This window comes from Pseudomonas sp. NY15463, from assembly GCF_048068415.1.
In the GTDB taxonomy this organism is placed as follows: Bacteria; Pseudomonadota; Gammaproteobacteria; order Pseudomonadales; family Pseudomonadaceae; genus Aquipseudomonas; species Aquipseudomonas mosselii_C.
The window spans coordinates 336543-394213 of the sequence record NZ_JBLUQD010000006.1 but is presented as its reverse complement, the minus strand read 5'-3'; the positions used below and the strand labels follow the sequence as shown (position 1 = coordinate 394213).

Here is a 57671-nt window from a genome sequence, read left to right as displayed (position 1 = left end):
CCTGGTGCGCGAGGAGTGGACCGCTCCGGCCAGCCTGCCGTTCGGCGACACCAACGTGATCCCGCTGCGCGCGGGTGAAAAACTGCGCTGGCGCCTGCTGGAGGACAACGCGTGAGCGAAGACCTCTACGACGACGAACAGGACGTGCCATCCGGTGGCGGCTCGCGTCACCCCATGGCCGAGCGTTTCCGTGGTTATCTGCCGGTAGTGGTGGATGTCGAGACCGGTGGTTTCAACAGCGCCACCGACGCGCTGCTGGAGATCGCCGCGGTGACCATCGGCATGGACGAAAAGGGCTTCCTGTTCCCGGAGCACACCTATTTCTTCCGTGTCGAGCCCTTCGAAGGCGCGAACATCGAGGCAGCGGCATTGGAGTTCACCGGCATCAAGCTGGACCACCCGTTGCGTATGGCGGTGAGTGAAGAGTCGGCGCTTACCGACATCTTCCGTGGTGTGCGCAAAGCGCTGAAGGCCAATGGCTGCAAACGGGCAATCCTGGTCGGGCACAACAGTAGCTTCGACCTGGGCTTCCTCAACGCAGCGGTGGCGCGCAACGACATCAAGCGTAACCCGTTCCACCCATTCTCCAGCTTCGACACCGCCACCCTTGCCGGCCTGGCCTATGGTCAGACCGTGCTGGCACGGGCCTGCCAAAGCGCCGATATCGACTTCGACGGCCGTGAGGCGCATTCAGCGCGCTACGACACCGAGAAGACCGCCGAGCTGTTCTGCGGCATCGTCAATCGCTGGAAAGAAATGGGCGGCTGGCGCGACTTCAACGACTGAGCTGCAAGCTGCAAGAAAAAGCATGGCATACGTGCACTGCTCTTACTTGCCGCTTGAAGCTTCAAGCTTAAAGCCATAAAAAAACCGGCCATAAAGGCCGGTTTTTTTATGGCTGGCGCCTTACAGCTTGCCAGCGTTCTCGCTCAGGTAGGCAGCTACACCTTCCGGCGAAGCGTTCATGCCCTTGTCGCCTTTTTTCCAGTTGGCAGGGCAGACTTCGCCGTGCTCTTCGTGGAATTGCAGGGCATCGACCAGACGCAGCAGCTCGTCCATGTTACGACCCAGTGGCAGGTCGTTGACGATCTGAGAACGCACGACGCCATTGGTGTCGATCAGGAAAGCGCCACGGAAAGCCACGCCACCTTCGGACTCAACGTCGTAGGCCTTGCAGATTTCGTGGGTCATGTCGGCTGCCAGGGTGTACTTGACCTGACCGATACCGCCATTGTTGACCGGGGTATTACGCCAGGCGTTGTGGGTGAAGTGCGAGTCGATCGACACGCCGATCACTTCCACGTTGCGCGCCTGGAAGTCAGGGATGCGGTGATCCAGAGCGATCAGCTCCGACGGGCAGACGAAGGTGAAGTCCAGTGGGTAGAAGAACACCAGGCCGTACTTGCCCTGGATGGCCGAGGACAGGGTGAAGCTGTCAACGATCTCGCCATTGCCCAGAACAGCCGGAACGGTGAAGTCTGGGGCTTTTTTGCCAACGAGTACGCTCATTCGATTTCTCCTGATGAGGGGGTGGAAAAGCTTGCCCGGGGCAGCGCTGCCCCCGGAACCTGCAAAGACGAACCATCATACACGGCTTAAGGTGACAGGCCGAATCTCTGCCATCGGTCGCTCAAGCACGGCACTTACAGAAAGTGCTTTGACAAGCATTCTCATTACCATTACTCTCCATCGCATCGACTCAACCTGCGATGGTCAGCCTTTATGTATGTGTGTCTTTGTGTCGGCGTCACCGACGGACAGATCCGCGATGCGATCTACGAAGGATGCTGCAGCTACAAGGAAGTTCGAGCCGCCACCAACGTCGCCAGCCAGTGCGGCAAATGTGCCTGCCTCGCCAAGCAAGTGGTCCGCGAAACCCTGACCGACTTGCAACTCAGCCAGCAGGCCGCACTCCCCTACCCCGTTGAATTCAACGCGGCGTAGACAGCATATTTCAAAGAACCGGGCCCAGTGCCCGGTTTTTTATGCCTGAAATTCAATAAGTTACGCCATTAACGCGGTTCACAAACATTCTTATTCCTATTAAATTTCATTTATTATTCAATAACTTAGGTTTGACATAGATAAAGGTGAGGCTCAAACTCGTCGGCATTGGCTCAACTTTTATAGGGCAGGACCCCAACATGAAAGGCGACGTAAGCGTCATCCAGCATCTCAACAAGATCCTCGGAAACGAGCTGGTCGCAATCAACCAGTACTTCCTGCACGCGCGCATGTACGAAGATTGGGGCCTGAACAAGATCGGCAAGCTTGAGTACAAAGAGTCCATCACTGCGATGAAGGACGCCGATAAGCTGATCAAGCGGATTCTCTTCCTCGAAGGTATCCCCAACGTCCAAGACTTGGGCAAGCTGATGATCGGCGAGCACACCAAAGAGATGCTCGAGTGCGACCTGAAGCTTGAGAAAAAAGCCCACACCGACCTGAAAGCGGCCATCGCCCACTGCGAAACCGCTGGCGATTTCGGCTCGCGCGACGTACTCGAAGACATTCTCGAATCTCAGGAAGAGCACATCGACTGGCTGGAAACCCAGCTGGGCCTGATCGACAAGGTCACCCTGGAGAACTACCTGCAATCGCAGATGGGCGAAGAGTAACTTCAGTCTCTACGATCAGTAGCCCCGCCATGCGCGGGGCTTTTCTTTACCGGCACAAAAAACCCCGCACCTGGCGGGGTTCTTCGTGTCGGTAACCTGAATCAGGCTTCGGAAGCTTTGGCCTTGGCGGCGGCTTCCTTGATCAGGGTTTGCAACTCACCCTTTTCGAACATCTCCAGCATGATGTCGCTGCCGCCGACCAACTCACCACCCACCCACAGTTGCGGGAAGGTCGGCCAATTGGCGTACTTGGGCAGGTTGGCACGGATTTCCGGGTTCTGCAGGATGTCGACGTAGGCGAACTTCTCGCCGCAACCCATCACGGCCTGCGAAGCACGGGCCGAGAAGCCGCACTGCGGGGCATTCGGCGAGCCTTTCATGTAAAGCAGAATGGTGTTGTTGGCGATCTGCTCTTTGATTGTTTCGATGATATCCATGAAGCACCTCGGCTGAACTTTACGACGTGATCGTCGACACGGTGACGCATTGTATCGGAAACCCGAGCGGCGTGCTCGGCCTTGCCCAGGTTCATGCCGCCTCCACCTCCACAGGCACGCCATTGAGCGCGGCATTCCCCGATACACCATCGCGCAGGTGCTCGTCGGTCAGATCGTTGGCGCTCACCCCAGGCTGCGCAGCGGCCACCTGCAATTGCGCCCCTCGACGGTTGTGCCCATAACCATGTGGCAAGCTGACCACGCCGGGCATCATGTCGTCGCAGGCCTGTACCTGTACCTCGAGCACGCCGGTGCGCGAGCGGATGCGCACGGTCTGGCCATCCTGCAGATGACGCTGGCGCAGATCGTCAGGGTGCATCAGCAACTGATGCCGTGGCTTGCCTTTGACCAGCCGATGGTAGTTGTGCATCCAGGAGTTGTTACTGCGTACATGACGCCGACCGATCAGCAGCAACTCGCCAGGCCTCGGCGGTGCCTGGCAGGCCAGGCGCTGTAGATCGCCAAGCAAGGCAGCGGGCGCCGCTTCCACGACCTGGGAGGGGGTGCGCAGACGGGCCGCTAGGTTCGGACGCAGGGGCCCAAGGTCCAGGCCGTGAGGGTGCTGGTCGAGGGTCTGCAACGACAGCCGATGCGCAGTCTGGTCACCGTAGCGGCCTGTGCGCAAGGCATGTTCGATCATCTCGGCCGGCGCCACGGTTGGCTTGAGTGGCAACTGGGCACGGGCAGCGAAGGCCTTGGCCAGGCCGACGAAGATTTCCCAGTCGTGCAGCGCGCCTTCGGGCTTGGCCAGGATCGCCCGGTTGAACCGGGTCACATTGCGCACCGCCAACACGTTGAAGGTGGAATCGTAGTGATCGTTCTCCAGTGCCGAGGTAGACGGCAGGATCAGGTCGGCATGGCGCGTCGTCTCGTTGATGTAGAGATCGATGCTGAGCATGAAATCCAGGCCTTCCAGCGCCTGGTCCAGGCGGCGACCGTTGGGGGTCGACAGCACGGGGTTGCCAGCCACCGTCACCAGCGCCCGCACCTGACCTTCGCCAAGTTCGAGGATTTCTTCCGCCAGGGCCGAGACGGGAAGCTCGCCCCCGTACTCAGGCAGTCCCGATACCCGGCTCTGCCACTGGTTGAAATGGCCACCGGAGGTGGTCGCTACCAGGTCCACGGCAGGTTCGGTGCACAGCGCCCCGCCTTCACGATCAAGGTTGCCGGTGACCAGGTTGATCAATTGCACAAGCCAATGGCACAGCGAACCGAAGGCCTGGGTCGACACCCCCATGCGGCCATAGCACACGGCCTTGTCGGCAGCGGCGAACGCGCGAGCCAACTGACGAATGGCCTCGGCGGCAATGCCGCAGTGCACGCTCATGGCCTCGGCGCTGAACGGCGCAATGGCCTGGCGCACCTGCTCAAGGCCGTTGACCGGCAGGTGCGAGCCCCTCGCCAGGTCTTCGGCGAACAGGGTGTGCAGCATCGCCGCCAGCAATGCCGCGTCCGCACCGGGACGAATGAACAGATGCTGATCGGCCATCGCCGCCGTTTCGCTGCGCCGCGGATCGACCACCACCAGTCGTCCGCCCCTGGCCTTGAGCGCCTTGAGCCGCTTTTCGACGTCCGGCACGGTCATGATGCTGCCATTGGAAGCCAGCGGATTGCCGCCCAGAATCAACATGAAGTCGGTGTGATCGATATCCGGGATCGGCAGCAACAGGCCGTGACCGTACATCAAGTGGCTGGTCAGGTGCTGGGGCAACTGGTCGACCGAGGTCGCTGAAAAGCGGTTACGCGTCTTAAGCAACCCGAGGAAATAGTTGCTGTGGGTCATCAACCCATAGTTGTGCACACTGGGGTTGCCTTGGTACACCGCCACGGCATTGCGCCCGTAGGCCTGCTGTACCGCCCACAGCCGCTCGGCGGCCAGGGCGAAGGCCTCGTCCCAGCCAATCGCCTGCCAGCGCTCGCCGATACGCCGATGGGGCTGGCGCAGGCGGTCGGGGTCTTCCTGGATATCCTGCAGCGCGACGGCCTTGGGGCAAATGTGGCCACGGCTGAACGGGTCCAGGGCATCGCCCTTGATCGAGCTGATGCTGGCACGACCGTCGTCGGCATGGCTGACTTCGATATTCAGGCCGCAGATGGCCTCGCACAGGTGACAGGCTCGGTGATGCAGGGTCTTGGTCATGGCCGTCTCTGCCGTAGTGTTCAGAATGCCCGACTATGCGCCGGCACCGACGGCGCTGCCAGCGCGCTTCGCGGCGTGAATCGGGCGACATCAGGCCCACGATTCACGACAGGAGATTTGCAAAATACGCGCGGGGCCGTGTACAACCGCTGTAGCAAATAAAAAACAGCCTCGCCGCAAGGGTTTACGTCACCCGCTGATACATAGAGGCTGTTTCTCCCCTTGGTTTGAGGCGACATTTAATTATAGTATTGCGCCTTTCCCTATTCCGTCCGCCCCGTGCGGCTTACGCCGCAGGTCACTCCCGTTGTCAACAAAACCATACGGTCGACCTGCACACCGTTGCAGATAAGGTAGTCAATATGAGCGCTAGGCACTTTCTCTCCCTGCTGGATTTCACCACCGACGAATTGCTCGGTGTGATCCGCCGAGGCATCGAGCTGAAGGCCCTGCGCAAGCGCGGCGTGCTGTTCGAGCCGCTGAAGAACCGCGTGCTGGGGATGATCTTCGAAAAGTCCTCCACCCGTACTCGCGTGTCGTTCGAAGCCGGCATGATCCAGCTCGGCGGCCAGGCCATCTTCCTGTCGCCACGCGACACGCAACTGGGCCGTGGCGAGCCGATCGCCGACAGCGCCATCGTCCTGTCGAGCATGGTCGATGCGGTGATGATCCGTACCCACGCGCACAGCACCCTCACCGAATTCGCCGCCAACTCCAAGGTGCCGGTGATCAACGGCCTGTCCGACGAATCGCACCCGTGCCAGCTGCTGGCGGACATGCAGACGTTCTTCGAACACCGTGGCTCGATCCAGGGCAAGACCGTGACCTGGATCGGCGACGGCTTCAACATGTGCAACTCGTACATCGAGGCCGCGGTTAAATTCGACTTCCAACTGCGCATCGCCTGCCCTGAAGGCTACGAGCCGGCCGCACGCTTCCTCGCGCTGGGTGGCGACCGCGTACAGATCATCCGCGATCCCAAGCAAGCCGTGCATGGCGCTCATCTGGTGACCACGGATGTCTGGACTTCCATGGGCCAGGAAGAGGAAACTGCACGGCGCCTGGCGCACTTCGCGCCTTACCAGGTCACCCGCGAACTGCTCGACCTGGCGGCACCCGATGCCCTGTTCATGCACTGCCTGCCCGCCCATCGCGGCGAGGAAATCAGCCAGGACCTGCTCGACGACCCTCGTTCGGTCGCCTGGGACGAAGCTGAAAACCGCCTGCATGCACAGAAGGCCCTTCTGGAATTCCTTGTAGAACCGGCTTACCACCACGCATGAGTCAACCCCTACTGCTCAACCTGCGCAACCTCGCCTGCGGCTATGGCGACCAGCGCATCGTCCAGAACCTCAACTTGCACCTCAACGCAGGCGACATCGGTTGCCTGCTGGGCTCCTCCGGTTGCGGCAAGACCACCACGCTGCGCGCCATCGCCGGGTTCGAGCCGGTGCATGAGGGCGAGATCCAGCTGGCCGGCGAGGTGATCTCCCGCGCAGGGTTCACCCTGTCGCCGGAGAAGCGTCGCATCGGCATGGTGTTCCAGGACTATGCGCTGTTCCCGCACCTTACGGTGGCGCAGAACATCGCCTTCGGTATCGCCAAGCAGCCCAACCAGGCGGCGGTCGTCGAAGAGATGCTCGAACTGGTCAAGCTCAGTGGCCTCGGCGGGCGTTATCCCCACGAGCTGTCCGGCGGCCAGCAGCAACGCGTCGCCCTGGCCCGCGCCCTGGCGCCAGAGCCGCAACTGCTGCTGCTCGACGAGCCGTTCTCCAACCTCGACGTCGAATTGCGCCGACGCCTGAGCCACGAAGTTCGCGCGATCCTCAAAAGCCGGGGCACCAGCGCCATCCTGGTCACCCATGATCAGGAAGAGGCCTTCGCGGTCAGCGATCAGGTCGGGGTCTTCAAGGAAGGCCGGCTGGAGCAGTGGGACACGCCCTACAACCTCTACCACGAACCGCAAACGCCATTCGTCGCCAGCTTCATTGGCCAGGGTTACTTCATTCGCGGCCAGATGAGCAGCCATGAAGCAGTGACGACCGAACTGGGCGAGTTGCGCGGCAACCGCGCCTACACCCTGGCGGCTGGCAGTTCGGTCGACGTGCTGCTGCGACCGGACGACATCGTCCACGCCCCGGACAGCACGCTGCGCGCACAGGTCGTGGGCAAGAGTTTCCTCGGCGCATCGACCCTGTACCGCTTGCAACTGCCCACCGGCAGCGAGCTGGAAGCCATCTTCCCAAGCCACATCGACCATCAGGTCGGCCAGGACGTTGGCATCGCCGTGGCCGCCGACCATCTGGTGCTGTTCCCGGTGCCGGGCAGCGTGGCCGCCCAATTGCAGCTCCAGGAAAGTGGCGTTCGCCGCTACAGCTCGGCGCACTGAGGGCTGCTGCGCAGCAGCCCACCACCTACCCCCGGATTAGCTCGGGCCCCGCGCTCGCAGGGCCCTTCTCCCAGACAGGGCGGCGTATCAGAGTGTCAGGGTGCCGCTGGCCACGCGCGTGGCATGACCGCCGATCTTCACCCGCTGCCCCTCCAGCCTACAGAACAACTCCCCGCCACGCGCCGAACGTTGGGCGGCGCTCAGCTCTGTCTTGCCCAGACGCTCGGCCCAGTAGGGAATGAGCAGGCAATGGGTGGCGCCGGTCACCGGGTCCTCTGGAATGCCGATGGCCGGGGCAAAATAGCGAGAAACAAAATCATGCTGGTCGCCGCGTGCGGTGACGATTACCCCAAGCCCTGGCAAGCTCGCCAACGCCGCCATGTCAGGCACGCAATCGCGCACCGCCTGCTCCGACGACAAGACCACGAACAACTCCTTGCTCTGCCATACCTCGAGCACTTCACAGCCCAGCGCCTCGGCCACCGGCAACGGCTGCTCGACCGGTTGCGGATCGATGCGCGGGAAGTCCAGCAGCAGGCGATCGCCCTCACGGCTCACACTCAACGGACCGGACTGACTGTGAAAGTCCAAGCGCGGCTTCTGCTCGCCATACACCTCGAACAGCACATGGGCGCTGGCCAGGGTGGCGTGACCGCACAACGGCACTTCGGTCGTCGGGGTGAACCAGCGGATTTCATAGGCCTCGCCCTTGGGCACGACGAAGGCGGTCTCGGCGAGGTTGTGCTCGGCAGCAATACGCTGCATCAACGACGGCTCTAGCCATTGCTCCAGCAAATAGACCATGGCGGGGTTGCCGGCGAATGGGCGATCACTGAACGCATCGACCTGATGAAAGTGCAACTGCATGACACGGTCCTTCTGTCCTTGATGTAGAAGGCCGAGCATGGGGCAACGCGCGCAGAGCGAACAGTGACAGAGTGCGGTTTTTTGCGACCATACAGATCATGCGCAGCCAAGCGCGAGGCCTGCTCACACGCGACCGATCTCGGCGAAACGGCCCTGGGTATGCTCGGCCAGCACCGCAGCCGACAGTTCGACCTCCAGCCCACGACGGCCGGCGCTGACATGGATACTGTCGTGCGCCTGGGCGGATTGGTCGATGAAGGTGCGCAAGCGCTTCTTTTGGCCTAGCGGGCTGATGCCGCCCACCAGATAGCCCGTGGCACGCTGGGCGGCCTGCGGGTCAGCCATTTCGCACTTTTTCACCCCGGCTGCGTGGGCCAGGGCCTTCAGATCCAGGCTGCCCACCACTGGCACCACCGCCACCAGCAACTCGCCTTTCTCGCTGCTGGCCAGCAGCGTCTTGAACACCCGCTGCGGATCGAGGCCAAGCTTTTCCGCCGCCTCCAAGCCGTAGGAGGCGGTTTTCGGGTCATGCTCGTAGCTATGCACGCGGTGTTCGGCGCGCACCTTCTTCAACAGGTCCAGAGCGGGGGTCATCGACAGCTCCAATCGATCACAGATCGCCGCTACTTTAAGGGAAATTCCCCGCCCCCTCCAGCGAATGCCCCACGTTAGAGCAGTGGTTGCAGATCACGAGAAGCCAAAGCGGTCAGAAAGTGGCTGAACGTTCATTTTCGACCTTTGACATCAGCGTTTCTTGTCTATATTTTTTCGTTTGCGAATGATCGTTGCACCTATAGAGTGCGCACATCGTACCTGCCCGGCGTCAATGGGGATCGACCCCGGGCTTTTTGCTGTCGAGCGCCTAGCGACTCACAACAACAAGAAAGCGAGGACCTACATGACCACTGCTCTACGACAACCTGCGCTCAGCGCCCAATGCCTGGCCGAATTCATCGGCACTGCATTGCTCATCTTCTTCGGAACTGGCTGCGTCGCCGCGCTCAAAGTCGCCGGTGCCAGCTTTGGCTTGTGGGAAATCAGCATCATCTGGGGGGTCGGCGTGAGCATGGCGATCTACCTCACCGCCGGTGTTTCAGGCGCGCACCTAAACCCGGCCGTGAGCATCGCGCTCTGCGTATTCGCCGGTTTCGAGCGGCGCAAACTGCCGTTCTACATCCTTGCCCAAGTGTGCGGTGCCTTTTGCGGCGCGGCGCTCGTTTACACGCTGTACAGCAGCTTGTTCTTCGATTTCGAACAATCCCACGGCATGCTGCGCGGCAGCCAGGCCAGTCTGGAACTGGCCTCGGTGTTCTCCACCTATCCGCACCCGGCGCTGTCCACTGGCCAGGCCTTCCTGGTGGAAGTGATCATTACCGCGATCCTGATGGCCGTCATCATGGCCCTGACCGACGACAACAACGGGCTGCCACGCGGCGCCACCGCCCCGCTGCTGATCGGCCTGCTGATCGCCGTGATCGGCAGCGCCATGGGCCCTTTGACCGGCTTCGCGATGAACCCGGCCCGCGATTTCGGGCCAAAGCTGATGACATTCCTGGCCGGCTGGGGCGAGATCGCCTTTACCGGAGGCCGTGATCTCCCGTATTTCCTGGTGCCCGTGTTCGCACCGATTCTTGGCGCGAGCCTGGGCGCCGCCCTGTACCGCGGCCTGATCGCCCGCCACCTGCCCAGCACAGAGGCCGTCGCGCCACAGACAGACGATAATTCTCAGGGCGATACCCAGACCTCCTGAGGCCAGCGCCGGGCCCGAGGGCCCGCCACGCCCTGAACTCCCCCCATTTTCGTGCAAGGTCATCGCCATGACAGACAACCTGGACAAGAACTACATCATCGCCCTGGACCAGGGCACCACCAGTTCGCGGGCCATCATCTTCGACCGCGACGCCAATGTGGTCGGCACCTCGCAACGCGAATTCGCCCAGCACTATCCGCAAGCCGGCTGGGTCGAGCACGACCCGATGGAAATCTTCGCCACGCAGAGCGCAACCATGGTCGAGGCCTTGGCCCAGGCTGGCCTGAGCCATGCGCAGGTCGCCGCCATCGGCATCACCAACCAGCGTGAAACCACCGTGGTGTGGGACAAGCAAACCGGACGCCCGGTGTACAACGCCATCGTCTGGCAGTGCCGCCGCAGCACCGAGATCTGTGCCCAGCTCAAACGCGACGGCCATGAAGACTACATCCGCGAGGCCACGGGCCTGGTCACCGACCCGTACTTCTCGGGCACCAAGCTCAAGTGGATCCTCGATAACGTCGAAGGCGTGCGCGAGCGCGCCGAACGCGGTGAACTGCTGTTCGGCACCGTGGACAGCTGGCTGATCTGGAAATTCTCCGGCGCCAAGGTGCACGTCACCGACTACACCAACGCCTCGCGCACCCTGATGTTCAACATCCATACCCTGCAATGGGATGAAAAACTCCTCGAGATCCTCGGCATCCCACGCCAGATGCTGCCCGAGGTACGCCCCTCGTCCGAGGTCTACGGCCATACCAAGAGCGGTATCGCCATTGCGGGTATCGCCGGTGACCAACAATCGGCGCTGTTCGGGCAGATGTGCGTCGAGGCCGGTCAGGCCAAGAACACCTACGGCACAGGCTGCTTCCTGCTGATGAACACCGGCAAGCAGGCAGTCAAGTCGTCGCATGGCCTGCTCACCACGATTGCCTGTGGCCCGCGCGGTGAAGTGGCCTACGCCCTGGAAGGCGCCGTGTTCAATGGTGGCTCTACCGTGCAGTGGCTGCGCGACGAGCTGAAAATCGTCAACGACGCCTACGACACCGAGTATTTCGCCAGTAAGGTCAAGGACAGCAACGGCGTTTACCTGGTGCCGGCCTTCACCGGCCTGGGCGCTCCCTACTGGGATCCGTATGCCCGGGGTGCATTGTTCGGGCTGACACGTGGGGTCAAGGTCGATCACATCATCCGCGCGGCACTGGAGTCGATCGCCTACCAGACCCGCGACGTACTCGACGCCATGCAGCAAGACTGCGGCCAACGCCTGAGCGAACTGCGGGTCGATGGCGGCGCAGTCGCCAACAATTTCTTGATGCAGTTCCAGGCCGACATCCTGGGCACCTGTGTCGAGCGCCCGCAGATGCGCGAAACCACGGCATTGGGTGCAGCCTACCTGGCAGGCCTGGCCTGCGGTTTCTGGAGCGGACTGGACGAGCTGCGCGACAAGGCGGTCATCGAGCGCGAGTTCAGCCCGCAGCTGGATGAGGCGACCAAGGAGAAGCTGTACAAGGGCTGGCGCAAAGCGGTGGAGCGCACCCGCGACTGGGAAGAATAAGCCTCAAGCGATAAGCCTCAAGCGACAAGAAACAGCTGATGAATACGCGTTCAGGCTTTTTCTTGTCGCTTACAGCTTGAAGCTCAAGGCTGCCTTTTGGTTTCATGCAGCATTTGTCCGGCAGCCCCTAAGGACCGCCCCATGAATCTGCCTCCACGCCAACAACAAATCCTTGAGCTGGTCCGCGAGCGCGGTTACGTCAGCATCGAGGAAATGGCGCAGCTGTTCGTCGTCACGCCGCAGACCATTCGCCGCGATATCAACCAGCTTGCCGAAGTGAACCTGCTACGGCGTTACCACGGCGGCGCGGCCTACGATTCGAGTATCGAAAATACGGCCTACGCGATGCGCGCCGACCAGATGCGCGACGAGAAGCAGCGTATCGCTGAAGCGGTGGCCCGACAGATTCCCGACCATGCCTCGCTGTTCATCAACATCGGCACCACGACCGAATCCATCGCGCGCGCCCTGCTCAACCATAACCACCTCAAGGTCATCACCAACAACCTCCACGTGGCGGCAATCCTCGGCGCCAAGGACGACTTCGAGGTGCTGGTAGCGGGCGGTACGGTTCGTCGCGACGGCGGTGTGGTGGGCCAGGCCAGCGTCGATTTCATCAGCCAGTTCAAGGTGGATTTCGCCGTGGTGGGCATCAGCGGCATCGATGAGGACGGCAGCCTGCTGGACTTCGACTATCAGGAAGTGCGTGTATCCCAGGCGATCATCGCCAATGCTCGGCAGGTGATCTTGGCCGCGGACTCCAGCAAATTCGGGCGCAATGCCATGGTGCGCCTGGGTCCGATCAGCCTGATCGACTGCCTGGTGACCGACCAGCCCCCCTCCCCCTCGCTCACCCAGCAGCTCAACCAACACAAGATCCGCCTCGAAGTGGTCTGAGCGACCTGCAAGCTGCAAGAAAAAGCCGGACCGAGACATCCTGTCAATCGGAGTTCGGCTTTTTCTTGCGGCTTGAAGCTTACCGCTTGCCGCTTGCCGCTTACCTCTGACTTTCGTTTTTGTTCACTTGCTTGTCATCCGATCAGTATTTTCTATAAAGACTGACTGGCGACCGCCTGTTCATTGCGCTAGTATTTTCGAATTCGAACATTAATGTTCACATTCGATGTGAGCAACCTCAGGAGGCCTTGCCGTGTCCCAGTCCCTTTCGCCACAACCACTCGACTGCTACGACGTCGCCGTGATCGGCGGCGGCATCAATGGCGTCGGCATCGCAGCCGATGCGGCAGGGCGCGGCCTGAGCGTCTTGCTCTGCGAAAAAGACGACTTGGCCCAACACACCTCCTCGGCCAGCAGCAAGCTGATCCACGGCGGCCTGCGCTACCTCGAACACTACGAGTTCAGGCTGGTCCGTGAAGCCCTGGCCGAGCGCGAGGTACTGCTTGCCAAGGCGCCGCATATCGTCAAACCCATGCGCTTTGTGCTGCCGCATCGCCCGCACCTGCGCCCCGCCTGGATGATCCGCGCCGGCCTGTTCCTGTACGACCACCTGGGCAAGCGCAAGCGCCTGGGCGCCTCGCGCAGCCTGCGCTTCGGCCCGGGCTACCCGCTCAAGCCGGCCATCACCCGCGGTTTCGAATATGCCGATTGCGCCGTGGACGACGCCCGCCTGGTAGTAGTCAATGCCATGGCCGCGCGCGAAAAAGGCGCACATATCCATACCCGTACCCGCTGCCTGGGTGCCGAGCGCGTAGCGGATATCTGGGAAGTGACCCTGCAACACGCCGACGGCACTCGCCAGATCATCCGTGCCCGCGCGCTGGTCAACGCGGCTGGCCCATGGGTGGCCAGCTTCATCAAAGATGACCTGGGCCTGAGCGCGCCCTACGGCATCCGCTTGATCCAAGGCAGCCACCTGATCGTGCCGCGCCTGTACGAAGGCGAACATGCCTACATTCTGCAGAACGAAGATCAGCGCATCGTGTTCTGCATTCCCTACCTGGACCGTTTCACCTTGATCGGCACCACGGATCGCGAATACAGCGGCGACCCCGCGCAAGTCGCGATCACCGAGCAAGAGACCGACTATCTGCTCAAGGTGGTCAACACGCACTTCAATCACCAACTGAGCCGCGCCGACATCCTGCACGCCTACTCCGGTGTCCGTCCGCTGTGCAACGATGAGTCGGACAACCCTTCGGCGGTGACCCGCGACTACACCCTGGCACTGTCGGCCAGCGCAGGCCAGGCCCCGCTGCTGTCGGTGTTCGGCGGCAAGCTCACCACCTACCGCAAGCTGGCCGAATCGGCCATGGCTGAACTCAAGCCGTTCTTCACCCAGATGCGCGGTAGCTGGACAGCCAGCGCAGCGCTGCCGGGCGGGGAATCCATGACCAGCGTACCAGTCCTGATCGACGCCCTGCTGGCCAGTCATGGCTGGCTGCCGGTGGACATCGCCAAGCGCTGGGCGGTGACCTATGGCAGCCGCGCGTGGCGCCTGCTGGAAGGCGTCAAGGGCCCGCAAGACTTGGGCCTGGCCATCGGCGGCGGTCTGTTCAGCCGCGAAGTGGATTACCTGTGCAGCCAGGAGTGGGCGGCCGACGTCGAAGACATTCTCTGGCGCCGTACCAAGCTCGGCCTGTTCCTCAGCGCCAACGAGCGGCAGGCCCTGGCCGACTACCTGCAACAGGCCCAGGCCAAAGCCGCCTGATTGCGCCGGGCACTACAGGGCTGCCTTAGCGGTACAGGCCCGCAAAGGGGCGCAATGCGCCCCTACCCGCTGCCCCTCACTCATTCGGATTTCCGAATAACTTCGTTTAATCCGTTCGGCAATCCGTACGAAACATTCCCTCAAAAAACCGTGAGAAAACATTAAACCCCAGTGTTTTCGCGCCGTTATGATCGGAAGCGGAGCTTGGCACGAGTCATGCTCTACACTTGGAAGCCGAATGCACAACGCATGATGTTGTATTCGTTGAACGAAAGAGTCCGCCAACGGCTCCATAAAAAAAACAAACATGTCGAGGAAATTTTGATGCGCATCGTTCGTCAATTGCTGGGCGCCGCCATCGCGGCCGCGGTCATTTCGTCGCCCGTCATGGCTGAAGAGCTGACCGGTACCCTGAAGAAGATCAAGGATTCGGGCACCATCACATTGGGCCACCGCGACTCTTCCATTCCGTTCTCCTACCTGGCCGGCAAGCCAGAGCCGGTAGGCTACTCCCACGACATCCAACTTGCAGTCGTCGAAGCACTCAAGAAGCAACTGGGCACGGACATCAAAGTCCGCTACAACCTGGTGACCTCGCAAACCCGTATTCCGCTGGTACAAAACGGTACTGTCGACCTGGAATGCGGCTCCACCACCAACAACGTCGAGCGCCAGCAGCAAGTCGGTTTCTCGGTGGGCATCTTCGAAGTCGGCACCCGCCTGCTGACCAAGGTCAAGGATGGCCAGCCAGCCTACAAAGACTTCGCTGACCTGGCCGGCAAGAACGTGGTAACCACCGCCGGCACCACCTCCGAGCGCATCCTCAAAGCGATGAACGCCGACAAGCAGATGAAGATGAACGTGATCTCGGCAAAAGACCACGGCGAAGCCTTCAACATGCTCGAAAGCGGCCGCGCCGTGGCCTTCATGATGGACGACGCACTGCTGGCCGGCGAAATGGCCAAGGCACGCAAACCGTCCGACTGGGTCATCACCGGCACCCCACAGTCGTATGAAATCTATGGCTGCATGGTGCGTAAGGACGACTCGGCCTTCAAGAAAGCCGTGGACGAGGCCATCGTGGCCTACTTCAAGTCGGGCGAGGTCAACAAGAGCTACGACAAGTGGTTCCAACAGCCAATCCCACCTAAGGGCCTGAACCTTCAGTTCCCGATGAGCGACGAGCTGAAGAAACTGATCGCCGAGCCGACCGACAAGGCTGCGGACGAGAAGAAGTCCTGATCCTCAGCGGTCAATAGTGGCCTGGCGCTCAACTGCGCGAATCGATTCCGACAGGCCACTGGTTATGTGTCTACCCTTTCATCCGAGGGCGCCCCGCGCCCCCGGATGCTAGAAGGTGCCCGTGAAACAACCGTCTGAGGGGAAATCCCGATGAATTACAACTGGGACTGGAGCGTGTTCTTCAAGTCCACCGGCGTGGGCAGCGAAACCTATCTGGACTGGTACATCACAGGTCTCGGATGGACCATCGCCATCGCCATTTCCGCCTGGATCATCGCGCTGCTGCTGGGGTCGATCCTTGGCGTCATGCGCACCGTGCCCAACCGTCTGGTGTCAGGGATTGCCACGCTCTACGTCGAGCTGTTCCGCAACGTGCCGCTGCTGGTGCAGCTGTTCATCTGGTACTTCCTGGTGCCGGACCTGCTGCCAGAAGGCTTGCAGGAGTGGTTCAAGCAGGACCTCAATCCGACCACCTCGGCGCTGATCAGCGTGGTCGTGTGCCTGGGCCTGTTCACCGCCGCACGGGTTTGCGAACAGGTGCGTACTGGTATCCAGGCACTGCCGCGTGGCCAGGAGTCCGCCGCCCGCGCGATGGGTTTCAGCCTGTCGCAGATCTATACCAACGTGCTCCTGCCACAGGCCTACCGGATCATTATTCCGCCCCTCACTTCCGAGTTCCTGAACGTGTTCAAGAACTCCTCGGTGGCCTCGCTCATCGGCCTGATGGAGTTACTGGCACAGACCAAGCAGACCGCTGAGTTCTCCGCCAACCTGTTCGAAGCGTTCACCCTTGCCACGCTGATCTACTTCACCCTGAACATGGGCCTGATGCTGCTCATGCGCCTGGTCGAGAAGAAAGTCGCCGTGCCTGGCTTGATTTCCGTGGGAGGCAAGTAAATGGACATGGATTTCAGCGAAATCATCCCCGCCCTGCCAGCCCTGTGGGACGGCATGCTCATGACCCTGCAACTGATGGTCATGGGTGTGGTCGGCGGCATCGCGCTGGGCACGGTTCTGGCCTTGATGCGCCTTTCCTCGAACAAGCTGCTGTCGAACCTCGCCGGCGCCTACGTCAATTACTTCCGCTCCATCCCGCTGCTGCTGGTGATCACCTGGTTCTACCTGGCGGTGCCGTTCGTGCTGCGCTGGATCACGGGCGAAGACACTCCGGTAGGGGCCTTCACCTCCTGCGTGGTGGCCTTCATGATGTTCGAGGCCGCGTATTTCTGTGAAATCGTCCGCGCCGGCGTGCAGTCGATCTCCAAGGGCCAGATGGGTGCAGCGCAGGCCCTGGGCATGACGTACGGCCAGACCATGCGCCTGATCATCCTGCCCCAGGCGTTTCGCAAGATGACCCCGCTGCTGTTGCAACAGAGCATCATCCTGTTCCAGGACACCTCGCTGGTGTACACCGTGGGCCTGGTCGACTTCCTCAATTCGGCGCGCTCCAACGGCGACATCATCGGACGCTCGCATGAGTTCCTGATCTTCGCCGGTGTCGTCTACTTCATCATCAGCTTCTCCGCTTCCTGGCTGGTCAAGCGCCTGCAAAAAAGGATCACCGTATGATTTCCATCAAGAACGTCAACAAGTGGTACGGCGACTTCCAGGTGCTGACCGATTGCAGCACCGAGGTCAAGAAAGGTGAAGTGGTGGTGGTATGCGGGCCGTCCGGCTCGGGCAAGTCCACCCTGATCAAGTGCGTCAACGCCCTGGAGCCGTTCCAGAAAGGCGACATCGTGGTTGACGGCACCTCGATCGCCGACCCCAAGACCAATCTGCCCAAACTGCGTTCGCGGGTCGGCATGGTGTTCCAGCACTTCGAGCTGTTCCCGCACCTGACCATCACCGAGAACCTCACCATTGCCCAGCGCAAGGTACTCGGACGCAGCGAAGCCGAAGCCACCAAGAAAGGCCTGGCCCTGCTCGACCGCGTCGGCCTCGGCGCTCATGCCAAGAAGCACCCTGGCCAACTGTCCGGTGGCCAGCAGCAGCGCGTGGCGATTGCCCGCGCGCTGTCGATGGACCCGATCGTCATGCTGTTCGACGAACCGACTTCGGCGCTCGACCCGGAGATGGTCAACGAAGTGCTGGATGTGATGGTCGAGCTGGCCAACGAAGGCATGACCATGATGTGCGTGACCCACGAAATGGGCTTTGCCCGCAAGGTGGCCAACCGGGTGATCTTCATGGACAAGGGCAGCATCATCGAGGACTGCCAGAAGGAAGCCTTCTTCGGTGATCCGCAAGGTCGCCACGAACGCACCCAGCACTTCCTCAGCAAGATCCTGCAGCACTAAGCAGGCCCCAACGCCGCTGCCCAACCGGGCAGCGGATGCTGGTCGTGACAAGGCCACTGTGATGAAATGCGACCCTTCGCTCCTTCGCCCTGCCCAGCCCGCCGTGAAATCCCGCCTGATACGCCAACTGCTGCTGCCACCGCTGATCATCCTGCTGATGATCGGGCTGGGCTTCGTCGGCTTCATCGTCAGCGAGAACAACGGCATCCGCACCCTCAGCGACAGCGGCGAGCGCGCGTTGGAACTGCATGCGCGCACGGTCGAGAGTGAAATCAGCAAATACACCTACCTGCCGAGCCTGCTGGAACTCGAAGACAGCGTCTCGCAACTGCTCACTGACCCCGACGGCAGCCAGCGCCAGGCAGTCAACGAATACCTCGAAGGCCTCAACCGGCGCAGTCGCAGCCGGGCGATCTTCGTGCTCGACACCAACGGCCGGGTACAGGCCACCAGCAACTGGCGCGACGCCGACTCGTTTCTCGGCGAAGACCTAGCGTTTCGTGCCTACTTCCAGGCCGCCGTGCGCGGCGAGCCTGGGCGCTTCTACGGGATCGGCACGACCACCGGCGAAGCTGGCTACTACCTGGCACACGGCCTGGAGGAGCACGGCAAGATCATAGGCGTCGCAGTGATCAAGGTACGCCTGGACACCCTCGAGGAACGCTGGCAACGCGCACGCCTGGAAGCCTTCGTCAGCGACGAGAACGGTATCATCATCCTCTCCAGCGACCCGGCCCGACGCCTGAAATCGGTGCGCCCGCTGACACCGCAGATCAAGGAACGCCTGGCGCGCAGCCTGCAATATTACTGGTGGCCGCTCAACGAGCTACAGCCACTGGCCCGCGAAACCCTCGCCGACGGCGTCGAAAAACTGACCTTCCCGGCCAACAGCGAAACCAGCCAGGGCAGCTCGCGCGAGGTCGCTTATCTGGCCCAGACCCGACGCCTGGCCGACACGCCCTGGCACTTCACCCTGCTCACCCCGCTACAGGACCTGCGCCGCGAATCGATAGTGCAGGGCGTGCTGGTGGGCGTGGCGTTCGCCTTGCTGGCGATCCTCGGCATCGCCTGGAACGAGCGGCGTAAGGTGATCGCCACACGCCTGGCCGCACGCGAGGCGCTGCAAGAGGCCAACAGCCAGCTTGAGCGACGCATCGCTGAGCGCACCGCCGACCTGCGTGCCAGTAACGAACGACTCAAGGGGCAGATTCGCGAACGCCGCCACGCCGAACAGACCCTGCGTCATGCCCAGGATGAACTGGTGCAGGCCGGCAAGCTGGCGGCAATCGGGCAAATGTCCACCAGCATCGCCCACGAACTCAACCAACCGCTAGCGGCGCTGCGCACGCTGTCGGGCAATACTGTGCGCTTCCTCGAGCGAGGTGCGCTGGAAACCGCCAGCACCAATCTGCGCACCATGAACGACCTGATCGACCGCATGGGACGCATCACCGCCAGCCTGCGCTCGTTCGCCCGGCGCGGCGACGACAGCGGACAGGCCTCGCTGCAAAAGGCCGTCGACGCGACCCTGCAAGTGCTGGCCAACCGCACCGGTACGTGCACGCTGCATTGCCAGTTCGACGATCAGCAACTGGCGATCGACCAGACACGCCTGGAACAGATCCTGGTCAACCTGATCGGCAACGCCCTCGACGCCATGGCTAGCCAGCCTCAGCCGCAACTGTGGCTGGAAGGCGAAATTCAGGGCGACAAATACCGCCTGCAAGTGCGCGATAACGGTCACGGCATCGACCCGGAGGCGCGCAAGCACTTGTTCGAACCGTTCTTCACCACCAAACCGGGCGAACATGGCCTGGGCCTGGGCCTGACCTTGTCGGCCAGCCTGGTCACCGCAGCCAAGGGCACCCTGAGCGTCGAACACCCCGCTGCCGGCGGCACCGCGTTCGTCCTCGCCCTGCCCCTGGCCTCTCCCCCCCGCGAATCGGCAGACCTTCCATGAACCAAGCCCCCCTTACCGTCCTGATTGTCGAAGACGACCCGCATGTGCTGCTCGGCTGCCAACAGGCGCTGGCCCTGGAGGACATCGCGTGCGAGGGTGTCGGCAGCGCCGAACAGGCCCTCGAACGCATCGGCGATGACTTTGCCGGCATCGTGGTCAGCGATATCCGTCTGCCAGGCATCGATGGCCTGGAATTGCTCAACCGCCTCAAGGCCCGTGACCGAAGCCTGCCGGTGGTGCTGATCACCGGCCACGGCGACATCGACATGGCGGTCGGCGCCATGCGCAACGGCGCCTACGACTTCATGGAAAAGCCCTTCTCGCCCGAGCGCCTGGTCGATGTGGTACGACGCGCGCTGGAGCAGCGCGGCCTGTCGCGCGAGGTAGTCGCCCTGCGTCGCCAACTGGCCGAGCAGAACAGCCTGGAGGGCCGCATCATCGGCCGTTCACCGGCCATGCAGCAACTGCGCGAACTGATCGCCAATGTCGCCGATACCTCGGCCAACGTGCTGATCGAAGGCGAGACCGGTACCGGCAAGGAGTTGGTCGCGCGCTGCCTGCACGACTTCAGCCGCCGCCAGGGCCAGCCGTTCGTAGCCCTGAACTGCGGCGGCCTGCCCGAGAACCTGTTCGAAAGCGAGATCTTCGGCCACGAGGCCAATGCCTTCACCGGCGCCGGCAAGCGCCGTATCGGCAAGATCGAGCACGCCAATGGTGGCACGCTGTTCCTCGACGAAGTGGAAAGCATGCCGATCAACCTGCAGATCAAGCTGCTGCGGGTGCTACAAGAGCGGACCCTGGAACGCCTGGGCTCGAACCAGAGCATTGCGGTGGACTGCCGGGTGATCGCCGCCACCAAGTCCGACCTCGACGCCCTCGGCCAGAGCGGACAGTTTCGCAGCGACCTGTACTACCGGCTCAACGTGGTAACCCTGGAACTGCCACCGCTGCGCGAGCGGCGCGAGGACATCCTGCAACTGTTCGAGCACTTCCTGCAGCAATCGGCACTGCGCTTCGATCGCCAGGCACCTGAACTCGACAGCCAGACGCTGTCGCGGCTGATGGCCCACGACTGGCCGGGCAACGTGCGCGAACTGCGCAACGTGGCCGAGCGCTACGCCTTGGGTCTGCCGGCGTTCAAGAAAGGCGCGAGCGGCGCGGCCAGCGCAGGGCTGGGTTTTGCCGAGGCGGTGGAGGCGTTCGAGCGCAACCTACTGAGCGAAGCGCTGCACCGCACCGGCGGCAACCTCAGCCAAGCCAGCCAGGAACTGGGGATGGCTAAGACCACGCTGTTCGACAAAGTGAAAAAATACGGCCTCGGCTGACCTGCCCCCAACTCGGAACCGCAACGTGGACCTGATATTCAAAGCCGCCTTGGGCGCTGGCGTGGTGGTGCTGCTGGCGATCTTGTCGAAAACACGCAACTACTACATCGCCGGGCTGGTGCCGTTGTTTCCCACCTTCGCCCTGATCGCCCACTACATCGTCGGCAAGGGCCGCTCGGTGGCCGACCTGAAGGCCACCATCGTGTTCGGGATGTGGTCGATCATTCCGTACTTCGTGTACCTGGCGACCCTATACCTGCTGGTCGAGCGCCTGCGCCTGGAAACCTCGCTGGCACTGGCGACCGTAGCCTGGCTGATGGCAGCGAGTGTACTGGTGACGCTGTGGGTGCGGATGCACTGAAGGTTTGCAGGATACGCCGAGGTACTCACAATCCGGCGAGGTGGGTCGCGTCTTGTCGGTGGGCCTGCAAGTAGGGCAGCACGGCCCCTAGCAAAGGCTGCTTGAATGGCTCCTGGAAACGGTGCGCCAAGCCCGGAATCAGGCGCAGTTGGCTACCTTGGATATGCGCCGCCAGGTGCACGCCATGCATCACCGGCAACAGTGGGTCGGCTGTGCCGTGCACCACCAGGGTCGGCACCCGCAACTGATTGAGCAGTTCCACCCGGCTCGGCTCGGCAAGAATCGCCATGATCTGGCGTTTGACACCTTCCGGGTTGAACGCCCGGTCATAAGCCTGCGCGGCCTGCTGCAGCAGCACGGCGCGGTCATCCTTGACCTGAGGGCTGCCCAGCGCTGCCAACAGGTCGGCCTGCTGCTCAATGGCCACTTCTCGGCTAGGCGCACTGCGCCGGGCCAGCAACTGCACCAGCGCCGGATTGGGCGCAGGCAAGCCTGCGGCCCCCGAACTGGACATCACCAGCGTGAGGCTGCGTACCCGCTGCGGTGCCATGGCTGCAATGTGTTGAGCGATCATCCCGCCCATGCTCACCCCCAACACATGGAACTGGCGAACGTGCAGCGCATCCATCAGGCCGAGGCCGTCACCGGCCATGTCGGTCAGGCTGTAGGGCGCCGACACCGGCAGGCCGAGCTTGTAGCGCAACAGCTCGACGGTGAGATTGGCCGAGTCAGGCAGACGATTCCAGCGCGACAGGCCCACGTCGCGGTTGTCATAGCGAATCACCCGAAAGCCCTGGCGGCAAAGCGCCTCGACCACATCGTCCGGCCAATGGATCAGTTGCCCGCCAAGGCCCATCACCAGCAGCAACGCAGGATCACGGGGCGCGCCGACGCTCTGGTAGACCAGGCTCAGCTCACCCAGCTCGGCGCGTTGCACCGGAACGTGAGGGTCGCAGCGACCTTCGGCGAAGCTCGCCTGCGCCACGACCTGCAAGAAAACAAAGAACAGAAACGCCCGCATGAAAGAAACACCAGAATGCAGATCCCCAGTAGAGCGCGAGTCTGATGAAGTTCATGCCGGCGCGCTGCCACAAAACCGTGACAATTTCGTGAACCTTGCCGAGTGGTCGTGCGCGAGCGGACCAGCGCGGCTTGCACGTCGGCGTTCAACAATATCGACAGCACACTCAACATGAGGGAAACTCAACGTCATTCCCTGTTTACCCGCGATATTGCTCACGGAGCCCTTGTGCTGGAAATCCGCCACCTGAAAACCCTTCATGCCCTGCGCGAGGCCGACAGCCTGGTGGAGGCTGCCGAACGCTTGCACCTGACCCAATCGGCGCTGTCGCATCAGTTCAAGGAGCTAGAGGAGCGCCTCGGTCTGCCACTGTTCGTACGCAAGACCAAGCCGATTCGCTTCACCAGCGCCGGCCTGCGCCTGCTGCAACTGGCCGACGCCACCCTGCCACTGCTGCGCGGCGCCGAACGCGACATCGCGCGGCTGGCCGGCGGTACTGCCGGGCGCCTGCACATGGCAATCGAATGCCACAGCTGCTTCCAGTGGCTGATGCCGACCATCGACCAGTTCCGCGACGCCTGGCCCGAGGTCGAGCTGGACCTGGCCTCGGGCTTCGCCTTCGCGCCGTTGCCGGCACTGGCCCGCGGCGACCTCGACCTGGTGGTGACCTCCGATCCGCTGGACTTGGCCGGCATCACCTACGTGCCGCTTTTTACCTACGAAGCGATGCTCGCGGTGGCCAACCAGCATGCGCTGGCCAGCAAACCGTACATCGTGCCCCAGGACTTGCTCGACCAGACCCTGATCACCTATCCGGTGGAACGCGACCGCCTGGACATATTCACCCGCTTCCTGGAGCCCGCCGACATCGAGCCGGCAGCGGTACGCACCTCTGAACTGACGGTGATGATGATGCAGCTGGTGGCCAGCGGGCGCGGCGTGTGCGGCATGCCGCACTGGGCGCTGCACGAGTACAGTTCGCGTGGCTACGTCAAAGGCAAGCGTCTGGGTGAAAAAGGGCTGTTCGCCACGCTCTACGCGGCGGTGCGCACCGACATGCTCGATGCACCGTACATGCGCGATTTCCTGCTGACCGCCAAGGACACCTCGTTCGCCACGCTCGACGGCGTCAGCGCGGTGCGTTGAGGCGCTCGCGCCACAACGGCAGGATCAGGTCACGGGTCAGCGGCGCGAGCTCAAGCGTCAGCGTGTCGCTCGCCGCCAGCCACACCACCTCTTCGATTTCAGCCGCCGGGGCTACCGCCTCGGCGCAATCGACGCAAAACAGCTCGGCTTGCACCTGGAAGCCTGGCTCGTTGGCTGCCGGCGCGCTGAAGCGCCCGAGGTGAACGACCTGGGCGGGGTCGAGCTGTAAGCCCAACTCCTCGTGCAACTCGCGCACCAGCGCCTGGGCAGGCGACTCACCCGCATCGATCTTGCCGCCAGGCTGCATGAAGGCCACGGTGCCACGCTTGCGCACCAGCAGGGTACGGCCCTGCGGATCGAGCAGCAGGGCAGCGGCGATGTGGATAGTCTTGGGCATGGCGGACTCGCGGTTTTCTTCGGGGTGAGCAGGATACCGGATTCGAGCCGCCTGAAAGCGCATGTTCGCGCCCAAGCAACCCTTCAAGACAGCCCGGCGCCCAACCCGCCCGGCGATTTTTCATTTCCTCGTGCCCGTCCGGCGCTGGCGAAATGCGGGTTAACCGGGCTATGGTCGCGGTTTGTCCAGGCCCTGAGCCTGACCGAGCCATTCGCAAGGACCCCGTATGAGCCTGTCACTTCTCAGTCGCTATGCCTGCTTCGCCGCCTGCGTGCTGTTCACCCTGGCCAGCCTGCCCTTCGTGCACCACGAATGGTTGTGGCCATTCACCCTGGCCACCGGCGTGCTCAGCCTGATTGGGGTATTCGACCTGTTGCAGCAGCGTCACGCGGTACGCCGCAATTATCCGATCCTGGGCAACATCCGCTATCTGGTCGAGGGCATTCGCCCGGAGATCCGCCAGTACCTGCTGGAAGCCGACAGCGATGCCCTGCCCTTCTCCCGGGCACAACGCTCGCTGGTGTATGCCAGGGCCAAGAACGAAGCCTCGGACAAGCCCTTCGGCACGCTCATCGATGTGTATCAGTCAGGCTTCGAGTTCATCGGCCACTCGATGCGTCCGGCACCGCTGGCAGACCCAGCAAGCTTTCGGGTGACGGTCGGCGGGCCACAGTGTACCCAGCCGTATTCGGCGTCGATCTTCAATATTTCGGCGATGAGCTTCGGCTCGCTTAGCGCCAACGCCATCCGCGCCCTCAATCAAGGCGCCAAGCTCGGCAACTTTGCCCACGATACCGGCGAAGGCAGCATCAGCCCTTATCACCGCGAGCATGGCGGCGACCTGACCTGGGAGCTGGGCAGCGGCTACTTTGGCTGCCGCACGCCGGATGGGCGTTTCGACCCTGAGCGCTTCGCCGCCCAGGCACAGAATCCGCAAGTGCGGATGATCGAGATCAAGATGAGCCAAGGCGCCAAGCCCGGCCACGGTGGCATCCTGCCCAAGCACAAGGTCACCCAGGAGATCGCCGACACCCGTGGCGTACCGATGGGCGAAGACTGCATCTCGCCGTCACGCCACAGCGCCTTCTCCACCCCCATCGAGCTGATGCACTTCATCGCCCGACTGCGTGAGCTGTCCGGTGGCAAGCCGGTGGGTTTCAAATTCTGCCTGGGCCATCCCTGGGAGTTCATGGGGATTGCCAAGGCCATGCTGGAAACCGGCATCCTTCCCGATTTCATCGTCGTCGATGGCAAGGAGGGCGGTACTGGCGCAGCGCCGGTGGAGTTCACCGACCATATCGGTGTGCCGCTGCGCGAGGGCTTGCTGTTCGTGCACAACACCTTGGTGGGGCTGAACCTGCGCGACAAGATCAAGCTCGGTGCCAGCGGCAAGATCGTCAGCGCCTTCGACATCGCCAGCGTGCTGGCCATCGGCGCCGACTGGGCCAACTCGGCACGCGGTTTCATGTTCGCCATTGGCTGCATCCAGTCGCAAAGCTGCCATACCAACAAATGCCCTACCGGTGTCGCCACCCAGGACACGCTGCGCCAGCGCGCCCTGGTGGTGCCAGACAAGGCCCAACGGGTGTTCAATTTCCACCGCAACACCCTGCGCGCATTGGCCGAGATGCTGGCCGCCGCCGGGCTCGAACATCCATCGCAACTACAAGCCAAGCATTTGGTACGGCGTGTATCGGCCACCGAGATCAAGCTGTTCTCGCAGATGCACGTGTTCCTCAAGCCCGGCGAGTTGCTGACCGGCGAGGTGAACGGACAGTTCTATTCGCGCATGTGGCAACTGGCGCGGGCGGACAGTTTCGAACCGCACAGTGAAGAGGCGGCCTGACCGGCCATCCGCTCGGGGCAAGCGCATGCCGCTGATGCCCCGCGAGCCCCGGACGTTTCCTACAAATTTTTCCCCGAACCCGACCACCGTCTAAGCTTCAGGCAAGCAAGACGCAAATACTGGCCGGACTCAAGACTATGGGCGCACTGTGGCAATCGGAACCAAGCAGAACGGAAGCACCCAAAGCACCCCAGGCTGAAGCCCCATCGCCCCTGAAACCCCGCCAGCGCCGCCTGTGGTGGCGCTTGATCCTGCTCGTGCTGGTGTTGGCGCTGCTCGCCTTGGGCTACGCCGCCTGGCAGGAAATCCAGACCTCACGCCTGCAATCGCGCGAGTTCAGCCGCCTGGCCAGCACCCTCACCTACAGCCTGCAACCGGGCCCGAGCGATGCCATCGTCTACCCCGGCGACGGGCCATTCGACAAGCGCCTGGGCTACAGCGCCCTGGGCGAATTCCTGCCACGGCTGCTCAAACGCGACTACCTGATCAACCAACAGGTGCGCTTCTCCCCGGCGCTGATGCGCTATGTCGAACACGGTCTGTTCGTGCCCTTCGTCGAGAAGATCCAGGCTGGTCTATCGATCACCGACTGCCGCGGCGACATGCTCTACCAGTACAGCTACCCCCAACACCTGTACGCCAACTTCGCGGCCATTCCCCCGGTCATGGTCAACAGCCTGCTGTTCATCGAGAACCGTGAGTTGCTCGACCCGAAAGATCCACAGAACAATCCCGCGGTGGACTGGCCGCGCTTCGCCAAGGCCGCGTACAGCCAGTTGGCCAAATACCTGGCGTTGCCCGGCCAGTCGGCCGGCGGCAGCACCCTGGCCACCCAGTTGGAGAAATACCGCCACTCCCCCGACGGGCTGACCGTCTCCGGTGCCGAGAAGATCCGCCAGATGATCTCGGCCAGCGTGCGCGCCTACCAAGGCGGGCCGGACACCACCGAGGCGCGTGAGCGCATCGTGCGCGACTACCTCAACAGCGTACCGCTGTCGGCGGTGCCGGGGCATGGCGAGGTGCATGGCATGGCCGAGGGCCTGCGGGTGTGGTACGGCGCGGACTTCGACCAGGTCAACCAGGCGCTGATGTCGACCGCCAGCGACGAGAAGAGTCTGGCCGAACGTGGCCTGGCCCTGCGCCAGGTGCTGTCGCTGATGATCGCCCAGCGCCGGCCTTCTTATTACCTGTCTAAAGGCCGCCTGCAACTGGCCGAGCTTACCGATTCGCACATCCGCGTGCTGGCCGCCAACGGCATCATCGAACGCCCGCTGGCGGACGCCGCACTGGCCAGCAAGGCGGTGTACCGCGATTGGGTAGCCCAGCCGACCATCGTGCCGATCATCACCAACAAAGGCATTAGCCTGGCCCGTAACCGCCTGGCGGCGATGCTCAACCGCCCGCTGTACGACCTTGATCGCCTTGACCTGTCGGCGACCAGCACGTTGCAGGCCGACCTGCAGGTGCAGGTCAGCCAGTACCTGAAGAACCTCGCCGATCCAGCCTTCGCCGCACAGCTGGGGCTGATCGGCGAACGCCTGCTGACCAGCAAGACCACCGACCAGGTGAGCTACAGCTTCACCCTGTTCGAGCGCACCGCCGATGGCTCGCGGGTGCGGGTGCAAACCGACAGCACCGACCAGCCGTTCGATATCAACGAGGGCAGCAAGCTGGAGCTGGGCTCCACCGCCAAGCTGCGGGTGCTCACCACTTACCTGGAGATCATCGCCGAACTGCACGACAAGTACGCCGGCAAGCCGGCAGCCGAACTCAAACAGGTGCCGGTGGCCGAACTCGACCGCATCAGCCAGTGGTCGCTGGAGTGGCTGATGCAGAACAGCAAGAACCAGAGCCTGGACGCGATGCTCGACGCGGCGCTGGAGCGCAAGTACTCGGCCAACACCGGCGAGGCCTTCTTTACCGGTGGCGGCATGCACGTGTTCAACAACTTCCGCAAGGAAGACAACAACCGTAATCCGACACTCAAGGATGCACTGCGCGAGTCGATCAACCTGCCCTTCATCCGCCTGATGCGCGACATCGTGCGCTACGTCACCTACCAGCAGCCTTTCAACCGCGAACCGTTGCTCAAGGACGACGCCGACCCGCGCCGCCAGGAATACCTGGCGCGCTTCGCCGACCGCGAAGGCACCAACTACATGATGCGGTTCTGGAAAAAATACCAGCGCAAGACCTCGCAGCAACGCCTGGACACCTTCCTCGACAGCCTGCGCGTTACCCCGCAACGCCTGGCAGCCGTGCACCGCTACCTGTTCCCCGAAGCCGGCCAGGAAACCTTCAACCGTTTCGTACGCGCCCACAGCAAGGGCGACAAACAGGACTTGGCCAAGCTCACCGACAGCCGCCTGGTGGAAATGTACGCAGCCTACGGCCCCGGCAAGTTCGACCTGCCTGACCAGGGCTTCATCGCCAAGGTGCACCCGCTGGACCTGTGGATGCTGGGTTACCTGCTGAAGAACCCCGGCGCCTCGCTCAAGGACACCCTCAACGCCAGCCGTTTCGAGCGCCAGGAAGTGTACGGCTGGCTGTTCAAGAGCCGCTACCAAGGCGCCCGTGACAGCCGCATCCGCACCATGGTCGAGATCGAGGCCTTCACTGACATCCATCAGCGCTGGAAGCGCGTCGGCTACCCGTTCGATCACCTGGTCCCGTCGCTGGCCACCGCCATCGGCAGCTCCGGCGACCGGCCGGCGGCGCTGTCGGAGCTGGTGGGGATCATCCAGAACGACGGCGTGCGCCTGCCCACCCTGCGCATCGACACCTTGCACTTCGCCCAAGGCACGCCTTACGAAACGCAACTGATCAGCGACCCGGACCGTGGTCAACGGATCCTCCCGGTGGAGGTGGCGCGAGCACTCAAGGGCGCCATGTCACAGGTGGTCGACGCCGGCACCGCACGGCGAATCTCTGGCAGCTTCAAGCTGCATGACGGCACCCCACTGGTGATGGGCGGCAAGACCGGTACCGGCGACAACCGTATCGAAAGTTTCGGCGCTGGCGGTCGGTTGATCGGCTCGCGCTCGCTGAACCGTACGGCAACCTTCGTGTTCTACCTGGGCGATAACCACTTCGGCACACTCACCGCGTTCGTCTCGGGGCGTTCGGCCGAGGCCTTCACCTTCACCTCGGCGCTGCCCGTTCAGGTGCTCAAGGGCATGGCGCCAATCCTCCTGCCGTACCTCGAACCGGGTAACCCGAACGCCTGTAAAGCACCGCAAGTGGCGCTGGTTCCGCTGGGCAGGCCGGACCTATCGATCAATTAGATGAGAATGATCCGCATTTTTACGCTTGTCTTTAGATATATCTTGAGTAATATCTTTCGATATATCTAAACGACGGAGCCTTGTGCGATGCGCGAGTATGATCCCTTCGAACGCCGCCCCGGCCGCGGCGAACGCGGCCCGCGAGTATTCGCCCCGGGTGACCTGAAGCTGCTGATCCTGTCGATGCTGGCCAAGCAGCCCGGCCACGGCTACGACCTGATCCGCCAGATCGAAAACCTCTTCGACGCCAGCTACAGCCCGAGCCCCGGCGTGATCTATCCCACCCTGAACTACCTCGAAGAAGCCGAACTTATCAGTGGCCAGGTGCAAGGCAGCAAGCGCCTGTATGCCATCACCGACGTAGGCCGCCACGCCCTCGCCGAGCAGGCTGTGGCCTTGGATGGCGTGCACATGCGCATCGAAGTGAGCAAGCGCGCCCTACGCGGCCACGACCGCCCGCCCGAGATTCACGAAGCCGTCGGCAACCTGCGCCATGCCTTGCACATGCACAGCGGCCATTGGACACCCGACGAAATCGAGCGGGTACGTACCCTGCTCAACGACACCGCCAAAGCCATTGCCGCAGGGCCCACCACTACGGAGAACACCCCATGAGCGACACCATCCATCGCGTCAATCACGAGATCCGTCAACGCCGTCTTGTGGTGCTGCGGGTCACCGAGCTGACCCCGCGCATGCGCCGCATCACCCTCGGTGGCGCGGAGCTGGCCGGTTTCACCAGCCTGGGCACAGACGATCACATCAAGCTGCTATTCGCCGAAACGCCTGAACAGCAACACGCCCTCGACGCCCGCAACCTGGGCCGTGACGGCGGTGCCAAGCCGACCATGCGCGAGTACACGCCGCGGCGCATCGACCTGGTCAACCTGGAGCTGGACATAGATTTCGTCCTGCATGGCGACGGTCCTGCATCTACCTGGGCGGCCCAGGCAGCACCGGGGCAAACCTTGCACATCGCCGGCCCCCGCGCCTCGATGGTGGTGCCCGATATCTTCGACAGCTACCTGCTGGTCGGTGATGAAACCGCGATCCCGGCCATTGCCCGCCGCCTCGAAGCACTGCCTGCCGGGCGCCAGGTGCTGGCAGTGATTCAGATCGAGGACGAGCACGAGCGCCAGGCACTGGCGAGCCAGGCGCACGTCGAGGTGATCTGGGTGCATCGGCATGCGCAGGATCTGCTGGACGTGCTGCAGCACCTGGCACTGCCCCAAGGTCGTTTGTACGGCTGGGTGGCGCTGGAGAAGGCGTTGACTCGCGAGGCCAAGGCACTGCTGCTGGACAAAGGCGTGCCGGATGATGCCTTGAAAGCAGCAGCTTACTGGCGGGCCGATGGCACCGCCGAGGACGCGTAAGGTTTACCCGGCGTGGGAGCGAGCCGCGATGAGCCCATCGGCATCAGCGCGAGCGGCGCCCACGCCACCGGTCCAGGCCGAGCAACACCAGCCCAATCCCCCAGAATCCCGCCAGCACGCCCGACGCGTTGATCATCGCTTGCCCATACCCCAACTGCGCCACATCAATGAACGGGTAGGGATAAACGCCAATCTGATGCCCGCGAAACAGTACCAGGACAAAGTAAAGCGCCGGGTACAACGCCCAGGCGGCCAGATGCCAGAGACGCAAGTGACCTTTCGGCACGGTGCACCACCAATAGCAGACGAACAGCACCGGCATGACGTCGTGCAGCAGTTCATCGGCCACCCATTGCCAACCTTCGGGCTGCCACAGGTGGCGCAGCAACAGGCTATAAGCTGAGCCCACCAACACGATGCTGGCTGTAACACAGCCGGTCACTGCGGGTGAAAGCCACCAACGCCGCGCGGCCGATGGGTGCCCGAACGCGGCCTGGCTGAGCACCGTGGCCGCCAGCGTGTTGCTCAGCACGGTGAAGTAGCAAAACAGGTTGATCAGCCCACCGACTAGGCTGGCCTGCTCTTGCCACCGCGCCAGTAGCACCAGGTAGAGCTGGATCGCCAACCCCGCCCATCCGAGCACGGCCGCCAGAGTCAGCCAGGGGCGAGACGGCATCAGGCTGTACGCTGCAACTTCACGTACAACTGCTCGACCTTTTCCCGGGCCCAGGGCGTCTTGCGCAGGAACGTCAGGCTCGACTTGATGCTGGGGTCGCTTTTGAAGCAGCGGATATCGACGCGCTCGGCCAGGCCCTGCCATTGGTAGTGCGCCACCAGCTCGGTGAGGATCTGCTCGAGGGTCTTGCCGTGCAGCGCGTTGTGTTGGGCCGTGCTCATGCCAGTGCTCCTGATTCGGGAAGGTGCGCACATTACACGAGTGTAGTGGGCCAGTGGAGCGCAAAGAGCCGGCATCGCACGCCTCGTGTAGGAGCGGCCTCGTGCCGCGAAGGGGCGCACAGCGCCCCCCGACAGTCTTGTATGAGGCTGACATCCTGGGGCCGCTTACGCAGCCCTCTCGCGGCACGAGGCGGCTCCTACACTGGACCGCACCAGCCGCGAGAGGGCAATGGCGTGGGTCGATATGGAGATGTTATATTGTAACAATACTCATGTCTGCCAAGGAACGCCACGCCCCCATGCGTCACATCCCACTGCGCCTAACACCTCTCGCCGCCTTGTGGCTGGCATCGTTCCCCAGCCACGCCGTGGAGCTGCAACCCCAGGTGATTACTGCAAATCCGCTGGGCAATGCCCAGTTGGCCGCGCCAAGCTCCGTGCTCGAAGACGACGACCTGCTGCAACAGCAACACAGCAGCCTCGGTGAAACCCTGAACAAGCAGCCCGGCGTCGCCTCTACCTGGTTCGGTCCCGGCGCCAGTCGCCCGGTGATCCGTGGCCTGGACGGCGACCGGATCCGCATCCTGCGCAACGGTGTAGGTGCACTGGACGCCTCGTCGCTGTCGTATGACCATGCCGTGCCCCTGGATCCGGTCAACGTCGAGCGCATCGAGATCGTCCGTGGCCCCGCCGCCCTGCTCTACGGTGGCAACGCCATCGGCGGGGTGGTCAACACCTTCGACAACCGCATCCCCGACTCACCCATCGACGGCATCCACGGTGCAGGCGAGCTGCGCTACGGCGGCGCCGACACCACCCGCAGCAGCGCCGGCAAGCTCGAAGCCGGCAATGGTGAATTCGCCCTGCACCTGGACGCCAGCAGCCGCGCGTTCAACGACCTGCGCATCCCCGGCTACGCCCGCAGCGACAAAGTGCGCGACCCCGACGATCCGGGCAGCAAGCACCGCCTGGAGAACAGCGACGGTCGCCAGGACGGCGGCGCCATCGGCGGCTCCTACCAGTGGGATCATGGCTACGCCGGCCTGTCCTACAGCCGCTACGACAGCAACTACGGCTCGGTGGCTGAGTCCGGTGTGCGCCTGGACATGCAGCAGGACCACTACGCCTTTGCCTCCGAACTACGCGATCTCGATGGGCCGTTCAGCTCGGTCAAGCTCGACGCCGGCTACACCGACTACGTGCACCGCGAGATCGAAGATGGCGAGGTCGGCACCACCTTCAAGAACAAGGGCTACGAGGCCCGCATCGAGGCCCGCCACCAGCCACTGGGCCCCGTCGAAGGGGTCGTTGGGGTCCAGCTCAACCGCAACGAGTTCTCCGCGCTGGGCGAAGAGGCCTTCGTGCCACACAGCGACACCGACACCTTGGCACTGTTCGCACTCGAACAATGGCAGGCCACCGAGCGCCTGAACCTGAGCCTGGGCGCACGTCTGGAACATACCCGTATCGACCCGGACGCCAAGGGCAACGCGACCTTCGCCACGGCCGACAGCGACAGCACGTTCAACGCCTTCAGCCTCTCCTCGGGCGCCGTGTATCAGCTCGACCCAGTCTGGGCCCTGGCCGCCAGCCTCGGCTACACCGAGCGCGCACCGACTTTCTACGAGCTGTATGCCAATGGCGCCCACGTCGCCACCGGCGCCTATGAAGTGGGCGATGCCAGCCTGAACAAAGAGAAAGCCATCTCCGCCGACCTGGCCCTGCGCTTCGATAACGGTATCCACAAGGGCAGCATCGGGGTGTTCTACAGCCACTTTCGCAATTACATCGGCCTGATCGACAGTGGCAACACGCGTCTTACCGACGAAGGTGACGAATTCCCCGAACTGCTCTACCAAGGGGTGCGCGCACGCTTCTACGGCATCGAGGCGCAGGACCGCTGGCAGTTGCTGAAAAACCCCTACGGCAGCTTCGCCCTTGAACTCTCTGGCGACTACACCCGCGCCAACAACCTCGACAGCGGCGAGCCGCTGCCACGCATCGCCCCACTGCGCCTGAACAGCGGCCTGGTGTGGGAGCTGGACCGCTGGCAGGCACGGATCGATGTGCAACACGCCGCCTCGCAGCACCGCAAGCCGAGCAACGAGACCAGCACCGATGGGTACACCACCCTGGGCGCAAGCGTCGGTTACCGCTTCGACGTCGGCCAGAGCCAGTGGCTGGCATTTGTCCGTGGCGAGAACCTGACCGACCAGACCGTGCGCTATGCCAGCTCGATCCTGCGCGACATCGCGCCAGCGCCAGGGCGTAGTGTCGAGGTAGGGCTGCGCACAACGTTCTGATCGCAAGCACCTCAGGCAAGGGGCGTCGGGGCACCGACGCCACTTACCGTTAGGCACGAGTACTGTTACCTGATCAGCAACAATCCCCTGCGACATTTTGTCTTTTTTTCTTACATTTTCCCCTATATCCTCCCCGCCGCAAGCTGAAACGCTTCATCAGCACAATTTACTGCCATTTACCTCGAAGACTGCACGCTTCGATGCGTTTGCCGTTTCTTCAATAATTAAAAGACAGCGCTATCCCATGCTTCATCTGCCCGTTTTTCGATACCCCAGCCTCGCCCTGGCGACCCTGCTCGCCAGCCTCTCAGCGGCCGCCCAAGCGCACGACATGTTCGCCAAGGACTCTCCCTGGATGTTGGGCGACTGGAACGGCACCCGCACCGCATTGCGGGAAAAAGGCTACGACTTCACCCTCGGCTACACCGGCGAGATGGGCAGCAACCTGCGCGGTGGCTACAGCCATGATCGCGCCGCGCGCTACAGTGACCAGTTCACTCTGGGCGCGCACATGGACCTGGAGAAGCTGCTCGGCTGGCAAGCCACCGAGTTCCAGCTCACCGTCACCGAGCGCCATGGCGACAACATCAGCAACGACCGCATCAACGACCCCCGCGTCGGCGGCTTCACCTCGGCCCAGGAAGTCTGGGGACGCGGAGAAACCTGGCGCCTGACGCAAATGTGGATCAAGCAGAAGTACTTCGACGGCGCACTGGATGTGAAATTCGGTCGCTTCGGCGAGGGCGAGGACTTCAACAGCTTCCCCTGCGACTTCCAGAACCTGGCGTTCTGCGGCTCCCAGGTCGGCAACTGGGTCGGCGGCATCTGGTACAACTGGCCGGTCAGCCAGTGGGCGCTTCGGGTCAAGTACAACCTGAACGAACAGCTCTATGCACAGGTCGGAGTGTTCGAGCAGAACCCCTCCAACCTCGAATCGGGCAATGGCTTCAAGCTCAGCGGCAGCGGCACCCAGGGTGCGATCATGCCGCTCGAATTGGTCTGGACGCCACGTATCGGGGGCCTGAAAGGGGAATATCGCGCCGGGTACTACTACAGTAATGCCAAGGCTCAGGATGTTCTCAAAGACCGCACCGGTACTCCGGCGGCCATCAGCGGCGCAGCCTACCGCAGCCGTTCGAGCAAGCATGGGCTGTGGCTCGGCGTGCAGCAGCAAGTGAGCGCGCAGGCATCCGACCAGTCCCGTGGCCTGAGCCTGTTCGCCAACGCAACGGTGCACGACAAGAAGACCAATGCCATCGACAACTATGTACAGGCAGGTTTGGTTTACAAGGGGCCGTTCGATGCCCGCGCCAAGGACGACATCGGTTTCGCCTTGGCCCGCGTGCACGTCAATCCCGGCTACCGCAAGAACGCCCGCCTCGCCAACCAGGCCGCCGGCCTGGACGACTACGACAATCCAGGCTTCCTGCCCGTGCAGGACACCGAATACAGCGCCGAACTCTACTACGGCATTCACCTGGCCGACTGGCTCACCGTGCGTCCGAACCTGCAGTACATCCGCCATCCCGGCGGCGTGTCGCGGGTCGATGACGCGCTGGTCGGCGGCTTGAAGATCCAGAGCAGTTTCTAACCCAACCTTTTCACACGACGGAGAACCTTTGATGAGCACTCAAGGTGCCAAAACTGGAACCCGCTGGCTGACCCGCCTGATGGGCGTGTTGTTAGTGCTGATGGGCCTGGCCCTGCTGGCCGGCGGCATCAAGCTGAGCCTGCTGGGCGGCTCGTTCTACTACCTGATCGCAGGCCTGGGCTTCGCCCTATCGGGCGTCCTGCTGCTGGCCATGCGGCGCATGGCCCTGGGCCTGTACGGCTTGGTGTTGCTGGGCAGCACTGTCTGGGCGCTGCTGGAAGTCGGCCTGGACTGGTGGCAACTGGTGCCACGCCTGGCCATCTGGTTCGCCATCGGCGTGGTGCTGCTGCTGCCATGGGCACGCCGCCCGCTGAACGGCCCAGCTGCGACGCTCAACACCGCGCTGCTGAGCGCCGCGGTGGTTGCCTCGGGCGCCACTGCGGTAGCCAGCCAGTTCACCCACCCAGGCGAGATTCGCGGCCACTTCACCCGCGACAGTAGCGAAATGGCCAGCGCCGCGCCGGCCATGCCTGATGGCGACTGGCAAGCCTATGGCCGTACCGAGTACGGCGACCGCTATTCGCCACTGCGCCAGATCACCCCGCAAAACGCCTACCAGCTCACCGAAGCCTGGCGCATTCGCACCGGGGACCTGCCCACCGGCGACGATCCGGTTGAGCTGACCAACGAAAACACTCCACTCAAGGCTAACGGCATGCTCTATGCGTGCACGCCGCACGGCCGAGTACTGGCCCTGGACCCTGACACCGGGGCCGAGATCTGGCGCTTCGATCCGCAGATCACCAGCCCAACCAAGACCTTCAAAGGCTTTGCCCACATGACCTGCCGTGGCGTCTCGTACTACGACGAGAACAGCTACGTCAGCCGCGACGGCAGCCCGGCACCGAAGATCAGCGACGCAGGCCAAGCCGTGGCTCAAGCCTGCCCACGCCGCCTCTACCTGCCCACCGCCGACGCCCGCCTGATCGCCATCAACGCCGACAACGGCAAGGTCTGCGAAGGCTTCGCCAACCAGGGCCAGATCGACCTGACCCGCGGCATCGGCCCGTTCACCGCAGGTGGCTACTACTCCACCTCGCCCGCTGCGATAACTCGCGAGTTGGTGATCATCGGCGGCCACGTGACCGACAACGAGTCGACCAACGAGCCGTCCGGGGTGATCCGCGCCTACGACGTGCATGACGGCCGCCTGGTGTGGAACTGGGACAGCAACAACCCGGACGACACCAAGCCACTGGCGGACGGCAAGTTCTACAGCCGCAACTCGGCCAACATGTGGTCGCTGGCCAGCGTCGATGAAGAACTCGGCATGGTCTACCTGCCGCTGGGCAACCAGACCCCCGACCAGTGGGGCGCCGACCGCACTCCGGGTGCCGAGAAGTACAGCGCTGGCATCGTCGCCCTGGACTTGGCCACCGGCAAGGCGCGCTGGAACTACCAGTTCACCCACCACGACCTGTGGGACATGGACGTCGGTAGCCAGCCGACCCTGGTTCACCTCAAGACCGATGATGGCGTCAAGCCTGCGGTGATCGTACCGACCAAACAAGGCAGCCTGTACGTACTCGACCGCCGCGACGGCACCCCGATCGTGCCGATCCGCGAGATCCCGGTACCGCAAGGCGCGGTCAAGGGCGACCATACCGCCCCGACCCAAGCACGCTCCGACCTGAATCTGCTCGGCCCAGAACTGACTGAACAGGCCATGTGGGGCGCCACGCCGCTCGACCAGATGCTGTGCCGTATCCAGTTCCGCAGCCTGCGTTATGAGGGCCAGTACACCCCACCGTCCGAGCAAGGCACGCTGGTCTATCCGGGCAACGTCGGCGTATTCAACTGGGGTAGCGTGTCGGTCGACCCGGTGCGCCAACTGCTGTTCACCTCGCCCAACTACATGGCCTTCGTGTCGAAGATGATTCCGCGCGAACAGGTAGCCGAGGGCAGCAAGCGCGAAAGCGAGACCAGCGGCGTACAACCGAACGCCGGTGCGCCGTATGCCGTGACCATGCACCCGTTCATGTCGCCGCTCGGCATCCCGTGCCAGGCGCCGGCCTGGGGCTATGTGGCGGCTATCGACCTGTTCACCAACAAGGTGGTGTGGAAGTACAAGAATGGCACCACCCGTGACAGCACCCCGGTGCCGCTCGGTCTGCCCGTGGGCGTGCCAAGCATGGGCGGCTCGATCGTCACCGCCGGTGGCGTGGGCTTCCTCAGCGGCACCCTGGACCAGTACCTGCGCGCCTATGACGTGAGCAATGGCAAGGAACTGTGGAGCGCCCGCCTACCGGCTGGCGGCCAGGCGACGCCAATGACCTATACCGGCAAGGACGGCAAGCAGTACGTGCTGATCGTCGCCGGTGGCCATGGCTCGCTGGGCACCAAGATGGGCGACTACATCATCGCCTACAAACTCGGCGAATAAGCCGTACGTGCGGTGGTGGCGACACCACCGCACACACCGCCCTCACTGGGCGTACTGCCGTGTCCACTGCCTGGCCGTGTCGTCGAACGCCTTGCGGGTACACAACCACTGCTCGGCGATGTCCGCCTGCAGCGGCTGCTCCGGGTTCGGCTCGCACAACAGCGACAGGATGCTCATCAGCACCTTTTCCACGGTCAGCGCCGGTGACCAGTTGCTGCCCAGGATATCCAGGCCCACCTCACCCTCGCTGCCAACGTTGGGGTGATAGATCCGCGTCACGAACCGCACCTTCAACGGTGATACCGGGTAATCCTGCGGGAATGCCAAAGCCAGGAAGAACACCCCGCCCTCGTAGGGCGTGCCCGAAGGCCCCATGATCGATGCATTCCACGCGAACAGGTCGTTGTCGCTGGAAGGCCCAGCCGAACAACCCGCCGGCGGATCCTTGACCATCATCGCCAGCTCTTTCTGAATCCTTTGCAATGTCGCCATCGGCAGCCTCATATCCGGTTGAGTGGAGCACAACTTCGCAACCGCGACAGTGACAGATCGTTCATCCGCCGGCCATTGAAACCTGTAGCGCGCCTCCCCATCTAAGCACCCATAGCCATTCACGCAGGTGCCCCATGAGCGACCAGCAGGATTTCCCGGAACATCCCGACGAACATAGCGCAGTCGAACACCTCGACCCTTCGGCCGGCACTGGCCACCACCTCGCCCTGCCTGGCCAGCAACTGCCGGACAAGGTGTACGTGATCCCGATTCACAACCGCCCGTTCTTCCCCGCACAAGTGCTGCCGGTGATCGTCAATGAAGAACCCTGGGCCGAAACCCTCGACCTGGTGGCCAAATCCGAGCACCACAGCCTGGCGCTGTTCTACATGGACACCCCGCCAGAAGACCACCGCCACTTCGATACCAAGGCCTTGCCCGAGTACGGCACCCTGGTCAAGGTGCACCATGCCAGCCGCGAGGGCGGCAAGCTGCAATTCGTCGCCCAGGGCCTGACCCGGGTGCGTATCCGTACCTGGCTCAAACACCATCGCCCGCCCTATTTGGTCGAAGTCGAATACCCGCGCCAGCCGGCCGAGCCGACCGACGAAGTCAAGGCCTACGGCATGGCCCTGATCAACGCGATCAAGGAGCTGCTGCCGCTCAACCCGCTGTACAGCGAGGAGCTGAAGAACTACCTTAACCGCTTCAGCCCCAACGACCCTTCGCCGCTGACCGACTTCGCCGCCGCGCTCACCTCGGCCAACGGCAACCAGTTGCAGGAAGTGCTCGATTGCGTGCCCATGCTCAAGCGCATGGAAAAGGTCCTGCCCATGCTGCGCAAGGAAGTCGAGGTCGCGCGCCTGCAGAACGAGATCTCCGCCGAGGTGAACCGGCAGATCGGCGAGCACCAACGCGAGTTCTTCCTCAAGGAGCAGCTCAAGGTCATCCAGCAGGAGCTGGGCCTGACCAAGGACGACCGTAGCGCCGACCTCGAACAGTTCCAGCAGCGCCTGGAAGGCAAGACCTTGCCTGAGCAGGCGAAAAAACGCATCGACGAAGAAATGGCCAAGCTGGGCATCCTCGAAACCGGCTCGCCCGAGTACGCCGTCACCCGCAACTACCTGGAGTGGGCCACGGCCCTGCCGTGGGGCCAATACGGTGCGGACAAACTCGATCTGCCCCACGCGCGCAAAGTGCTCGACCGCCATCACGCCGGGCTCGACGACATCAAGGAGCGCATCCTCGAATTCCTCGCCGTCGGCGCCTGGAAAGGCGAGATCAGCGGCTCGATCGTACTACTGGTCGGCCCGCCCGGGGTCGGCAAGACCAGCATCGGCAAGTCCATCGCCGAGTCGCTGGGCCGGCCGTTCTATCGCTTCAGCGTCGGCGGCATGCGCGACGAGGCCGAAATCAAGGGCCACCGGCGTACCTACATCGGCGCGCAACCGGGCAAGCTGGTGCAGGCGCTCAAGGAGGTCGAGGTGATGAATCCTGTGATCATGCTCGACGAGATCGACAAGATGGGCCAGAGCTATCAGGGCGACCCGGCCTCGGCCTTGCTCGAAACCCTCGACCCCGAGCAGAACGTCGACTTCCTCGACCATTACCTGGACCTACGCCTGGACTTGTCCAAGGTCTTGTTCGTGTGCACCGCCAACACCCTGGACTCGATCCCTGGGCCGCTGCTCGACCGCATGGAAGTGATCCGCCTGTCGGGCTACATCACCGAAGAAAAGCTCGCCATCGCCAAGCGTCACCTGTGGCCCAAGCAACTGGAAAAGGCCGGCGTGTCGAAGACCAGCCTGAGCATCAGCGACAGCGCCCTGCGCACGGTGATCGAGGGTTACGCCCGCGAGGCGGGTGTGCGCCAGCTGGAGAAACAGCTAGGCAAACTGGTGCGCAAGGCCGTGGTAAAGCTGCTCGACGACCCCGAAGCCAAGCTCAAGATCGGCAACAAAGACCTGGAAGCCGCCCTCGGCATGCCGGTATTCCGCAGCGAGCAGGTGCTGGCTGGCAAAGGCGTGATCACCGGCCTTGCCTGGACCAGCATGGGCGGCGCTACCCTGCCCATCGAGGCCACGCGCATCCATACCCTGAACCGCGGCTTCAAGCTGACTGGCCAACTGGGCGAGGTGATGAAGGAATCGGCTGAAATCGCCTACAGCTACATCAGCTCGAACCTCAAGCAGTTCGGCGCCGACCCAGCATTCTTCAACGAAGCGTTCATCCACCTGCACGTCCCCGAAGGCGCCACGCCCAAGGACGGCCCCAGCGCCGGCATCACCATGGCCAGCGCCCTGCTGTCGCTGGCCCGTGACCAGGCGCCGAAGAAAGGCGTGGCCATGACCGGCGAGCTGACCCTTACCGGGCAGGTGCTGCCGATCGGCGGGGTGCGCGAAAAAGTCATCGCGGCGCGCCGACAGAAGATCTTCGAACTGATCTTGCCCGAAGCCAACCGTGGGCATTTCGAAGAGCTGCCGGCCTACCTCAAGGAAGGGCTACAGGTGCATTTCGCCAAACGCTACGCCGACGTGGCGAAGGTACTGTTCAGTTGAGAGGACCGAGGTGCGGCATGTCGACTTGCCCCACAGGCGCGCCTCGGTGCGTCGCGCTCGGCCATGCTTGAGCGCGACGATTGCGGCCTGCGCTTGCAGCTGAGCATAATCAACGTCGTTTGCGCCAGGCTCGGGCGAGCGTGGCAATAAGAAGGCATCGCCTGCCTCCGACGGCATCGGCCAGCCCTGCCTGTCCGGTTGGCGCTTCGATCCCCGACACGGAGCCACCATGCACTACCAACGCGTACTGTTCCTCCTAGGCCTCACCCTGCTCGGCGCCTGCGCGCAACAACCGCCACGCAGCGTTGAACTGGACGCCGAAAGCGAATGCCCCCAGCGTCTGCACGTGGGCCAGAGCCTGACCCTGACCCTGCCCAGCAATCCGACGACGGGCTACCGCTGGCTGCTGCAAAACCCCGCCTCAGGCATCCTGCGCAGCCTCGGCCCTGAGGTCTACAGCGACCCGCAAGAGGCCGGCATCGTCGGTAGCGCGGGGCTCTCCACCTGGCGTTTCCAGGCGAGTGCAGCCGGTGACGGCCAACTCGTGCTGGTGTATCAACAGCCGTGGGCACCGGAAGTTCGCCCGGTGCAGACCTTCGACTGCGCCATTCGCGTGCGCTGAGCGTGCCGCGCCGGTCAGCAGGCCATGCAAGCTTGGCGTGGTTTGGCTAGAATGCCGCCCCTCTGGATTGCAAGCCGCCTGGACCCACTGTGAGCAAAGAACCCGACCGCCTATTCGCCCAGCCCCTGGAACAGGTGCCCGACTTCGTCTTCAACGAGGACGTGGTGCGCGTGTTCCCGGACATGATCAAGCGCTCGGTGCCCGGTTATCCGACCATCGTCGAGAACCTCGGCGTGCTCGCCGCACGCTTCGCTCAGCCGCACACCGCCCTGTACGACCTTGGCGCTTCGCTGGGCGCGGTCACCCAGGCCCTGCGCCGCCACGTGCGCAGCGACGGCTGCCGGGTGATCGCGGTGGACAATTCCGCCGCCATGGTCGAGCGCTGCCGCCAATACCTCACCGCCCAGGACTCGATGTTCCAGGAGCTGCTGCCGGTGCAGGTGCTCGAAGCCGATATCCTCACGCTGCCTTTCGAGCCAGCCTCGGTGGTGGCCATGAACTTCACCTTGCAGTTCATCGCCCCCGACCAACGCCTGGAACTGCTCGGCCGCATCCGCCAGGCCCTGCTGCCGGGCGGTGCATTGATTCTGTCGGAGAAACTGCGCTTTGCAGACGACCCCACGCAGGATCTACTCAACGACCTGCACCTGGATTTCAAGCGTGCCAATGGCTACAGCGACCTGGAAATCGCCCAGAAGCGCAGCGCCATCGAGCACGTGATGAAGCCTGACACCTTGCAGACCCACGAAGCACGCCTGCTGGCCGCCGGTTTTTCCAAGGTCGTGCCGTGGTTCCAATGCCTCAACTTTGCCTCGCTGATAGCCCTGCCATGATCGATCTGTCCCCCCTCGTTCGCCGTCTGGCGGGCACGCCCCTTGCCACCTGGTCCCAAGGCCTGCAAGCGCAACTGGAAAGCAAGCTGGAGAAAGGCCACGGTGACCTCGAGCGCTGGCGCGGCGCGCTGGCGGCGTTGCCCAAGCTTGTGCCAAGCCAGATCGACCTGGTCGACGGCCTGCGCCTGGACTGCGACTGCGACGACGCCACCCGTGCGCAGATGCGCCAGGCGTTGATGGGGCTGTCGCCTTGGCGCAAAGGGCCATTCGACCTGTTCGGCGTGCACGTGGACACCGAATGGCGTTCGGACTGGAAATGGTCGCGCGTAGGCCCGCACCTGAACCTCCAGGGCAAGCGCGTGCTCGATGTGGGCTGCGGCAACGGTTATTACCAGTGGCGCATGCTCGGCGCTGGTGCCGACATGGTCATCGGCGTCGACCCCAACTGGCTGTTCTTCTGCCAGTTCCAAGCGGTGCAGCAGTACCTGCCACAGCTCCCCGCCTGGCACCTGCCGTTCGCCCTCGAAGAACTGCCGGCCAACCTGGAAGGCTTCGACACGGTGTTCTCGATGGGGGTGTTCTACCACCGTCGTTCACCCATCGAGCACCTGCTGGCGCTGAAGGACTGCCTGGTCAAGGGCGGCGAGCTGGTGCTCGAAACCTTGGTGATCGAAGGCGACGAAAATCAGGTACTGGTGCCGGAAGATCGCTACGCGCAGATGCGCAACGTCTGGTTCCTGCCCTCGGTCCCGGCGCTGGAGCGCTGGCTGCGCCGCGCAGGCTTTAGCGACGTACGCTGCGTCGACGTCAGCGTCACCAGCGTCGAGGAGCAGCGCAGCACCGAATGGATGCGCTACCAGTCGCTGGGTGATTTCCTCGACCCGAACGACCACAGCAAGACCGTCGAAGGCCTGCCGGCGCCACGCCGCGCCACGCTGCTGGCGCGCAAGTAACCCGACCTAAAGCCCTTCGTGGGTTCTGCGCAGAACCCAGGCTGTGCAAGGCGGGTTTACCCGCGAAGGGCCGCACAGCGGCCCCGCTCGCTTGCACCTCAGTCCTTGGCCACCTCGCGGGCCCTTTGCTCGGCCTTGCGTTCACGCTCAGCCAGCGCTTGCTGCTTGTCGTCGCCATGCAGGCGGGCCTGATCCTCGCGGAATGCCTGCCAGAACTGCTTCGACCTTTGCGCTCCATCTTCGGCGAAAACGCTGGTGCTGCCCAGGGCGAGGGTCGCCAGCAGCAGGTATTTGCTCAGGTTCATCATGCTTGCCTCAAGGTAACCGTTTAGACAGGGCCATCCTGACAGCACGCAGCTAACACCAAGGTGATCCGGGGATTACAGTCTTGCAAGGGGCCGCAGCTATCGGCCACATGACCTGCGCATTACAAATCGGTTATCCCCGCCACCACGCCGCTCGCATCCCGTAACATCCTCACGGCTTGACCCTGATGTCACTACAGGGTCGAGAATCGCCCCCCTTTCTCCTGCCGAGCCTGACCATGCGCCTGTTGATCATCGAAGACGAACCCCGTACCGCCGACTACCTGCAACAAGGCCTGCGCGAGAACGGCTACGTGGTCGATTGCGCACATACCGGCACCGATGGCCTGCACCTGGCCCGCCAGCAGCCTTACGATCTGGTGATCCTCGACGTGAACCTGCCCGAACTGGACGGCTGGAGCGTGCTACAACGCCTGCGCGCAGAGTCCGCCACTCGCATCATGATGCTCACGGCCCACGGCCGCCTGGCCGATCGGGTCAAAGGACTGGACCTGGGCGCCGACGACTATCTGCTCAAGCCCTTCGAGTTTCCCGAGCTGCTGGCGCGCATCCGCAGCCTGCTGCGGCGCAACGACCAACGCTTGCAGCCAAGCACGCTGAAAGTCGCCGACCTTGAGCTGGACCCCGGTCGCCATCGGGCTTGGCGTGGCGGCCAGCGCATCGACCTGACAGCCAAGGAGTTCGCCCTGCTGCACCTGCTGATGCGCCAAAGTGGCGAAGTGCTTTCGCGTACCCAGATCATTTCATTGGTCTGGGACATGAACTTCGACTGCGACACCAACGTGGTGGAAGTGTCGATCCGCCGCCTGCGCGCGAAGATCGACGACCCGTTCGAGGACAAGCTGATCCATACCTTGCGCGGCGTCGGCTACGTGCTCGAGGCGCGCCAGTGAAAGCAACCAGCCTCTCGCTGCGCCTGGGCCTGAGCGTGACCCTGATGGGGGCAGCGCTGGTGCTGCTGCTGGCATGCCTGGCGGTTTTTGCCTTGGACCACGAACTGGACAGCCGGGCGCGCAAGGACCTCACGCGCAAGATGCTACAGGTGGAGCACAACCTGCGCGTGGACCTGCGCAGTGCCGATCTGGCGACCCGCGCCCACCCCTTGCTCGATCTGGTGATGGGCCATGACAACCTGAGCCTCAGCGTGCTGGCAGTCAACGGTCGCCACCCCGCCCTACTGAGCCTGGGCCCGCCATTGCAATCGCAAACGCTGCAAACGCTGCCCGTCGAGGCCCAACTGAGCTTCCATGAATGGCAGGACGCTGCAGGTAACCAGATGCTCAGCGCCAGCCGCCTGATGCGCCTGCGTGACGACACCCCAGTCAAGGTGCTGATGTCACTCAACCGCAGCGACGACAACGATCTGCTCGAAGCCTACTTGCACTCGACGTTGCTGGCACTGCCGTTGCTGTTGCTGCTGATCGGCATCGCGGCCTGGAAACTGGTACAACGAGGCTTGCGCCCGCTGCGCCACTTTCGCCGTATCGCAGGCCAGGTGTCGGCGCAGAACCTGGAGCACCGCCTACCCGACGCAGGGCTGCCCAGCGAGCTGGCGGATTTGGCCCGGGCCATCAACATCATGCTCGACCGACTCGACCAGGGCGTCAGCCAGCTATCGCAGTTCTCCGACGATCTGGCCCACGAACTGCGCACCCCCATCGGCAACCTGATGGGCAAGGCCCAGGTCACCCTCGCCCGCGAACGCGATGGCGAACGCTACCGTGAGGCGCTGGAAGATAGCGTCGAGGAACTGACCCGGCTCAATCGCATGATCAACGACATGCTGTTCCTCGCCCAGGTCAGCCAGCCGCAGACCCAGGTGACCCTGGCGCCCTTGGCACTGGCCGATGAAGTGTCGCGGGTGAGCGAACTGTTCGCCTTCAGCGCCGAACTCAAGGGGATCAGCTTGCACCTGCAAGGCTGGGGTACTGCGCTGGCCGACCGATTGATGTTCCAGCGGGCACTGTCGAACCTGTTGAGCAATGCCATTCGACATGGCCAGGCACACCAGCCAATCACCGTGGGCATTGAGCGAAGAGAAAACGACATCGCCGTATGGGTGCAGAACACCGGGCCGGGTATCGCCGAGGAACACCTAGCGCACCTGTTCGAGCGTTTCTACCGGGCGGGCTCCGGGCGCTCGCGGCTCGAGGGGGGAACCGGGCTGGGGCTGGCGATCGTCAAGTCGATCATGCAGTTGCACGGCGGCAGGGTCGAGGTAAGCAGTTGCCCCAGCGGCCCGACCCGATTCACCTTGCTGTTCAAGTCGCAGTAACGCGATGGCAGGGCCCTCACGGGCCCCAAAATCGACCGTTCAGCGCGAAGCGTCGAGGATCAGTGCCTTCATCTCGGCCACCGCCGCCTTGAAACCAACGAATAGGGCGTGAGCCACCAGCGCATGGCCGATGTTCAACTCGTTGATGCCCTTGATGGCCGCGACCGCCTCGACGTTGTGGTAGTGCAGGCCGTGACCGGCATTGACGATCAGGCCCTGACCGACGCCAAAGGCCACGCCATCCTTGATGCGCTGTAACTCTTGCGCCACCTCGCTGGGTGTTTCGGCATCGGCGTAACGACCGGTGTGCAGCTCGATGGCCGGCGCACCGACAAGCCGCGAAGCCTCGATTTGCCGCTCGTCGGCATCGATGAACAGCGACACTTCAGCGCCCGTGCGCGACAGGCGCTCCACTGCGGCCTTGATACGCGCTTGCTGGCCGGCCACATCCAGGCCACCTTCGGTGGTCAGCTCCTGGCGGGTCTCCGGGACCAGGCAGATGTGCGCCGGGCGGATCTTCTCGGCAAAGACCATCATCTCTTCGGTGACACCCATCTCGAAGTTCATGCGGGTCTGCAACACGTCCTTGAGCAGCAAGACGTCACGCTCCTGGATATGCCGACGGTCTTCGCGCAGGTGCACGGTGATGCCATCGGCACCCGCTTCCTCGGCGTCCAGCGCAGCCTTGACCGGGTCAGGGTAACGGGTACCCCGGGCCTGGCGCAGGGTCGCCACGTGGTCGATGTTGACGCCAAGAAGCATGCGGTTGCTGTGAGTCACGAAAGGGCTCTCCTGAAGATTGAGGCCCACAGCATACGTCGTGCTCAGCGCTTGCGAAACAGTTCCCGACTGACCAGCGGCTTTGGCCCCAGATGAACCGCCAGGGCCTGGCGCATCAGGCGTTTGGCTGCCAGCAGGGCGCCGGGAGCGTCCCAGTCCGCGTCAGCCAGGGCCAGCAGTTCGGTGCCCCTGAACAGCCCAGGCTGGAACAGCTCGACGCGTTCGAGCCCGGCGTCCACCTGTAGACGATAAAGGCCCTCGGCAACCACCGGTGCGGCGTTGACGTCGTGGTTCAGGGCAAAGGCGTAGCCCAGCTCATCAAGCAGGCGCCATTCGAAAGAGCGCAGCAGCGGCTCCAGTGCACGGCCTGCGGCCAGGGCCTGCAAGGTCAGGGCGTAATGCTCGAACAGCGCCGGATGCGGCGCTTCGGCTGGCAGCAGGCGCATCAGCAGTTCGTTGAGGTACAAGCCACTGAACAGCGCATCGCCATGCAGCCAGGCGGCGATACCGCTGGTGTCCAGGCGCCCGACGTTCTTCAATTCGCCGCGCCCACGCAGCTCTACCTCCAATGGCACGAATGGTCGCACCAGGCTGCCCCCCTTGCCCCGTGCCCGGCGCAGCACTGCACGCACACGGCCCTGAGGGGTGAGAAAGTCCACCAGGGCACTGGTTTCCTTATAGGCGCGACTATGCAGCACGTAGGCCGGTTGGGGGGTGGGTTGGTCCATGGGGTGTCACTCAGACCGAGAGCGTCGCTGACCCTGTAGGAGCGGCCTTGTGTCGCGCAAGGGCTGCAAAGCAGCCCCAGCAATCTGCGCAGCGACGCTGAAATTTTGGGGCCGCTACGCGGCCCTTTCGCGACACAAGGCCGCTCCTACAAAGGCCAGACAGCTGCGGCCAGAAGCTTACAGGTCGCCGTAACCCAGCGAGCGCAGGGCGCGCTCGTCGTCGGACCAGCCGCCTTTGACCTTGACCCACAGGTTAAGCATCACCTTGGCGTCGAACAGCACTTCCATGTCCTTGCGCGCCTCGGAACCAATGCGCTTGATGCGCTCGCCCTTGTCACCAATGATGATTTTCTTCTGGCCGTCGCGCTCTACGAGGATCAGTGCATGGATGTGCAGCACATGGCCCTGTTGCTTGAACTCTTCGATTTCCACGGTGATCTGGTACGGCAGCTCCGCACCCAGCTGGCGCATGATCTTTTCGCGCACCAGTTCGGCAGCGAGGAAGCGGCTGCTGCGGTCGGTGATCTGGTCTTCCGGGAAGAAGTGGTCGTTTTCCGGCAGGTGCTTGGCAATCTGCGCTTCCAGCGCGTCAAGGTTGTGCCCCTGCTGCGCGGAAATCGGCATCACCTCGGCATTCGGCAGTTGCTCCTGCAACCACTGAAGGTGCGGGATCAACTCGGCTTTTTCTTCCATGCGGTCGGTCTTGTTGACCGCGATGATCAACGGGCCGGTGACGTACTGAACGCGCTCGAGCACCAGTTGGTCCTCATCAGTCCAGCGCGTGCGGTCGACCACGAAGATCACCACATCCACGTCCTTCAAAGCCGCCGAGGCGTTACGGTTCATGTAGCGGTTCAGGGCCTTGTCGTTGGCCTTGTGCATGCCGGGGGTGTCGACGTAGATCGCCTGCACCTCACCCTCGGTCTTGATGCCGAGCATGTTGTGGCGAGTGGTCTGCGGCTTGCGCGAGGTGATCGCCAGCTTCTGCCCGAGGATGTGGTTGAGCAGCGTGGACTTGCCCACGTTAGGGCGACCCACGATGGCGACATAGCCGCAGCGGGTCGAAGTGTTCTCAGTCATTGCCATTCTCCACGCCCAGGGCGATCAATGCGGCGGCGGCAGCGACCTGTTCGGCGATACGCCGGCTCACGCCCTGGCCACGGCTTTTTTTATTCAGCAGGACCACTTCGCACTCGACGAAGAACGTCCGGCAGTGCGGTTCACCCTGGATATCCACCACCTCATAGCGCGGTAGTTCGCAGGCTCGCGACTGCAGGAACTCCTGCAAGCGGGTCTTCGGGTCCTTGTTGGTGTCCACCAGCGTCAGGCCGTCGAACTCGTCGGTCAGCCAGGCGAGGATGCGCTCGCGGGCGGTCTGCATGTCGGCGTCCTGGTAGATCGCGCCGATCAGTGCCTCAAGCGCGTCGGCGAGGATCGACTCGCGGCGAAAACCGCCACTCTTGAGTTCGCCCGAGCCCAGGCGCAGGTACTCACCCAGGTCGAAGCCACGGGCCAACCGGGCCAGTGTCTCACCCTTGACCAACCGCGCACGCAGACGCGACAACTGGCCTTCGCGAGCTTGCGGGAAACGCTCGAACAGCGCTTCGCCAGCAACGAAGTTGAGGATGGCATCGCCGAGGAACTCCAGGCGTTCGTTATTGCGCCCGGCATAGCTGCGATGGGTCAGGGCCAACAACATCAGGTCCTGATTCTTGAAGGTGTAGCCGAGCTTGCGCTCCAGGCGGGCAAGAGAGGCGCTCATCGGACCTCCCCTGTGGTGTTAAACGCGTTGTTCAAATCAACATCCTGAAAGACGGTTTGGCTGTGGTCTTCGCCGGAAACGGCGAAATCTCTCGCTCCCTGAGAACACAGCCTATGTCAGAAATGCAATCGGCGCTGTCCGCAGACAGCGCCGTCGATGCTCAGTGGATCAGGCCGACCCGCGACAGGTTCGGGAAATGGCTCAGTTTCGGTTCTGGCCAGCTCATCCATACCGCGAACGCCTTGCCGACGATATTGCGGTCTGGAACCATGCCGTGCAGCGCTTTGGGTATGTTCGGGTCATCCCAGTAGCGGCTGTCGTTGGAGTTGTCGCGGTTGTCACCCATCATGAAGTAGTGGCCAGCCGGTACACTCCATTGCTGGTCCGGCGGCATACGATAGCGCGCCATTTCCTTGCGGATCAGGTGCTCGGCTTCACCCAGTTTTTCTTTGTAAAGCTCAGCGCTGCCCAGGGTGCCAGGCTCGGTCCCGACAAGCTGTTCAGCGACCAATTGGCCATTGACATACAGCCGCTTGTCGTTGGTGTAGCGGATCTCGTCACCCGGCAGGCCGACTACACGCTTGATGTAGTTGACGTTCGGATCACTCGGGTAACGGAACACCATCACATCCCCGCGCTGTGGATCACCGACCTCGATGACCTTCTTGTCGATCACCGGCAGGCGGATACCGTAGGAGAACTTGTTCACCAGGATGAAGTCGCCCACTTCCAGGGTCGGTTTCATCGACCCCGAAGGGATCTGGAACGGTTCGACCAGGAACGAGCGCAGCACCAGCACGATGAACAGTACCGGGAAGAAAGACTTGCCGTATTCGACCAGCAACGGCTCCTTGTTCAGGCGCTCCACCACGGCCACTTCGGGCTGGGTGACGCTGTTCTGGTAGGTGGCGATCGCCGCCCGCCTGCGCGGGGCCAGGAACAGCAGGTCGATCAGGCCCAACAGGCCACACACGGCTACGGCGATGACGAGCAACAGCGGGAAATTTAGCGACATAGGACCTAGCTATCCAACCTGAGCACGGCGAGGAAGGCTTCCTGTGGAATTTCCACGTTACCGACCTGTTTCATGCGTTTCTTACCGGCCTTCTGCTTCTCCAGCAGTTTCTTCTTACGGCTGACGTCACCGCCGTAGCACTTGGCCAGTACGTTCTTTCTGAGCGCCTTGACAGTTGTCCGTGCGATGATCTGGCCGCCGATGGCTGCCTGGATCGCCACGTCGAACATCTGGCGAGGGATCAGTTCCTTCATCTTCTCGGTCAATGCACGGCCTTTGTAGGCTGCGTTGTCACGGTGCACGATCAGTGCCAAGGCGTCGACCTTGTCACCGTTGATCAGCACGTCCAGCTTGACCAGGTTGGCCGACTGGTAGCGGTCGAAATGATAGTCCAGCGAAGCGTAGCCGCGGCTAGTGGACTTAAGGCGGTCGAAGAAGTCCAGCACCACCTCGTTCATCGGCATGTCATAGCGCACCTGCACCTGGCTGCCGAGGAACTGCATGTCGCGCTGCACGCCACGCTTCTCGATGCACAGGGTAATCACGTTACCCAGGTGCTCCTGAGGCACCAGGATGGTGGCAGTGACGATCGGCTCCCGGAAGTCGGCCACGGCCGAGACGTCCGGCAGCTTGGACGGGTTGTCGACGACGATGGTCTCGCCGGTCTTGAGTTCCAGCTCGTAGATCACGCTCGGGGCGGTGGTGATCAGGTCCAGGTCGTACTCGCGCTCCAGGCGCTCCTGGATGATCTCCATGTGCAGCATGCCGAGGAAGCCGCAACGGAAGCCGAAGCCCAGTGCGTCGGAGCTTTCCGGCATGTACTGCAGCGACGAGTCGTTCAGCGTCAGCTTTTGCAGTGCGTCGCGGAAGTCCTCGAAGTCGTCGGAGCTGACCGGGAACAGGCCGGCGTAGACCTGCGGCTGGATCTTCTTGAAGCCCGGCAGCACTTCGACTTCAGGGGTGTTGGACAGCGTCAGGGTATCACCCACCGGCGCGCCATGAATGTCCTTGATGCTGGCGATGATGAAGCCAACTTCACCGGCTTTAAGGTCGGCGGTCTGGGTGTGTTTCGGGGTGAACACACCGACGCTGTCGACCAGGTGCACCTTGCCGGTGGACTTGACCAGGATCTTGTCGCCTTTCTTGACGCGACCGTGGCGCACGCGTACCAAGGACACAACGCCCAGGTAGTTGTCGAACCAGGAGTCGATGATCAGCGCCTGCAAGGGGGCGTCGATGTTGCCTTCCGGTGCAGGGATGGTCTGGACGAGGCGCTCGAGCACCTCGTCCACACCCATGCCGCTCTTGGCACTGCATGCCACGGCGTCGGTGGCGTCGATGCCGATGATCTTCTCGATCTCGTCCTTGACGCGGTCCGGGTCGGCCTGGGGCAGGTCCATCTTGTTCAGCACGGGCATGACTTCCAGGCCCTGCTCGATGGCGGTGTAGCAGTTGGCGACCGACTGGGCCTCGACACCTTGGCCAGCGTCGACCACCAACAGCGCGCCTTCACAGGCCGCCAGCGAACGCGAGACTTCATAGGTGAAGTCGACGTGGCCTGGAGTGTCGATGAAGTTCAACTGGTAGACCTTGCCGTCCTGCGCCTTGTAATTGAGCGTGACGCTGTGGGCCTTGATGGTGATCCCGCGCTCACGCTCCAGGTCCATGGAGTCGAGGACCTGGGCCTCCATTTCGCGTGCCGACAGGCCACCGCACATCTGGATGAAACGGTCGGCCAGCGTCGACTTGCCATGGTCGATGTGGGCGATGATGGAGAAATTGCGGATATGACTCAAATCACTCACAGGTCAACACTCGAAAAGGCTGCGAGCCGAACGCCCGCCGAAAAATAGCCGGGAATTGTACCTCAAGCCGCAGTGATATGGGAGATTCCTCTATCGGCCTGTACACCCCCTCCTGGGCCAGCCCATGTGCCCCATGCTGGGGCAAAAAGGCGGCAACGTGCGCCCAGCGGGCCTGCGCGCATGAAAAAGGGCAGCCAATGCGTAATGCGAGTGAGTTCAGCCAATGGGGCCGCTGCGCGCCCCTTTCCGGCCGGTCCGGCGCCCCGGCTAGGCCGCTCCTACACGACTGTGCAAGCCGACACACTTCCCAGGCTTACGCGGACATTGTAGGAGCGGCCTAGTGCAGCGAAAGGGCCGCAAAGCGGCCCCAACTACTGCAAAGACTTAACTGACTGGCTTAATTTTCCTACCCCGATACCGGCTTATTCAGCCAGCTTGAAGGTAATGAAGCTCGCACGCCCCTGACGCAGCACACGCATGGACACCGAACGGTTCTTCGGCAACTCCTTGGCAATCTCGGTGAACTCCTTGGCCGAGCCGATCGCCTGGTTGTTCAGGTGACTGATCACATCGCCCGGACGCAGGCCGATGAGCGCTGCCGGACCATCCTGAACTTCCTTGATGACCACGCCACCCTTGAGCTCCAGGGATTTTTTCTGCTCGGCGGTCAAGTCGGACACCGCAACCCCCAGGCGATTGCTGCTGCGCTCGGTGCTGCCTTCGGCACTGGCGGCAATCTCGGCATCGTCGTCCGGCAGTGCGCCTACGGTCACATCGAGGTTCTGACGCTTACCGTTACGAATGATTTCCAGCTTGGCTTTCTCACCGTCTTTCAGGCTACCGACCAGGTGCGGCAGGTCAGCCGACATGACGATCGGCTGGCCGTTCATGCTCAGGATAACGTCACCCACCTGCAGCCCCCCCTTGGCGGCAGGACCGCTCTCCAGCACCTGGGCAACCAGCGCACCGGCCGGCTTATCCAAGCCGAAGGATTCAGCCAGGTCCTTGTTGACCTCCTGAATCACCACGCCCAGCCAGCCACGGCTGACCTTGCCGTCTTTCTTGAGCTGATTGGAGACATCGATGGCGACGTCGATCGGAATGGCGAACGACAGACCCATGAAGCCACCGGAGCGGGTGAAGATCTGCGAGTTGATCCCCACCACTTCGCCCTTCATGTTGAACAGCGGGCCGCCAGAGTTACCTGGGTTGATCGCCACGTCGGTCTGAATGAATGGCACATAGGTGTCGTTAGGCAGGGTACGTCCCTTGGCGCTGACGATACCCTTGGTCACCGAATGGTCGAAGCCAAACGGCGAACCGATGGCCAGCACCCACTCACCCACCTTGAGCTTCTCGGAATCGCCCAATTTGACGGTCGGCAGGTTCTTGCCGTCGACCTTGAGCAGGGCTACGTCGGTGCGTGGATCGGTGCCCACCAGCTTGGCTTGCAGCTCGCTGCGGTCGGACAGGCGGACGATGATCTCGTCGGCGTCGGCGACCACGTGGTTGTTGGTCAGCACGTAACCATCGCTGGAGATGATGAAACCTGAGCCCAGCGACTGCGCTTCACGCTGGCGGTCGCCACGGGGCGTGCGCGGCTGCTGCGGCATGTTGCGCTCGAAGAACTCGCGGAACATCGGCGGCAAGCCTTCGAGGTCGGGCATCTGCCCAGCCGCGACGCGGCGATCCGGCAGTTTCTGCTTGGTGCTGATGTTGACTACCGCAGGCGAGGCCTGCTCGACCAGCGTGGTGAAGTCCGGCAGCGATTCTTCGGCCTGGGCGGTGAGCACCTGACCGAGCATCAGCACGGCGGCGAACATCGATAGGTAGGATTTCAAGCGTGGTATTGACATACGGCTCCCGTCACAACGAGCGTAGTTAGCAGTTAGACCCCTGCACACACAGCAAAGGCCAGACTCCGAGAAGCCTGACCTATAGAAAATTTGCCGCTGGATTGCAAATGACAATGCTTTAATTTCATGTCAGCTCTGTGTAACAGAAGCTGTCAGAAGGCGCGCCGTCATTGACGCGCCTGCGCATCTTGCGCGCGCATCGACAACGCCACGCGCTCGGCAGTACCCAGTGGAATCTCCCCCACCACGGTTACCATCATCTTGCCCTTGGGGGTAGTGAGATGGCGCGAAACCGCCACGGTCGGCCCCAATTGCGCGCGCGTGTCAGCACCCGCACCGTCGGCGACCGGCTCAAGGAACACCGAGAAGCGCGCTAGGCCATCGTCGTACATCAGGCTGCTAACCGTGCTCTTGCGCGCCGGATCACGACGCACACTGCTGTTGATCAGTTCGAAACCAGGGGGCAGCCAGTCCGATCGCCATCCCGCGACAGCTTGAGCGGTCGTAGTGGGCACCGCTTCGACAGGCTTGCAGGCAGCACTGCCGGTCAGGTCGGCATCGCTGAGCGCATCCTCGGTGTCCAGGCGCGTCATCTGGAAACGCTCAAGCAACTGCCCCTTGTCGTTGATCATCAACGAGCGCAGCGGCAGGCCGGTCTGGCGATCGAGGTGCATTTCGAACGCGTAGCGATGCTGGTCGCGCGGGGTGAGCGTGACGATCACCGCATCGCGCCCGGCGACGCGGGATTTACCCGCGACACTCAGGTCGTACCAACTCATCAGCTTCAGGGGATCGAGCACACGCGCAGCCGAATCGGGAGGAATACCCACGCCGCTGGCCAGTGCACCGCTCACGCATTGCACCTTACCATCGACGCGTACGATCTCCTGCGCCGAGCCGTCGAGCTGCAATAGCCGCTCGCTGACCTTGCCATTCTGGACGCGGTGCCAGATATCGTGGCTGGAGAAGCTGCCATTGCGCTCATAGACGAACGAACCCTGGTAGCTCTGCGTCTGTTCTGCCCGCGCCAGCTTGTTCAACCATTCGCTGGCCTCGGGCGAGGAATTGGCCGCCAGGGCCTGCACCGTCAGACTGCTGCCGAGCAGCAGCGACAGGAGAGGGAGCGCGCGCATGATCCTCCTTAATTAGCGATTTTCCAGGCTAGCGGCGCGTGCGTAAGGCAGAGCGGTCTCGGTGCCCTTGAGCGCAGACTCCTGGGCATGCTGACGCAGGTAGCCTGGCAGACGCTGATCCCAGCCGGCTTGGTTCTGCAACACACCGTTAGCCATCGGGCCGGTCGGTTGTTCGCTGCTTTCACTGTAACCTGCCAGCACGGCCGGTCCTTGCGCCTGTGGCATGCTCAGACCTTGCTGGGCAGGCTGCTGCGCGGCCAGTTCGGCGCCGCTGATCTCATCTTGGTTGTAGAAACGTACGCCTGCCAGTACGGCAACCGTGACCGAGGCTGCAACGGCCAGACGGCCGAGGCTGCGCCATGGGCCCTGCTTGACCTTGGCCGGCACGGCCTCATCGGCCAACGCTGCGCTAACCGCCGAGGCGATATCCAGCTTAGGCAGCAGCAATTCCTTGTGCATCGCCGCACGCGCTACCTGGTAACGCGACCAGGTGGCACGGGTTTCGGCATCGTCGGCGGCATTCAGCACGCGACGCAGTTCCAGTTCGTCCGCTTCGTTATCCATTACCGCGGACAGCGATTCCTGCAAAGCTTCACGACTCATGGCGGTTCCTCTCTTGGCTGTCGCCGCTGTCTCAGGTGTCCTGCAACAGGGGTTGCAGGGCTTTGTCTATGGCCTCCCGAGCGCGGAAGATTCGAGAGCGCACGGTACCCACTGGACATTGCATGACGCTGGCAATGTCTTCGTAACTCAGACCATCGAACTCGCGCAGCGTCAGGGCCGTACGCAAATCTTCCGGCAGTTGCTGGATGGTGCGATGGACAGTGCCTTCGATTTCATCCCGCAACAACGAGCGCTCTGGGGACTCGAGATCCTTGAGACCATGATCGCCGTCGTAAAACTCCGCATCCTCGGAGCTAACATCACTGTCTGGCGGCCGTCTTCCACGGGACACCAGATAGTTCTTCGCCGTGTTGATGGCGATGCGGTACAACCACGTATAGAACGCGCTGTCACCACGGAAATTCCCCAGCGCCCGGTAGGCCTTGATGAAGGCCTCCTGCGCCACGTCTTGCGCTTCATGGGTGTCGTGTACGAAACGCACGATCAACCCGAGAATCTTGTGCTGGTACTTCAGCACCAACAGATCGAACGCTCGCCTGTCGCCACGCTGCACGCGCTCGACAAGCTGCTGATCCTCTTCCTGGGTTAGCATGAACACTCCTCAATGAGCTCGAAGGAGCGTTGCAGCAGCCATCGCTCAGGCTTGCAACCATAGACTCGGGCTTTACGCAAAAGTTCTCCCCTCCAAGCAAGTTTCCTGCGGCCCTTGGTCGGCTCACACGAAAGTCGCAGAACGGTCAGCGCCGACTGCGTCGATAATCTGGTTTCATTACACAGGTGCCAGCCCAAGATAGAGCTGCCGCCCTGCGTCGCCGCGGCAAACTGTGGCGTGCGGGCAGCCTTCTTAGGATTTCCAGGGCTGTAGGAAAGTTCCCAAAAAGATCGCCCGAGCCTCGCAGGTGCCATTGGAAATCAGGCACCCAGGGCTGCTATAAAGGCATCCCGGCAAGGCTTCACGATAGTTTCACAATGCCATCTGCGCGCGACTATTGTGCCGTGCCCCCTTCGAAGATTACTAGTGTCCCGACATGAGCCAACAATTCCAACATGATGTCCTGGTGATCGGCAGTGGTGCCGCCGGTCTCAGCCTGGCACTGAACCTCCCGGATCACCTGCGTATTGCCGTACTGAGCAAGGGTGACCTGGCCAATGGCTCGACCTTCTGGGCACAGGGCGGCGTAGCCGCGGTGCTGGACGACACCGATACGGTGCAGTCGCATGTCGAGGACACCCTCAACGCAGGCGGCGGCCTGTGCCATGAAGACGCGGTTCGCTTCACCGTCGAGAACAGCCGCCAGGCCATCGAATGGTTGATCGAACAAGGCGTGCCGTTCACCCGCGACGAACACGCCAGTGTCGACGACGGCGGTTTCGAATTTCACTTAACCCGTGAAGGCGGCCACAGCCATCGGCGCATCATCCATGCCGCCGACGCGACCGGGGCAGCCATTTTCACCACGTTGCTCGAGCAAGCTCGTCGGCGCCCGAACATCGAGCTGCTGGAGCAGCGCGTGGCAGTCGACCTGATCACCGAGCGCCGCCTCGGCCTGCCGGGCGAACGCTGCCTGGGGGCCTACGTGCTCAACCGCAACAGTGGCGAAGTGGACACCTTCGGCGCGCGCTTCACCGTACTGGCCACCGGCGGCGCAGCCAAGGTCTACCTGTATACCAGCAACCCAGACGGCGCCTGTGGCGACGGCATCGCCATGGCCTGGCGTGCAGGCTGCCGGGTAGCGAACCTTGAGTTCAATCAGTTCCACCCCACCTGCCTGTACCACCCGCAAGCCAAAAGCTTCCTGATCACCGAAGCCTTGCGTGGCGAAGGCGCCCTGCTGCGCCTGCCGAATGGCGAGCGCTTCATGCCGCGCTTTGACCCCCGTGAAGAACTGGCCCCACGCGACATCGTCGCCCGCGCCATCGACCACGAGATGAA

The 57671-nt window shown here is 62.8% G+C and carries 53 protein-coding genes (2 of these 53 cut by a window edge); 32 read left to right on the top strand and 21 right to left on the bottom strand.

Annotation, left to right across the window (positions count from 1 at the left end; all coding sequences use genetic code 11):
- A protein-coding gene (gene pyrC, locus ACNFIC_RS17705; RefSeq protein WP_138221126.1) for a dihydroorotase crosses the window boundary here: on the top strand, nt 1-115 show its 3' portion. 932 nt of this gene lie to the left of the window's left edge; the window shows 115 of its 1047 coding nt (coding positions 933-1047); its start codon lies off the left edge, out of view; the stop codon is at nt 113-115.
- A complete protein-coding gene (gene rnt / locus ACNFIC_RS17700; RefSeq protein ID WP_138221125.1) occupies nt 112-786 on the top strand; it encodes a ribonuclease T in 675 nt (224 codons plus the stop codon). The genes pyrC and rnt overlap by 4 nt, the downstream gene beginning before the upstream one ends.
- 120 nt (nt 787-906) lie before the next feature.
- Here the strand turns inward: rnt and ACNFIC_RS17695 are convergent, their stop codons facing one another.
- Nucleotides 907-1509: a peroxiredoxin gene (locus ACNFIC_RS17695; RefSeq protein ID WP_138221179.1), complete on the bottom strand. Its 603-nt coding sequence runs from the start codon at nt 1507-1509 to the stop codon at nt 907-909.
- A 213-nt stretch (nt 1510-1722) separates the two neighbouring features.
- Between ACNFIC_RS17695 and ACNFIC_RS17690 the strand changes: the two genes are divergently transcribed.
- Both ACNFIC_RS17690 and bfr read left to right on the top strand, forming a co-directional pair.
- Nucleotides 1723-1944: a bacterioferritin-associated ferredoxin gene (locus tag ACNFIC_RS17690; protein ID WP_063543432.1), complete on the top strand. Its 222-nt coding sequence runs from the start codon at nt 1723-1725 to the stop codon at nt 1942-1944.
- 200 nt (nt 1945-2144) lie between these two features.
- Nucleotides 2145-2618, top strand: a complete 474-nt coding sequence (gene bfr, locus ACNFIC_RS17685; RefSeq protein ID WP_138221124.1) for a bacterioferritin — start codon at nt 2145-2147, stop codon at nt 2616-2618.
- Nucleotides 2619-2719: 101 nt separating this feature from the next.
- On the opposite strand, the gene grxD is transcribed toward bfr, so the two are convergent.
- Together grxD and ACNFIC_RS17675 are read right to left on the bottom strand one after the other, a co-directional pair.
- The gene (gene grxD, locus ACNFIC_RS17680) at nt 2720-3055 is read right to left on the bottom strand and encodes a Grx4 family monothiol glutaredoxin (RefSeq protein WP_136913238.1); all 336 of its coding nucleotides are present in this window, start codon (nt 3053-3055) and stop codon (nt 2720-2722) included.
- Between the two features lie 91 nt (nt 3056-3146).
- Nucleotides 3147-5255: a molybdopterin oxidoreductase family protein gene (locus ACNFIC_RS17675; RefSeq protein ID WP_416781524.1), complete on the bottom strand. Its 2109-nt coding sequence runs from the start codon at nt 5253-5255 to the stop codon at nt 3147-3149.
- A gap of 362 nt (nt 5256-5617) precedes the next feature.
- Between ACNFIC_RS17675 and argF the strand changes: the two genes are divergently transcribed.
- Both argF and ACNFIC_RS17665 read left to right on the top strand, forming a co-directional pair.
- Nucleotides 5618-6538: an ornithine carbamoyltransferase gene (gene argF, locus ACNFIC_RS17670; RefSeq protein ID WP_138221122.1), complete on the top strand. Its 921-nt coding sequence runs from the start codon at nt 5618-5620 to the stop codon at nt 6536-6538.
- Nucleotides 6535-7644: an ABC transporter ATP-binding protein gene (locus ACNFIC_RS17665; protein WP_138221121.1), complete on the top strand. Its 1110-nt coding sequence runs from the start codon at nt 6535-6537 to the stop codon at nt 7642-7644. The genes argF and ACNFIC_RS17665 overlap by 4 nt, the downstream gene beginning before the upstream one ends.
- An 87-nt stretch (nt 7645-7731) precedes the next feature.
- Here ACNFIC_RS17665 and ACNFIC_RS17660 read toward each other — a convergent pair whose 3' ends face one another.
- Nucleotides 7732-8511, bottom strand: coding sequence for a PhzF family phenazine biosynthesis protein (locus ACNFIC_RS17660; RefSeq protein ID WP_416781523.1), 780 nt, complete (start codon nt 8509-8511; stop codon nt 7732-7734).
- A 123-nt stretch (nt 8512-8634) separates the two neighbouring features.
- A complete protein-coding gene (gene ybaK / locus ACNFIC_RS17655; protein ID WP_138221119.1) occupies nt 8635-9105 on the bottom strand; it encodes a Cys-tRNA(Pro) deacylase in 471 nt (156 codons plus the stop codon).
- 304 nt (nt 9106-9409) lie between these two features.
- On the opposite strand from ybaK, the gene ACNFIC_RS17650 reads away from it, so the two are divergent.
- From ACNFIC_RS17650 to ACNFIC_RS17600, 11 genes are all read left to right on the top strand, one after another.
- Nucleotides 9410-10261 carry an MIP/aquaporin family protein gene (locus ACNFIC_RS17650; protein WP_138221118.1) on the top strand — a complete coding sequence of 284 codons (852 nt, stop codon included), beginning with the start codon at nt 9410-9412 and terminating at the stop codon, nt 10259-10261.
- 67 nt (nt 10262-10328) lie between these two features.
- A complete protein-coding gene (gene glpK, locus ACNFIC_RS17645; RefSeq protein ID WP_138221117.1) occupies nt 10329-11819 on the top strand; it encodes a glycerol kinase GlpK in 1491 nt (496 codons plus the stop codon).
- A gap of 141 nt (nt 11820-11960) precedes the next feature.
- Nucleotides 11961-12716 (top strand): DNA-binding transcriptional repressor GlpR, encoded by a 756-nt coding sequence (gene glpR, locus ACNFIC_RS17640; RefSeq protein WP_138221116.1) that lies wholly within the window; start codon nt 11961-11963, stop codon nt 12714-12716.
- Between the two features lie 253 nt (nt 12717-12969).
- A complete protein-coding gene (glpD, locus tag ACNFIC_RS17635; protein WP_416781522.1) occupies nt 12970-14487 on the top strand; it encodes a glycerol-3-phosphate dehydrogenase in 1518 nt (505 codons plus the stop codon).
- A gap of 324 nt (nt 14488-14811) precedes the next feature.
- A complete protein-coding gene (locus ACNFIC_RS17630) occupies nt 14812-15729 on the top strand; it encodes a glutamate/aspartate ABC transporter substrate-binding protein (RefSeq protein ID WP_138221114.1) in 918 nt (305 codons plus the stop codon).
- 150 nt (nt 15730-15879) lie between these two features.
- The gene (locus tag ACNFIC_RS17625) at nt 15880-16626 is read left to right on the top strand and encodes an amino acid ABC transporter permease (RefSeq protein ID WP_138221113.1); all 747 of its coding nucleotides are present in this window, start codon (nt 15880-15882) and stop codon (nt 16624-16626) included.
- A complete protein-coding gene (locus ACNFIC_RS17620) occupies nt 16627-17298 on the top strand; it encodes an amino acid ABC transporter permease (protein WP_138221112.1) in 672 nt (223 codons plus the stop codon).
- Nucleotides 17295-18029, top strand: a complete 735-nt coding sequence (locus tag ACNFIC_RS17615) for an amino acid ABC transporter ATP-binding protein (protein WP_416781521.1) — start codon at nt 17295-17297, stop codon at nt 18027-18029. Before ACNFIC_RS17620 ends, ACNFIC_RS17615 begins: the two co-directional genes overlap by 4 nt.
- 61 nt (nt 18030-18090) lie before the next feature.
- A complete protein-coding gene (locus ACNFIC_RS17610) occupies nt 18091-19989 on the top strand; it encodes a sensor histidine kinase (protein ID WP_138221110.1) in 1899 nt (632 codons plus the stop codon).
- Nucleotides 19986-21314 (top strand): sigma-54-dependent transcriptional regulator, encoded by a 1329-nt coding sequence (locus tag ACNFIC_RS17605; protein ID WP_138221109.1) that lies wholly within the window; start codon nt 19986-19988, stop codon nt 21312-21314. Before ACNFIC_RS17610 ends, ACNFIC_RS17605 begins: the two co-directional genes overlap by 4 nt.
- Before the next feature lie 34 nt (nt 21315-21348).
- On the top strand, nt 21349-21675 hold the full coding sequence (locus ACNFIC_RS17600) for a GlpM family protein (RefSeq protein WP_138221178.1): 327 nt from the start codon (nt 21349-21351) through the stop codon (nt 21673-21675).
- 25 nt (nt 21676-21700) lie between these two features.
- Here the strand turns inward: ACNFIC_RS17600 and ACNFIC_RS17595 are convergent, their stop codons facing one another.
- Nucleotides 21701-22696, bottom strand: coding sequence for an alpha/beta fold hydrolase (locus ACNFIC_RS17595; RefSeq protein WP_138221108.1), 996 nt, complete (start codon nt 22694-22696; stop codon nt 21701-21703).
- A gap of 228 nt (nt 22697-22924) precedes the next feature.
- On the opposite strand from ACNFIC_RS17595, the gene metR reads away from it, so the two are divergent.
- Nucleotides 22925-23842, top strand: coding sequence for a transcriptional regulator MetR (metR, locus tag ACNFIC_RS17590; protein WP_134693470.1), 918 nt, complete (start codon nt 22925-22927; stop codon nt 23840-23842).
- Here metR and ACNFIC_RS17585 read toward each other — a convergent pair.
- Complete coding sequence (locus ACNFIC_RS17585) at nt 23826-24239, bottom strand: NUDIX hydrolase (RefSeq protein ID WP_138221107.1); 414 nt, start codon at nt 24237-24239, stop codon at nt 23826-23828. The two genes, metR and ACNFIC_RS17585, sit on opposite strands and share 17 nt — an antisense overlap.
- A gap of 226 nt (nt 24240-24465) precedes the next feature.
- Between ACNFIC_RS17585 and ACNFIC_RS17580 the strand changes: the two genes are divergently transcribed.
- From ACNFIC_RS17580 to ACNFIC_RS17565, 4 genes are all read left to right on the top strand, one after another.
- Nucleotides 24466-26085: an FMN-binding glutamate synthase family protein gene (locus ACNFIC_RS17580; protein WP_138221106.1), complete on the top strand. Its 1620-nt coding sequence runs from the start codon at nt 24466-24468 to the stop codon at nt 26083-26085.
- A 137-nt stretch (nt 26086-26222) separates the two neighbouring features.
- Entirely contained in the window at nt 26223-29369 is a 3147-nt protein-coding gene (locus tag ACNFIC_RS17575) for a transglycosylase domain-containing protein (RefSeq protein ID WP_416781520.1), read from the top strand.
- A gap of 87 nt (nt 29370-29456) precedes the next feature.
- On the top strand, nt 29457-29984 hold the full coding sequence (locus tag ACNFIC_RS17570) for a PadR family transcriptional regulator (protein ID WP_138221104.1): 528 nt from the start codon (nt 29457-29459) through the stop codon (nt 29982-29984).
- Complete coding sequence (locus ACNFIC_RS17565) at nt 29981-30742, top strand: siderophore-interacting protein (RefSeq protein ID WP_138221103.1); 762 nt, start codon at nt 29981-29983, stop codon at nt 30740-30742. Before ACNFIC_RS17570 ends, ACNFIC_RS17565 begins: the two co-directional genes overlap by 4 nt.
- Nucleotides 30743-30785: 43 nt before the next feature.
- Here the strand turns inward: ACNFIC_RS17565 and ACNFIC_RS17560 are convergent, their stop codons facing one another.
- Nucleotides 30786-31418 (bottom strand): Pr6Pr family membrane protein, encoded by a 633-nt coding sequence (locus ACNFIC_RS17560; protein WP_138221102.1) that lies wholly within the window; start codon nt 31416-31418, stop codon nt 30786-30788.
- On the bottom strand, nt 31418-31639 hold the full coding sequence (locus ACNFIC_RS17555) for a VF530 family DNA-binding protein (RefSeq protein WP_138221101.1): 222 nt from the start codon (nt 31637-31639) through the stop codon (nt 31418-31420). The genes ACNFIC_RS17560 and ACNFIC_RS17555 overlap by 1 nt, the downstream gene beginning before the upstream one ends.
- A 299-nt stretch (nt 31640-31938) precedes the next feature.
- Here ACNFIC_RS17555 and ACNFIC_RS17550 point away from each other — a divergent pair, with 299 nt between their 5' ends.
- The 3 genes from ACNFIC_RS17550 (at nt 31939) to ACNFIC_RS17540 (ending at nt 37976) form a co-directional block, all read left to right on the top strand.
- The gene (locus tag ACNFIC_RS17550) at nt 31939-33942 is read left to right on the top strand and encodes a TonB-dependent receptor (RefSeq protein ID WP_416781519.1); all 2004 of its coding nucleotides are present in this window, start codon (nt 31939-31941) and stop codon (nt 33940-33942) included.
- A gap of 244 nt (nt 33943-34186) precedes the next feature.
- Nucleotides 34187-35533, top strand: coding sequence for a carbohydrate porin (locus ACNFIC_RS17545; RefSeq protein ID WP_138221099.1), 1347 nt, complete (start codon nt 34187-34189; stop codon nt 35531-35533).
- 31 nt (nt 35534-35564) lie between these two features.
- Nucleotides 35565-37976, top strand: coding sequence for a glucose/quinate/shikimate family membrane-bound PQQ-dependent dehydrogenase (locus ACNFIC_RS17540; protein WP_416781518.1), 2412 nt, complete (start codon nt 35565-35567; stop codon nt 37974-37976).
- Between the two features lie 42 nt (nt 37977-38018).
- Here the strand turns inward: ACNFIC_RS17540 and ACNFIC_RS17535 are convergent, their stop codons facing one another.
- Complete coding sequence (locus tag ACNFIC_RS17535) at nt 38019-38468, bottom strand: ubiquitin-conjugating enzyme E2 (protein WP_138221097.1); 450 nt, start codon at nt 38466-38468, stop codon at nt 38019-38021.
- Between the two features lie 134 nt (nt 38469-38602).
- Here ACNFIC_RS17535 and lon point away from each other — a divergent pair, with 134 nt between their 5' ends.
- From lon to cmoB, 4 genes are all read left to right on the top strand, one after another.
- Nucleotides 38603-41026 carry an endopeptidase La gene (lon, locus tag ACNFIC_RS17530; protein WP_138221096.1) on the top strand — a complete coding sequence of 808 codons (2424 nt, stop codon included), beginning with the start codon at nt 38603-38605 and terminating at the stop codon, nt 41024-41026.
- A 229-nt stretch (nt 41027-41255) separates the two neighbouring features.
- A complete protein-coding gene (locus ACNFIC_RS17525) occupies nt 41256-41648 on the top strand; it encodes a protease inhibitor I42 family protein (RefSeq protein WP_416781517.1) in 393 nt (130 codons plus the stop codon).
- Between the two features lie 89 nt (nt 41649-41737).
- Entirely contained in the window at nt 41738-42481 is a 744-nt protein-coding gene (gene cmoA / locus ACNFIC_RS17520; protein ID WP_416781516.1) for a carboxy-S-adenosyl-L-methionine synthase CmoA, read from the top strand.
- Nucleotides 42478-43434, top strand: a complete 957-nt coding sequence (gene cmoB / locus ACNFIC_RS17515) for a tRNA 5-methoxyuridine(34)/uridine 5-oxyacetic acid(34) synthase CmoB (RefSeq protein ID WP_416781515.1) — start codon at nt 42478-42480, stop codon at nt 43432-43434. Before cmoA ends, cmoB begins: the two co-directional genes overlap by 4 nt.
- A 98-nt stretch (nt 43435-43532) precedes the next feature.
- Here cmoB and ACNFIC_RS17510 read toward each other — a convergent pair whose 3' ends face one another.
- Nucleotides 43533-43739, bottom strand: a complete 207-nt coding sequence (locus ACNFIC_RS17510) for a hypothetical protein (RefSeq protein ID WP_138221177.1) — start codon at nt 43737-43739, stop codon at nt 43533-43535.
- Between the two features lie 239 nt (nt 43740-43978).
- Between ACNFIC_RS17510 and ACNFIC_RS17505 the strand changes: the two genes are divergently transcribed.
- Complete coding sequence (locus ACNFIC_RS17505) at nt 43979-44653, top strand: heavy metal response regulator transcription factor (protein WP_138221092.1); 675 nt, start codon at nt 43979-43981, stop codon at nt 44651-44653.
- Entirely contained in the window at nt 44650-46035 is a 1386-nt protein-coding gene (locus ACNFIC_RS17500; protein WP_138221091.1) for a heavy metal sensor histidine kinase, read from the top strand. The genes ACNFIC_RS17505 and ACNFIC_RS17500 overlap by 4 nt, the downstream gene beginning before the upstream one ends.
- 39 nt (nt 46036-46074) lie before the next feature.
- Here ACNFIC_RS17500 and pdxJ read toward each other — a convergent pair whose 3' ends face one another.
- From pdxJ to rpoE, 10 genes are all read right to left on the bottom strand, one after another.
- Nucleotides 46075-46797, bottom strand: a complete 723-nt coding sequence (gene pdxJ, locus ACNFIC_RS17495; protein ID WP_416781540.1) for a pyridoxine 5'-phosphate synthase — start codon at nt 46795-46797, stop codon at nt 46075-46077.
- A gap of 62 nt (nt 46798-46859) precedes the next feature.
- Nucleotides 46860-47543: a DNA repair protein RecO gene (recO, locus tag ACNFIC_RS17490; RefSeq protein ID WP_138221089.1), complete on the bottom strand. Its 684-nt coding sequence runs from the start codon at nt 47541-47543 to the stop codon at nt 46860-46862.
- A 177-nt stretch (nt 47544-47720) separates the two neighbouring features.
- Nucleotides 47721-48623 (bottom strand): GTPase Era, encoded by a 903-nt coding sequence (gene era, locus ACNFIC_RS17485; protein ID WP_138221088.1) that lies wholly within the window; start codon nt 48621-48623, stop codon nt 47721-47723.
- The gene (gene rnc / locus ACNFIC_RS17480; RefSeq protein WP_138221087.1) at nt 48616-49305 is read right to left on the bottom strand and encodes a ribonuclease III; all 690 of its coding nucleotides are present in this window, start codon (nt 49303-49305) and stop codon (nt 48616-48618) included. The genes era and rnc overlap by 8 nt, the downstream gene beginning before the upstream one ends.
- Before the next feature lie 160 nt (nt 49306-49465).
- Entirely contained in the window at nt 49466-50320 is an 855-nt protein-coding gene (lepB, locus tag ACNFIC_RS17475) for a signal peptidase I (RefSeq protein WP_138221086.1), read from the bottom strand.
- A 5-nt stretch (nt 50321-50325) separates the two neighbouring features.
- Complete coding sequence (lepA, locus tag ACNFIC_RS17470; protein WP_138221085.1) at nt 50326-52125, bottom strand: translation elongation factor 4; 1800 nt, start codon at nt 52123-52125, stop codon at nt 50326-50328.
- Nucleotides 52126-52547: 422 nt separating this feature from the next.
- Nucleotides 52548-53948 carry a DegQ family serine endoprotease gene (locus ACNFIC_RS17465; protein ID WP_416781539.1) on the bottom strand — a complete coding sequence of 467 codons (1401 nt, stop codon included), beginning with the start codon at nt 53946-53948 and terminating at the stop codon, nt 52548-52550.
- A 200-nt stretch (nt 53949-54148) separates the two neighbouring features.
- The gene (locus ACNFIC_RS17460; protein ID WP_416781514.1) at nt 54149-55114 is read right to left on the bottom strand and encodes a MucB/RseB C-terminal domain-containing protein; all 966 of its coding nucleotides are present in this window, start codon (nt 55112-55114) and stop codon (nt 54149-54151) included.
- 12 nt (nt 55115-55126) lie between these two features.
- Nucleotides 55127-55717 (bottom strand): sigma-E factor negative regulatory protein, encoded by a 591-nt coding sequence (locus tag ACNFIC_RS17455; protein ID WP_138220036.1) that lies wholly within the window; start codon nt 55715-55717, stop codon nt 55127-55129.
- Between the two features lie 31 nt (nt 55718-55748).
- A complete protein-coding gene (gene rpoE, locus ACNFIC_RS17450) occupies nt 55749-56330 on the bottom strand; it encodes an RNA polymerase sigma factor RpoE (protein WP_008094990.1) in 582 nt (193 codons plus the stop codon).
- A 436-nt stretch (nt 56331-56766) separates the two neighbouring features.
- On the opposite strand from rpoE, the gene nadB reads away from it, so the two are divergent.
- Nucleotides 56767-57671, top strand: partial view of an L-aspartate oxidase gene (gene nadB, locus ACNFIC_RS17445; protein WP_416781513.1) — the 5' portion only. The gene runs 700 nt beyond the window's last position; the window shows 905 of its 1605 coding nt (coding positions 1-905); it begins with the start codon at nt 56767-56769; its stop codon lies beyond the right edge, outside the window.

Coding starts and splice junctions, on each gene's coding strand:
- glpK (WP_138221117.1), top strand. CDS start 10,329: ATGACAGACAACCTGGACAAGAACTACATCATCGCCCTGGACCAGGGC.
- ACNFIC_RS17690 (WP_063543432.1), top strand. CDS start 1,723: ATGTATGTGTGTCTTTGTGTCGGCGTCACCGACGGACAGATCCGCGAT.
- ACNFIC_RS17610 (WP_138221110.1), top strand. CDS start 18,091: ATGAAATGCGACCCTTCGCTCCTTCGCCCTGCCCAGCCCGCCGTGAAA.
- ACNFIC_RS17630 (WP_138221114.1), top strand. CDS start 14,812: ATGCGCATCGTTCGTCAATTGCTGGGCGCCGCCATCGCGGCCGCGGTC.
- rnc (WP_138221087.1), bottom strand. CDS start 49,305: ATGAGCGCCTCTCTTGCCCGCCTGGAGCGCAAGCTCGGCTACACCTTC.
- ACNFIC_RS17545 (WP_138221099.1), top strand. CDS start 34,187: ATGCTTCATCTGCCCGTTTTTCGATACCCCAGCCTCGCCCTGGCGACC.
- recO (WP_138221089.1), bottom strand. CDS start 47,543: ATGGACCAACCCACCCCCCAACCGGCCTACGTGCTGCATAGTCGCGCC.
- ACNFIC_RS17625 (WP_138221113.1), top strand. CDS start 15,880: ATGAATTACAACTGGGACTGGAGCGTGTTCTTCAAGTCCACCGGCGTG.
- ACNFIC_RS17665 (WP_138221121.1), top strand. CDS start 6,535: ATGAGTCAACCCCTACTGCTCAACCTGCGCAACCTCGCCTGCGGCTAT.
- era (WP_138221088.1), bottom strand. CDS start 48,623: ATGACTGAGAACACTTCGACCCGCTGCGGCTATGTCGCCATCGTGGGT.
- ACNFIC_RS17550 (WP_416781519.1), top strand. CDS start 31,939: ATGCGTCACATCCCACTGCGCCTAACACCTCTCGCCGCCTTGTGGCTG.
- ybaK (WP_138221119.1), bottom strand. CDS start 9,105: ATGACCCCCGCTCTGGACCTGTTGAAGAAGGTGCGCGCCGAACACCGC.
- ACNFIC_RS17675 (WP_416781524.1), bottom strand. CDS start 5,255: ATGACCAAGACCCTGCATCACCGAGCCTGTCACCTGTGCGAGGCCATC.
- ACNFIC_RS17650 (WP_138221118.1), top strand. CDS start 9,410: ATGACCACTGCTCTACGACAACCTGCGCTCAGCGCCCAATGCCTGGCC.
- ACNFIC_RS17575 (WP_416781520.1), top strand. CDS start 26,223: ATGGGCGCACTGTGGCAATCGGAACCAAGCAGAACGGAAGCACCCAAA.
- lon (WP_138221096.1), top strand. CDS start 38,603: ATGAGCGACCAGCAGGATTTCCCGGAACATCCCGACGAACATAGCGCA.
- ACNFIC_RS17620 (WP_138221112.1), top strand. CDS start 16,627: ATGGACATGGATTTCAGCGAAATCATCCCCGCCCTGCCAGCCCTGTGG.
- cmoB (WP_416781515.1), top strand. CDS start 42,478: ATGATCGATCTGTCCCCCCTCGTTCGCCGTCTGGCGGGCACGCCCCTT.
- ACNFIC_RS17585 (WP_138221107.1), bottom strand. CDS start 24,239: ATGCCCAAGACTATCCACATCGCCGCTGCCCTGCTGCTCGATCCGCAG.
- rpoE (WP_008094990.1), bottom strand. CDS start 56,330: ATGCTAACCCAGGAAGAGGATCAGCAGCTTGTCGAGCGCGTGCAGCGT.
- bfr (WP_138221124.1), top strand. CDS start 2,145: ATGAAAGGCGACGTAAGCGTCATCCAGCATCTCAACAAGATCCTCGGA.
- ACNFIC_RS17510 (WP_138221177.1), bottom strand. CDS start 43,739: ATGAACCTGAGCAAATACCTGCTGCTGGCGACCCTCGCCCTGGGCAGC.
- ACNFIC_RS17525 (WP_416781517.1), top strand. CDS start 41,256: ATGCACTACCAACGCGTACTGTTCCTCCTAGGCCTCACCCTGCTCGGC.
- glpR (WP_138221116.1), top strand. CDS start 11,961: ATGAATCTGCCTCCACGCCAACAACAAATCCTTGAGCTGGTCCGCGAG.
- ACNFIC_RS17565 (WP_138221103.1), top strand. CDS start 29,981: ATGAGCGACACCATCCATCGCGTCAATCACGAGATCCGTCAACGCCGT.
- ACNFIC_RS17605 (WP_138221109.1), top strand. CDS start 19,986: ATGAACCAAGCCCCCCTTACCGTCCTGATTGTCGAAGACGACCCGCAT.
- ACNFIC_RS17615 (WP_416781521.1), top strand. CDS start 17,295: ATGATTTCCATCAAGAACGTCAACAAGTGGTACGGCGACTTCCAGGTG.
- pdxJ (WP_416781540.1), bottom strand. CDS start 46,797: ATGCTTCTTGGCGTCAACATCGACCACGTGGCGACCCTGCGCCAGGCC.
- ACNFIC_RS17505 (WP_138221092.1), top strand. CDS start 43,979: ATGCGCCTGTTGATCATCGAAGACGAACCCCGTACCGCCGACTACCTG.
- argF (WP_138221122.1), top strand. CDS start 5,618: ATGAGCGCTAGGCACTTTCTCTCCCTGCTGGATTTCACCACCGACGAA.
- grxD (WP_136913238.1), bottom strand. CDS start 3,055: ATGGATATCATCGAAACAATCAAAGAGCAGATCGCCAACAACACCATT.
- ACNFIC_RS17560 (WP_138221102.1), bottom strand. CDS start 31,418: ATGCCGTCTCGCCCCTGGCTGACTCTGGCGGCCGTGCTCGGATGGGCG.
- ACNFIC_RS17455 (WP_138220036.1), bottom strand. CDS start 55,717: ATGAGTCGTGAAGCTTTGCAGGAATCGCTGTCCGCGGTAATGGATAAC.
- ACNFIC_RS17595 (WP_138221108.1), bottom strand. CDS start 22,696: ATGCGGGCGTTTCTGTTCTTTGTTTTCTTGCAGGTCGTGGCGCAGGCG.
- ACNFIC_RS17535 (WP_138221097.1), bottom strand. CDS start 38,468: ATGGCGACATTGCAAAGGATTCAGAAAGAGCTGGCGATGATGGTCAAG.
- ACNFIC_RS17580 (WP_138221106.1), top strand. CDS start 24,466: ATGAGCCTGTCACTTCTCAGTCGCTATGCCTGCTTCGCCGCCTGCGTG.
- ACNFIC_RS17465 (WP_416781539.1), bottom strand. CDS start 53,948: ATGTTCGCCGCCGTGCTGATGCTCGGTCAGGTGCTCACCGCCCAGGCC.
- ACNFIC_RS17555 (WP_138221101.1), bottom strand. CDS start 31,639: ATGAGCACGGCCCAACACAACGCGCTGCACGGCAAGACCCTCGAGCAG.
- ACNFIC_RS17660 (WP_416781523.1), bottom strand. CDS start 8,511: ATGCAGTTGCACTTTCATCAGGTCGATGCGTTCAGTGATCGCCCATTC.
- ACNFIC_RS17695 (WP_138221179.1), bottom strand. CDS start 1,509: ATGAGCGTACTCGTTGGCAAAAAAGCCCCAGACTTCACCGTTCCGGCT.
- ACNFIC_RS17540 (WP_416781518.1), top strand. CDS start 35,565: ATGAGCACTCAAGGTGCCAAAACTGGAACCCGCTGGCTGACCCGCCTG.
- lepB (WP_138221086.1), bottom strand. CDS start 50,320: ATGTCGCTAAATTTCCCGCTGTTGCTCGTCATCGCCGTAGCCGTGTGT.
- ACNFIC_RS17460 (WP_416781514.1), bottom strand. CDS start 55,114: ATGCGCGCGCTCCCTCTCCTGTCGCTGCTGCTCGGCAGCAGTCTGACG.
- ACNFIC_RS17570 (WP_138221104.1), top strand. CDS start 29,457: ATGCGCGAGTATGATCCCTTCGAACGCCGCCCCGGCCGCGGCGAACGC.